The sequence below is a fragment of the Lignipirellula cremea genome (assembly GCF_056501455.1).
On the sequence record NZ_CM151415.1, the window covers coordinates 5,978,171 to 6,035,841 of the forward strand.

A 57,671-nucleotide genomic window follows, 5' to 3' on the forward strand; every position below is an offset into this window, starting at 1 on the left:
AGGACGGAACGACGGTCGACGTTCCGCTCGCCAAGCTCAGCAGCGCCGATCGCCGGATCGTGGCCCGCTGGAAGAAAGAGGCCGACGAAGCGAAGAATCCGCCGTCCGACATGCCTGCCTCGGACGCGACCGCTCCGGCGGCGAAGCCGGGCGAGTGGCCGACCTGGCGAGGTCCGAATCGGGATGGGCTAAGCCCGGAGACGGGCCTGCTGTCCGAGTGGCCGGCGGAGGGACCTCCCCTGCTCTGGACGGCGACCGGCATCGGAACGGGTTACGGCAGCGTCGCGGTCGCGAACGGCAAGATCTACGTCGGCGGTCGGGAGAACGGCGAGGAATCGCTGCACGCCCTCGACGTCGCGAACGGCAATCTGCTCTGGTCGACGCGGCTCGGCCCCGGCTCGCGGGAGAAGGGGACGAACGCCACGCCGACCGTCCACGACGGGCGGGTCTTCGCGATGTCGTTCGAAGGCGATCTGGTCGCGGCGGACGCTTCGACCGGCGACGAGATCTGGCGGAAGAGTTTCACGCGCGACTTCGGCGGACGGATGATGTCGGGCTGGGGCTATAGCGAATCGCCCCTGGCGGACGGCGACCGATTGATCTGCACCCCGGGCGGCGACCGGGCGATGATGGTCGCCCTCGATCAGGCGACCGGCGCTCCGTTGTGGGCGACGCCCATGCCGCCGGGAGGAACGCGAGGCAAGGACGGCGCGGGCTACTCCTCCATCGTCATCAGTAACGCCGGCGGAGTGAAGCAGTACGTGCAACTGGTCGGTCGCGGCGTCATCGGCGTCTCCGCCGCGGGCAAGCTGCTGTGGGGTTACGACGGCGTCGCCAACGGCACGGCCAACGTCCCCACGCCGATCGTCTCCGGCGACTACGTCTTCTGTTCGAGCGGCTACGACGACGGCGGCTCGGCCCTGCTGCAGATCGGTCGCGGCGGCGTTCGCCCCGTCTACACCAAGCGACCGAACGAGGTGCAGAACCATCACGGCGGCATGATCCTGCTCGAAGGCAAGATCTACATGGGCCATGGCCACAACAACGGCCTGCCGATGTGCCTGGACATGCTGAGCGGACGCATCCTGTGGGGTCCCGAACGGGGCGCCGGCAGAGAATCCGCGGCGCTCGCCTACGCCGACGGCCATCTCTACTTCCGCTACCAGGACGGAACCATGGCGCTCGTCGCAGCGACGCCTCAGGGCTATCAGCTCAAGGGCTCGTTCCGCGAATCCGTCCGCGACCAGGCCTGGCCCCAGCCGGTCATCGCCGGAAAGAAGCTTTACCTGCGAGATCAGGACACGCTGCGGTGTTACGACATCGCGGCGAAGTAGACGCATGCGGACGCGCATGTACGACAACCTCTTCCTGATAGTCATCGGAGCGGTATCCTCGTGTGCCCTCCTCTTCCTCGTCGTCGGCAGCGGGCTTGTTTTCGTCGGGGCGCCGATCCTCCGACGAAAGCGTACGCGATCGATCCGATTGCGAGATTATCCCGCATGGGAGAACTGGCTTGCGAGCCACTATCCGAAGGCGACGAACGACGAAGCCGAGATCATTCGCCGCGTCGTCGGCGCTATCGCGGGCGACGCACGAGTCGAACTGGCGCAACTGCTTCCCCACGATCGGCTGTCCGGCTTCGTGCTGCCCTCGAGTTGGGAGTGCTTCATCGGCCTGGACGGCGAGTCCGACCTCTCTCTCGAAATGGAAGCGCTTCTCGACGAGTACGCAGTCGATGCAGATGACCGCAGTCCGCGTCCCGACGAACAAGCGGAGACCGTGGGCGACGCGATCGACTTCATCCTGACACGAACGTGCCTCCCTTCTCGTAGGTCAGGCATTGCCTGACGACGCGGAGAAGTCGCGTGGCACGACGATGCCAGGCAGTGGGAGTTACGGATCAAGAGCGAACGCGAACCGGCTCGAACTCAGGATCCGGTGCACCGGAATAGCCGTCAATGCCTCACCTACGAACGCCGTGTGCCACTGCTGGCTTGCCCAGCAGTGCAGAGCCCCGGCAAGCGTGCTGCTATCTCCGTTCATTCGTCACAAGATAGACCGCCCATTCGTGTCGATCGAAGAAGATGGAGCCCCCGCCTCCGCCCCCTGCACTGCTGGGCAAGCCAGCAGTGGCACACCCAGAGATCGCCGCCAATTCTCCAACGATTGATGACCGCACTGCCCAACCTCTTCGCTGCCCTGCCCTCTTCCTCGCCGGAAGAACTCTTCGCGACGCTGCTCGAAGCGCCGGGGCTGCGGATCGCGCGGATCGTCTCGTACGGACAGGCGTCGCCGGAAGGGTTCTGGTACGACCAGCCGGAGGGGGAGTGGGTGGCCTTGCTGTCGGGTTCAGCGACGCTGCGGTTCGAGGACCGCAGCGTGGAGTTGCAGCCGGGCGACTGGCTCGACATCCCGGCCCATACGCGGCATCGGGTCGACGCGACGGCGTCCGACCAGCCGACTGTCTGGCTGGCGGTGCACTACGCGACGGGATCATAAGCAGCGGCGCCGCCGTGACGGACCGCCGACCCTACTCCGCGATCGCCTGACGCGGCACGGCCTGATAGGGATCGGCGTGCTCGGTATCGCCGCCCTTGGCCTTCGTGCCGGGCATGATTTCGAAACGCGGATCGAAATCGACCATCGTCGCGGCGAGCTTCTTCAGCACGCCGACGTCGCCCTGGACCTTCGCCGTTCCGTCCGCGATCTGCGCTTCGAGCGTCTTCTCCCCCGTCATCGTCCGTTCCAGTTCGGAGCGGTCGATGGTGAGCGTCAGGTCGGGATCCTCCGCCTGGAAGCTCGGGATGTTGGTGAGCGTCGCGTTCTCCATTTCGATCAGGAACTTCTCGCCGTTGTCCGGGGTGACGAGGTTGATCGTGAAGCGCAGGCCCTCGGCTTTACGGCTGTCCATGCGGATGCCGAGAAAGTTGAGGAACAGTTCCGTCGACATCGCGCGGATCACGTCCGGGCTGCTCGAATCGGCGGTCTCTCCCTGAGGGATTCCGGATCGCAGTTCGTACGCCGCGGCGAGGAAGCTGTTCCGCAGGCCGACGTTCTCCTGCTGGTAGCCGACCTGTTCGAACGCGTCGGCGAGCAGGTCCTTGGCCTCCTGATTCTGCGGATCGGCCTGCACCAGCTTGTCGAGGATCTCCTGCGCGAGCAGGTACTTGCCCTCGTCGAGCAGTTCGCGCCCGCGGACGAGAATCTTCTCCGCCCCGCCCATCATCTCCACGAACAAAGTCGCCGACTCGTGCTGCGGCGCCGGGATGAGGTTGACCGGGTTGCCGTCCCAGTACCCCAGGAAGCGCTGGACGACTCCGCGGCTGTTGTTCTCCGCGGAGCCGTGATAGCCGCGGCAATGCCACTGCGCCAGAAGGCTTTTGGGCATCCGGTAGACGTTGTGCATCTCGTTGATCGTCACGCCCTGGTTGGCCAGATGGAGCGTCTGGTTATTCATGTGGGCGTACAGGTCACGTTGGGCGCGGAGAATCTCCTGAATTCGTGCATTGCCCCAGCGGGGCCAGTGATGCGACGCGAACATGACCTCCGCTTCGACGCCGAAGCGATGCAGCGCCTCGGCGATGTACTTGGACCAGTTCAGCGGATCGCGGACCGGGGCGCCTCGCAGCGTGTAGATGTTGTGCAGCGTCGCGGTGACGTTCTCCGCGATCCAGAGCGCCTTCCTGTCCGGGAAGTAGGTGTTCATCTCCCGGGGCGCTTCGGTGTTCGGCGTGTTCTGAAAGATCATCCGGACGCCGTCGACCTCGAACTCCTCGATCGCCTCGGTGACGTACCGGTTCGGCGCGAGCAGGCCCGTCGCCCCGGCCGAAACGCCCTTGCCCAGCGCCATATCGACGAATCCGTGAGGACTGGCCGGCAGCAGCAGTCCGTACTGATAAAAGAGCCGGCGGTTCATCGCGTTGCCGGCGTAAACGTTCTCGGAGATCGTGTGTTCCATGAACTGGGCGGGCGCGATCACGGCGACCTTGCCCGACCGCACGTCCTCTTCGTTCACGATGCCGCGCACGCCGCCCCAGTGGTCGCCGTGCGTGTGCGAGTAAATCACGGCGGTGACCGGCAGTCCCTCGCCGACGTGCTCCTGCAGCAGGTTCCAGGCGGCCCGGGCCGGTTCCGCGGAAATCAGCGGATCGAACACGATCCATCCAGTCTTGCCGCGCACGAAGGTGATGTTGGAGAGATCGAACCCCCGCACCTGGTAGATACCCGGGATGACCTCGTACAGGCCGTAGTTGTTGTTCAGAACGGCCTGTCGGAGCAGCGAAGGGTGGATGCTGTCGAAGTCGGCCTGCTGCGTCAGGAACTGAAAGCGCTCCATGTCCCAGGCGACGTGGCCGGCGTCCGCGGGGATCTGCATTTCCTTCATCGGAGCGACGAGGCCTCGCTTCTGCTCCTCGAAATCGCGCCGGTCGGCGAAGGGGAGACCGACCTTCGCCTTCTTGAGCGCGTCGATCGTGAACTTCGACGGCGCCTTCCCCTTGGGGTGGAAATGCCCTTCCAGCGGGGCCGGGCCCTGAGCGCGTGCCGGGCCTTCGCCGAAGGTCAGATGACCGGCGACGGCGAACGCGGCGCCCAGCGCGGGAAGGGACTGCACGAACTGACGTCGAGTCGCCATGGGATAGCTTTTTCGAGAAGAAGAGCCTGGTCGCGAAAAGACAGGTCTTGCGGTAGCCGCGTCGGGCCCCAGAGCGTCGGGACAGAAGCGACCCGCCTCGCAATCCAGAGCATTGACGGAGCCTAACGTGCGACTACAGACTTTACCTAGTTAATTTCCGGCGCCCCTTTCGGGCAATCTGCACGTTCGTGAGCGTGAGGCCGTGCTCGGCTCGGCACATCGTGAGGGACACGGCCCGGATCTGGCGAAGGATCGACTTTTTCGATCAGGCGTTGCGACCCCTGACCGGCCGACCGTCTGGCTGGCGGTGCGTTACGAGGAGTCGCGATGAGTAAGCGTCCCCCTCCGCCGATCGAAGCGATCGAAGTTTCGCCGAAGCGAGGCGTGCGCGATATCTCTCGACTCGCAGGCTGCGCGATCCTGATTCTTTCTATCGCCGCCTACGCTGCCTCGTGGGGAGCGACTTGGGATTGGCGATTGGATCTGGCGACGCACTTCCCCGTCCATCTGGCGATCGCTTCCCTCGTGGCGACACTTCTACTTCTGGCAGGTCGGGCATACCGTTCTGCCGGGACCGCGGTCCTCTTCTGTGTCCTGCAGATCGCCGTCGTCGGCTGGCGCGTCTGGTGGGGCCCCGCGTCGATTGAGGAGGGCCCGCTCTACCAGGCCGTCACCGCGAATCTGTCGGCGTCGAATTCGGATCGCGACGGGACGATTGCCTACCTGCAAGAGAGCGAATGCGACTTTATCGCTCTGCAGGAGTTAACGCCGGAATGGAGGGATGCGTTGCGGACGCTCGGGGCGGAATACCCTCACTCGGCGCTCTATCCGCGCGCCGGCGCCTTCGGCATCGGACTGGTCAGTCGAAGGCCGATCCTCTCGCAGAGGCTCCTCTTCTTCGCGCACGATCGGTTCCCTTCGATCGAGGCGAAGATGAAGTTCGAGAACGGCGAAGCGACGATCATCGTCACGCACCCGCCGCCTCCGGTGGGATCCGAACTGGCCGCGTTTCGCGATGCGCATCTCGCCGCGCTGGCGGAGTATGTCCGAACGATCGAGGGGCCGACCCTCGTCGTCGGCGATCTGAACGTCACTCCCTGGTCGCCTCGCTTTCACGACTTGCTCGAAGAGAGCGGGCTCAACGACGGACGCCTGGGACACGGGGTGCAAGCGACCTGGCCGGCGAGTCTGGGGCCTCTCGGCATTCCGATCGACCATGTCCTGGCAACGTCGGATATTGGCATAGCGGAACTCGCCGCCGGCCCGAGGTTAGGCTCTGACCATCGCCCCGTCCGATTCGCGTTTCGACTTGCTCCTGCCGGGGCGAAGCCTTAGGCGTCGAGAGATGACCGGACGTCCGATCGAATCGCTGCGGAACCTGGGGCCTGCGAGCGCCGCGTGGCTGCGCGACGCGGGCGTCGAGACCGTGGAGGATCTCGCGCGATTCGGCCCGGTCGTCGCCTACCGACGGGTGAATCGGCACGAAGCGAAGGCCAATCTCAACCTGTTGTGGGCGCTCGCCGCGGGCCTTCGCGATCTCGACTGGCGGGAACTCTCCGCCGAGAGCAAGGTCGCGCTCAAGGCCGAACTCGACGCGCTCGACGAGCCGTGAGAGCCGCCGCGTCGGATTGACTCCGGCTGCCCGCCCGCTACTCTCAGGCGTGGGGCATTGCATCGGAGTTCGTCATGCGCTCATTCAGGCGCCGCTCGTCACGTCTCGTTTTCGCTCTTCTTCTCCCCTGCTCGCTGATCGCACCCGCCTTCGCGGCCGCGCAGGAAGTTCAGCCGCCAGGGACGCAAGCTCCGCCGACTCAGCCTGCCGCGGAGGGCGAAGCCAAGGAACCGCAGCGTCCGAAGTTCGTCATCGAGGACGAACCGCGGACGGTCGATCCCGCGCAGTTCGTGCCCGCGAAGCTGGCGGCGAAGGCGACGGTCACCTTCGAGGAAGCGTCGCTCCGCGAGGCGATCGACTGGCTCAACGCCCAGGGAATCGTCACGCTGGCCGACGCTCAGGGATTGACCGAGGCGTCGATCACGCTCGACGCGGCGGTGGACGATCGGCTGGTCGACGACCCGATCTACTTCCTGCTCGACCGGCTCGGGTCGCTCGGCCTCGACTGGTACGTCGAGGACGACATCCTGCACATCACCAGCCGGTCGCGTGCGGAAGAACGGATGACGACGCGGTCGCACAACGTGGGCGACCTGTACGACGCGGGCTACGACCCCAGCACGCTGACCGATCTGATCAGCAGTACGATCGATCAGGAATCATGGCCCGGTTTCGGCGGCACGGGGAACGCCAGCCTCCGCAGCCTGGGCGACGTGCTGTTCGTGTCGCAGAACGAACGGAACCAGCGTCAGATCCTCGGCCTGCTCGCGGCCCTGCGCAAGCATGGCCGCATGACCTACATCGCCGAGCCGCCGCAACACGAACGATTGCGCACGGTTCTGAACGAGAAGCTCGTGACGTCGGACTTCCGCGGCGCCCGTCTGGAACAGGCGATCCGCGACCTGGCGACCCAGGCGGAGGTCAGCATCCGCCTCGACGAAGCGGGCCTGGAACAGTCTGCGGTGAGCGAGCGAACGCCGGTCACGCTGTCGCTGAAGGAGACCCGGCTTTCCACCACGCTGGGCGCCCTGCTCTCGCAACTTGACCTGGACTGGACGCTCCGCGGCGGAGCGATCGTGGTCACCAGCGAAGAATCTGCTGGACGGGAAACCAACGTCGCCGTGTTCGACGTCCGGGATCTGGCGATCGACGGGGGCGAAGCGAACTCGCTGATCGACGCGATCACCAGCACGCTCGATCCCGAATCGTGGCCTGAATTCGGCGGCACGGGCAACGCCGCGATTCGCATGCCGCTGCCCGGGACGCTCGTGATCAGTCAGAGCGAGCGAAACCTCGCAGCGGTCGCCGAACTGCTCTCGCAGTACCGTGAAGCGATCGATAAGTCGAAGCAAAGGAAGCCCGACGGCGAGCTGGATCCGAACGAGATCCTGACCGTTTACTACCGCATGCCGAAGGTGACGGCGCAGGATCTCTTGCCGGGGCTGCGCCTGCTCGTCGAACCGGGCACATGGAAGACGCCGGACGACGACACGCTTCCGGGCCAGATCGTCGAGATCGCCTCTTCGCCCGACACGACTGCGGGAATGAGCGAGGCGCTCGCCGCGCGCTCGACGCTGATCGTCACCCACACGAGGGCGACGCACGAGAAGATCGAGGCGACGATCCGGCGGATTCTGAACGGCGACGGCTCGCCGCAGGCATTCGGCGGCATGGGAGGAGGCGGTATGGGCGGCGGCCTGGGGGGCTTCGACGGAGGTTTTCCTTCCGACGCGGAGTCCGGCCTTCCCGCGCCGGGCGGAGGAGGCTTCGGCGGCGGGTTCGGCGGCTTCTGAGCGATCTTCGACGCTGCTCTTTACGCGACGCGTCGCAGGGCCGACGCGGCGCTGCCGCTGAAGAGGAAGTTGTTGCAGTAGCCGGGCCGCTTGTAGGCGTCGTCGCTGTCGCAGACCTGGTGGATCGCGGGGTCGAACAGTTCGAGCGGCAGACGGATGCCCGTCGCCGAATCGAGGTACTCGCCGACGTAGCCGAGTTCGCGCAGGAAATCGAACACGGGTCGCACGTCGCCGTCGTCGCGCAGGCGGCCTTCGCATTCGAACAGAATCGTGGGACGCCACGTGCGGAGCGTCCGCTCGGCGCCCTGAAACACGGCCAGTTCGTGCCCCTCGGCGTCGACCTTCATGAAGTCGACGCGGGAGATTCCGGAGTCGTACAGGTAGGCGTCCAGCGTCGTGACCGGCACGTCGAACGACGTATTGCAGCGACCCCGATCCTCCGCATGCTTGCGGCCCAGCCGGGCGCCGGGCGAGGTGCGACCGGCGACCGTCGGAATGTGCAGGGGCAGCACGCCGGCCCGATCCGACAGGGCGAGGTTCTCGACCGTGACGTTCTTCCAGCCGGACTGCTTCGCGACGCGGCTGAGGTATTCGGAAAGCTGGGGCTGGGGCTCGAAGGCGAGCACGCGTCCTGCCGGACCCGCCGCGCGGCGAAGCCAGTAGAGATAGGCCCCCTTATGAGCGCCGACGTCGATGACCGTGGCGCCGGGTCGGATCGACTCGACCGCGGAGGCGATTTCCGCCCGATCGCGAGCCAGCCGATACTTCCACGCCCGGTGCCGGTATTGCAGCAGTTCCCACATCGCTTCCGCCCCCCCTCGCGAATGGTCCGTCGCGCCGCGCGGCGACGCGGTTCGGGTGTAGCGAAACCGAGCCGTTCGCGCCAAGAACGATCCGGAAGGGAGGGGGCGAGGAAAGAGTCCCCTCGAAATGCGGATGGCGCGACCCCGGCGACGGATCCGTGTGCCATGGCTGGCTTGCCCAGCCGTGCAGCGCCCTTCGTTCGGCTCGGCTATTTCCGTGAGCTTCCGGGGCCCTGCTCCGTCAAGAAACTCGGAATCCGATGGCGATGCCGACCGTCGCTTCCGGCACGGCTGGGCAAGCCAGCCGCGACACACGGCCCATTTCGATGTCGCAGGAATACCCCGGAGTCTGGCGTAACAGAACTCCGAAAACTCCGCTTCGCCGGGCAGACGAGTTTCTGATCTCGCGGAACGAGAAGCCTTCGCCATGCTCCGACTGCTGCAAACTCCCGGCGCCGTGACGTCGTTCACCCTGCTGGTCACCGTGACGGGCGGATTTCTGCTGTCGGACCCCGATCGCGATCAGAAGCCGCACTTCGTCTCGTCGCCCGCGCCGATCGTCCGCACCCCGACCCGCGAGTGGGTTCTGGAGCAGGACTTCTACTTCGTCGACGCGGCAGGCAAGCGCTGGCACGCGCCGCAGGGGACGCTGACCGACGGCGCCTCGATTCCGCAGGCGTTCCTCTCGATCACCGGTTCGCCGACGGATGACGCCTTTCTCGATGCGGCGCTCGTGCATGACGCCTACTGCGACACGCGGAACGCGAATGGCCTCTCGTACCAGCGCGAGACCTGGGAGGCGGTCCACGCGATGTTCTACGACGCCCTGCTCGCCGGCGGAACGACGCCCGCGACGGCGAAGATCATGTACGCCGCCGTCTGGCTGGGGGGACCGCGCTGGGGCGATCCGGCGAGATCGCTGGAGAACGTGCCCGAGGCGTCGCTCCTCCGCGAGTACCGCAAGTGCGTCGCCTGGGTCGAGAAGAACGATCCGACCCGCGAAGAGATCGACGCCTGGATGAAGCAGCGCGAAGCCGAACTGCTGGCCGAGATCGGCAAGGAGAGCTGACGAGCGTCATCGTAGGTCGGGCGACCATCGTCGAAGACGGCGAACGGAGCGGTATCTACAATGAGGAATTCCCTGCCTGGTTCGATTCTCGATCGAGCGCAAGCGGACGATGCCCGCGATCGCGACAACCATGAAACACGTCGTCACGCTTCTCGCCGCGATGGCCCTCGCGCCGCTGGTCGCTCTGCACGCTGACGATCCGGCAGCGTCGCCGTCCAAACTTAACGTCCTGCTCATCATGGCGGACGATCTGCGGGACTTCGGCGGGGCGTTCACGCAGGAAGTCGTGAAGACGCCGAACCTCGACCGGCTGCGGGCTCGCGGCACCGCCTTCGAGCGAGCCTACGTGCAGTATCCGGTCTGCAACCCGAGCCGATGCAGCATGATGACCGGCCTCCGGGCCGAGCAGACGGGAATCGTCGGCAACGACGTCCCTTTGCGGGACAAGCTGCCCGATATCGTCACGCTGCCGCAGCTCTGCAAGGACGCCGGATGGCAGTCGCATGCGTTCGGAAAGCTCTATCACCTCGGCGGCGGGAAGGATGCGGAAGCCAGACAGCGCTGGATGGACGCGGGCCGCTCCTGGCATACGGCTCAGTCCTTCGACGCGACGCCCAACGGTCGCAGGATGCTCGACGGTCGCGACGTCACGGACGGCGTCCTGAAATGGTGCCGCTGGGGCGCCGCGGACGGCGCCGACGACGATCAGCCGGACGGCCAGATCGCCGCAGCCACCGTGGCGATGATCGAGCAGCTCGGCGACGAGCCCTGGTTCATCGGCTGCGGTTTCATGAAGCCGCATGATCCCTTCATCGCGCCGAAGAAGTACTTCGATCTCTATCCGATCGACTCGCTGGAGCCGTGGCGCGATCCCGCTGACATGACGCCCGTGCGTAGAGAACACCTAAGCTCGGGCGACTACGCCAAGGCCTTCGGAAAGTTCACGGAACGGGACTGGCGCGAACTCTTCCGCGCGTACTGCGCAGGAACGAGCTTCATGGATGCGCAACTGGGCCGCGTGCTCGATGCGCTCGATGAACAGCGACTCTGGGAGAAGACGATCGTCATCTTCGTCGGCGATCACGGCTACCACACCGGCGAGCGGCAGTGGTGGAATAAGAACACGCTGTTCGAGCGCAGTTGCCGGGCGCCGCTCATCATCGCCGCGCCGGGCATGCCGGGAGGTCAGACGACGCGCTCGCTCGCGGAGTTCGTCGATCTCTATCCCACCGTCGCCGACTTCTGCGGTCTGAACATGCCGCACCCCGCCGCGGGCGCCAGTTTGCGTCCCGTTCTGGCCGATCCCGCCGCCCGTATCAAAGACGCGGCCTTCACGCTGGTCGTTCGCAATCCGAAACTGCACGCTCAGAGCATCCGCACCGACCGCTGGCGCTTCACGCGGTGGAGCGACGGCCAGACCGAACTCTTCGACCACGACTCCGACCCCGAAGAGTTGCACGACGTCTCCGCGGAGCATGCTGACCTGATCGCCGAACTGATCGCCCGGCTTGAGAAGCTCCCCCCGCTTGATGCGAAACCGTGATGCACGGTTTCGTCCTTTCGCTGACGACGGCCCGTTCCGATAGCGGGGCGAAAACAGGGCGTCAGGGACTTCGCGGGCGTCACTTCTTCGACGAGGTCTTCTTCTCCTTGCTCGGCACGAGGCCCGACAGCGACAACTCGAAGTAGCCGCACGCGGGCCGGCTGTGGGCGCTGGATCGCTTGATCTCCTTGGGAACGTTCATCGTGAGGAACGTCTTCAGGTCGTCGCTGGCGAGCCGCTTCACGAAGTCCTCGATCTTGTAGTCCGCCGGGATCTCCAGCCGGTTACGGTTCTGCATCGGGATCGCGGTCGTCGACCAGAGCGTCTCGCCCAGGTAGTCGAGTTCCAGTTCCATCTCCATCACGAAGAACGCGTAGATCGTCACCCCTTCCACGACCTTGCCGCCCGGGCCGCCGCCGAGGCTGCCACCCGGCCCGGAGCCGAAGCCGGACCCGGCGCCGAAGTCAGGACCGTTCGCGAACGACGGCGGACGCGGAAGATCCGGCGGGCGCGGGAGGTCCGGAAAGCCGGGCGGACGCCCTGTTCCTCCGAACCCGGGCGGACGCGGAAAACCGTCGAAGCCGCCGCCGAACCGTCCGAAGCTGCCGGGCGGTCCGTGGAGATCGTCCCAGGTGCGATCCCGAACGTGAAACCACGGAAGGATCGTCAGCTCGTCCTGCTCCCAGGCGCTGGCGACGAGCGCCATCGTGGCGTTCTCGTCGATTTCGTGCCCTGCCTTCCCCACGCTCTCCTCGAGGTGGGCCTTCACCTTGGCGTGATCCTCGTTCTCCGGCAGGAGCTTCACGTCGATGCGGATCGGTTGATTGGGCGGAAGGATGTATCCCTTCGGCTCGGGCCCCATCGCGGCGATCTTCTCGTCGGCGTTCGAGGGCCGGGGATTCTCCGGATGCATCATCCGCGTCTTCTTCGTCTTCTCCTCGAAGACGAACCACGCCCGGTCGCCCGCGCCGCCGGAGGGACCGATCGAACCCTTGATCTGAAAGATCCGAACGCCCGTCGCCGTGTCGAGCATCCGGTCGCCGTCGAACAGGCTCCGCGAGTCGCCGAAGAACATCGGCCCGCTGCGGGTCGAGCCGTCGATCTCCACGAGACGCGTCATATCGGCGAGGTTCCAGATGCCGCCGTTCTGGGCGCGGACGGCGACCTTCGTGCCGTCGGGACTGAAGGCGATCGCCCGCGGACCGTTCAGATCCGACAGGCAGCCGACCGGCGTCAGGTTCGCGACGTCGACGAAGTGAACGGTCGAGCCCATCGCGAAGGCGACGATGCGACCGTCCTCGCTCTGCCGCACGGCGGCGTCAGGAGCAAGCTGCTCGTACGCGAGAGCCTCCCCCGTCGTGAGCGACCAGACGACGAAGCGTCCCGTATCGGAGAGCGTCGCCAGTCGATCGCCCTGGAAGAAGGCGGCCCAGACCGTCTGCTCGAATCCTTGCGTCGGGTCGTACGGCTTGATCATTAGGAGCCCTTCGCAGCCCCCCTCGCTCAACCGCAGGATGCCCAGGAACGCGCCGCTCGAGCCGCGGGCGGCGAGATCTCTCACGACGACGCGGCGGCCTACGCCGTCCCACCCGATCGGCGTCGCGCCTGCGGGCAGATCGACCGGATCGTCGGCACGGCCCGAAGCCAGATCGATCCGCATGACGCGCGTGCTGACCGGGGCTTGCGGAGGCTCGTACCACAGGCCGAGCATTCCGGAAGACGACTGACCGTCGAGCCAGAGCCCCCCCAGCCGCTCGAACGCTTGGCCGCTCTTCAGGGCGAACGATCGCTGGTAAACCGGAGCGAGCGCAACGACAGGGGAGAGCGAAACCGACAGCGGGCGATTCCCCGACGAGAGCGTCAGCTTCGGCACGTCCGACCAGACGACCTGCGGGGCGGAGATTCCGCCGAGCCCGGCTGTTCCCGTCGATGACGGGGCAGGCGCAGACATAACTGGCGCTGACGGACTCGGCGCTGCTCCATTGCGACCGAAGCCTGCCGACGGACGAGTTGGGCGACCGGTCGCGAGAGCGGACGATTTCGGGCGAAACGGATTCGACGCGTCGTACGTGCGGACGTACGCCTGATCGCCGGCGCTCAGACGTTCCAGCGGCAGCGAGACGGTCAAGCCGTCTTCCTTCGCCAGCCGGACCGTGCCGTCGTCGAACCCGACGATCTTCGCCCGGACGGAGAAGGTTCCCGTCGAATCGGTCCAGGTGCGGACGATCTCCGCGGCGAACAGCCCTTCCCCGCCCGCGACGCTTCCGAGAGCGAACGCCAGCAGAACTACGCTCGCGACCTTGCGAGTAAACGCCATGAAACGCCCGACCGGACTAAAGGAATAACCAGTGCACGTGCGATCAAGTCTGGGTTCCTCGTCGCCGCGGGTCAAGCGAGAAGCTGCGGGGGCGTGCGGAGTAGCCGACGCACTCGTCCCGATTACGACGAAAGCCCGTCGAGAGACTCGACGGGCTTCGGGGTATGCCGCCTCGAAGAACCAGAGAGGCAGGGTCGGATCGGGGAGAAGAGCGGAGGCTTACTTCTTCGCCGACGTGACTTCGAACTTCAGGTCGCTCTTGCCTTCCGCGCCGACGGCTTCCTGGAACGGGGAAGCGGGGCCGGAGAACTTGGCGTCGACGGCGTTGACCATCATTTTGGAACTCGCATCCATCGGATTGGACCCGCCCTCTTTATCCCAAACGACGTCGATGACGTTGAGACCGATATAGGCTTCGCCGGAGAACGCGCCGTTCGTCACCGGGAGTTCCTTCGGCGGCTGGCCCGCGACGTTGAAGCGGACCGCGCCGCCCTGCATCGGCTTGCCGTCGAGATTGACCGTCCCGCTCACTTTCGCGGCCGCAGGCGGAGGCGCATTCTGTTCCTCGCAACCGACGAAGAAGCAAAGCGCGAGCGCCAGGAACATCGCGCACGAAGACCGCACCATCGAGAAAACTCCTTTCGATCGACGACGGTCAGGTCGGGGATCGAGCGTAGAGAGGGACGAGGTTCAGAAGCAGCGAAGCGACCGGCCGACGCGCGAAACCGAAAGCGTTCGATCGCTTCGTCGAAGAAATACGATCGCCGGATATGGGGGAGCGCAGTCCGCCCTGCGAGAGCGGACGGACTGCGCGTCATCGCGATCAGAACGAACGAGCAGACGTCACGGACCGCCGATCGCTTCGCCGTTGCCTTTGGTGCAGCGGGCGCTGATGACCGTCAGATCGGTCGAGTTCGTGGCGAACTGGACGCTGCCGTCGCCCATACCGATCTGGCAGCCGCCCGGGTGAGCCGAACTGAGCGGGAAGTTCGTTCCGACGTCGTTGTTCGTTCCGGTAGCCGCAGCGTTGGCGAATCCCTTTTGATTGATCTGCCAGCGAACCGAGGTGCAGTTGAAATGGCGGCCGTCGCCCCAGGTCGTCGCGTTGAGAGGATGACCCGAGCCCATCGTCCAACCGTAGAGTCCGGCGGAGTTGCCGACGCCGGCCGTAAAGCCGGCCGTCACAGGCTGACCGTTCGCGTCCTTGAGGTGAGCGCTCTGCTCGCCAATCATCCAGGTGTTGGAGGAGCCGTCGACGATCGAGGCGAAGCGGTTCTTCGTGCCCCAGCTCAGAATGCCGTTCCGCGTCTGCGTCGGACCCGATCCGTTGCAGCAGCCGACGGCGTTGTTGTCGGGCGGTAGCGGCACGATTCCCGTGACGACGGAGCCGGCGATGCCGGTATAGGAAACGTTCATCAGGGGGACATTGATGCCGCCGCGGCCTGCCATGAGTTCGTCGACCGGCGTAGAGGGGCAGCGGTAGGCGGGGATGATAAGTCCGTTGAGCATGTTGATGTTGTTAGCGTTCACATACCCGCTGTTCCCGTAGAACTGCCACTTGTCGTTGAGGGGGCCCTGCTCGATGAAGGGCAGGAGATAGACCATCCACGACGAACCCCACTGCGCGCCCGTCGCGGTTCCGAACGGAGTCATGTCGTTCGTCGCGCCGGCGGGAAAGCGCTTGTGGGTGTCGTGATGGTTGTGCATCGCGATGCCGAGCTGCTTCAGGTTGTTGCCGCAGCTCATCCGGTTGGCCGCTTCGCGTGCCGCCTGCACCGCAGGCAGCAGGAGCGCGACCAGTACGCCGATGATGGCGATGACCACCAGCAGCTCGACCAGCGTGAAGGCCGGACGGCCGAGGGGCCTGGCGAAGGGGCGCAGAGTGGGCACGGAAGAGCTCCTGACAGAAAGATGAGGAACAGCCGAACGTGATAAGACGTGCACTTAGCCGCGGATAAGGGCGCGCGAAGCGCCGACGCGAGCGTGCTGCCAGCAATCTAATCGACTCGATCGGATCGAAGCAATGGAAATCCGTGGGGGAATGCGATAACGCAGGCGCTCCGACTTGCGGGGGGTGAATGCGTACGCCCGGCAAATGCAAGAAGCCCGTCGAGAGGACTCGACGGGCTTCTGAGTTTCAACGCATCCCGGCGGATGCGCGGGATCGGGCCTGACGCCGGACCCGATCAGGGCTTCTTCGGGTTCTTCGGTTTTTCGACCTTCCCGGTCAGGGCGAAGTCTTTCGTGGTCGCTCCGCCGGCGGCGACTTCCGCGGTCAGTTCCGATTCCGAGTTGTACTTCGCCGGAATCGTCTCTTCGGCGACCGTCATGCCGCTCTCGTCGGTCGTTTCCTTCGGAGCGTTGATCCGCACGACGTTCATGCCGGCCGAGGCCTGGATCTCGTACCGTCCGTTGACGATCGGCGCCGACGTGGGCGGCAGGCCCTTGGAAAGGTCCGCCGTCGATTCGAAGACGATCGTGCCTGACGCGAGCGGCTGGCCGTCGTGGGTGACCGAACCGCTGGCGGCATGTCGGGGCGAAAGTTCGTGTTCCGGATTGCAGCCCGCGAAGAAGACGAATACGCCGGTCAGCGCCGCGACCGACGCCAGTTGAGATCGCTTCATGCGGGTTTCGGAGAGACGAATCGAAAATGTCGGACGGGAGAGGATCTGCGCGAGCGGGAAGAAACTACTGCTGGAGGTTGACGACCTGTCCGTCGTTTCGCACCGACAGGTAGATCAGCGTCAGCAGGTCGGTGTTGGTCGTCAGATTGCGGACCGAGCCGTCGCCGAAGGCCGCGTTCACGCCGCCCGGATGCGCCGATCGGAGCGGGGAGTTGTTGCCCGCGTTCTGGCTGACCCCCTGGGCGTGCGGGCCGGTCGCCGGCGCGTAGCCCTTCTTAGCGTTGATCGCGTAACGCACGCTGGTGGTGTTGAAGATGCGTTCGGTGCTGCTGATGCTGCCCATGTAGAAGCTGTGCTGCACGCCGGGACGATAGTCGACCTTCGTGTTGTCGGTCAGCGTGATGAAGTCGCCGACCTCGCTGGCGAGCATCGTGTTCGACAGACCGTCGGTGAAGCCCGCGAACTTCACCTTGGACTTGAAGTACATCGCGCCGTTGGTGGAGGAGTTGCCGTGCGAGGAAGCGACTTCGCCCACCGCAGTGAACGGCACCGGCGTCAGAGCAGCGTTCGTGAGCGCTCCCGCGATCCCGACGTAATCCGGCACCGTGGCGAACGGCTCGGAAATGCTTACTTCGCGTTCGAGCGGCGACGAGGGGCAGCGATATCCGACGAAGATCGGGGCGGTGCCCGTTCCGGTCGCCGTATCGCCGACCGCGGCGCGGATGGTCGCATGATTGTAGGTCTGGTCGAAAGTCAGGCGATCGTACGCGGCGCCCTGCTCGATGAAGGGCATGATGTAGACCAGCCACGACGCGCCCCACTGAGCGCCGCCTGCTTTGCCGAACGGCGGAGTGTTGTCCGCGGCGCCGGGGGGAAGTCGCTTGTAGGTGTCGTGGTGGTTATGCAGCGCGAGCCCGAGTTGCTTCAGGTTGTTGCTGCACGACATGCGGTTCGCCGCTTCACGCGCCGCTTGCACGGCAGGCAGCAGAAGCGCCACCAGGACGCCGATGATCGCGATGACCACCAGCAGTTCGACCAGCGTGAAGGCCGAACGGCCGAACGGTCTAGCGAAGGGGCGCGAAGAGGGCACGGAACGACTCCCGACGATGAAGGAAAAGAATGCGCGAAAGAAAAGGAGAGGCTCGCTGCGACGACGATAAGGGCGCGCGAAGCGCCTGCGCGAGCTCGCCAACAGCAATCTAATCGACCGGGCCGGGCCGAATCAATCGAATTCCGTGCGGGGAATTGACAGGAAGCAGGCGCTTCCTCGCTCCTCGGTCGCTGCCCGCAAATAGAAAAAGCCCGTCGAGATTCCTTCTCGACGGGCTTCGGACGACACCGCTCAGGAGAGCACGGAGGAGCCGGTCGGGCGCGACGGAGGGAAACGTCGCAGGTCGACCAGCAGGCAGGCAGGCGAAGAGTGGATCAGGGGTGGATCAGGGCGACGGAGAGCGCGGAGGCACCAGAAAAGCCGCGAAGACTCGGGGGACTATCGTCCCCCGCTCAGAGAAACCGCACAGAGAAGCCGCACTGGACGGTTCGCGTCGACCGGAGACGCGAACCGTCCGGCGATTTCCCGACCCAGACTCAGGCGATCTTCTTCAGCGTCTTGTGCGTGCCGTTGATGATGTCTTCGTCGATCACGAACCGACTGCCGCGAGGCTGTTCCGGAAGATCGAACATCAGGTCGAGCATGATCTCTTCGATGATCGAGCGAAGACCGCGGGCGCCGGTCCCCTTCGAGAGAGCCTTGCGGGCGATCGCTCGCATGGCGCCGTCGGTGAAGGAGAGTTGGCAGTCCTCCATTTCGAACAGGCTCTGGTACTGCTTGACCAGGGCGTTCTTCGGCTCGTTGAGCGCCTTGATCAGATCCTCTTCGCCGAGCGGCATCAGAGGAACGACCGCGGGAAGGCGTCCGACGAATTCCGGAATCAGTCCGAACTGGATGATGTCTTCGCTGGTGACGTGAGCCAGGATCTCGTTGGTCTGCTGCTCCTCGGTCCCGGCGCCGGCGCCGAGCAGCGAGTTGAAGCCGATCGCCCGCTTGCCCAGACGCTTGCGGATGATCTCCTCCATGCCGACGAACGTTCCGCCGACGATGAAGAGGATGTTCGACGTATCGAGCTGGATGTACTGCTGCTCGGGATGCTTGCGGCCCCCCTGCGGCGGAATGTTGGCGACGGTGCCTTCGAGCATCTTGAGCAGCGACTGCTGCACCCCTTCGCCCGAGACGTCCCGGGTGATGGAGACGTTCTGGCTGGTTTTGCCGATCTTGTCGATCTCGTCGATGTAGAGGACGCCCCGCTGGGCCTGCTCCACGTCGAAGTCGGCGGCATGCAGCAGTTTCAGCAGCAGGTTCTCGACGTCTTCGCCGACGTAGCCGGCCTCGGTCAGGGTCGTGGCGTCGCCGATGGCGAACGGCACGTTCAGGATCCGGGCGAGCGTCCTGGCGAGGAGGGTCTTGCCCGAGCCCGTCGGTCCGACGAGCAGGATGTTGGACTTTTCGATTTCGACGTCGGGATCGGACCAGGCCTGGCTCAGCCGCTTGTAGTGGTTGTGCACCGCCACGGCGAGCGTGCGCTTGGCGCCGTTCTGACCGATCACGTACTCGTCGAGCCGCCCCACGATTTCCCGGGGCGAAGGGATCTTCTCCGGAGCCTGTCCGGCAGCCTTCCGACGGCGCTGTTCCTGGTTCAGGATGTCCTGACACAGGTCGATGCATTCGCCGCAGATATAGACGTCTCCCGGTCCTTCGACCAGCGGACCGACGTCACGGTACGACTTGCGGCAGAAGGAACAGAACGCGTTCTTCTTGGTGGTTTGTCCGCGGCGGGCGCCGGGGGTCGCTTCTCTACCCGAGGGCATGGTCAATCCTTTTCAGGCCGTCGATCCATCACCATTCTTGGTATGCGGATCTTCGGGATGAATCCTGCTCGTACGAAGAGCGTCGAGTCCTTCGCCCGCCCTGCCTCGGTGCATCCTTGTCCGTAGCGTTCGAGCTTCTAAAAGAAGAGCGTCAGTCGGTGCGTAAGTGAAATCGGAACATGGCACGAAGGCCTTGACGGGACCGGTCGCGATTCCGCGCGATAGGAAAGGACCGATTTTGCCCGCTGTCCGGCGTATCGCGACTGTCGAGCGCGGAACCGGCGGAGTCGCCGGAATTCGTCGCAGTCGCGATAGATCGCACGTCGCGTGCGGCGGGTACGACCGTCGCAGTGTGACGCACGTTTTTCGTCCTTCCAGTCAGGCGTCGTCGCTTCGCTTCGCCTCGGATCGCTTCGCCGATTCGATCGAAGCCGCCAGGGCCTGTTCGATCGGCGATTTCTTCAGGAGGTCCGCCTTGGCTTCGTCGGTCGCCGGCGTCTTGGTCGCTTCCTCGCGGAGCTGACTGCCGAGCCGGGACTTGATCTTCTTGAACTCTTCGGGAGAGAGATCCCCCTGATCGCGCAGGTCGCGGAACTGGTCGAGCAAGTCGCCCGCGGTCGGTCCCTCGTCCTGCATCTCCTCGCGCATCCCCTTGATGAACCACCAGGCGATGAGCGCCAGGATGGCGAGCACAGTGCCCGCCAGAACCAGGCGTGCGAGAGGCGTCTGAAGGAACTCCCACAAAGTCATGCGGCGGATCGCGAAGAATCAGGGACGGGGCGACCTGTCGCGGCGACGACGAACCGCTTCGCTTCGCCGAAGTCGCAGGTTTCGCGACCCCGAGGAAGCACGTTTCGTCGACAGGCTTAAGTCGCCGTCCCCGGAAACTTTGCGGTCGCTACACCCCGCATTATCGCGCTCGTCCGCTCATTTGCAAACCGAACCGAATGGACCCGGGGAGTCCCGACGACGCGCTCGCCGGGAAACATCTCTCTCGCGGACGGCAGCCGCCCCTCATAGGAAGGTCGACCGTCGTCCGGCTCCGGGAATCAGCGCTTCCGGAATCCTCCTGCTCCGCTCGATTGCCCGTGACTTTGAGAATCTCGGGCAATCGGGAACTTCCCTGCTCGCTGTCGCTAACTCCGACAGGAACGAAGGAAGATACGGGCGCGAGGCGTCAGGCGTTCGACCTTCTCTCGCGATTTCTTCGGACCGTTTCCGATTTCGATTCGGAGTACCATATCGAGCGCTTCGCCCGCCGAGAGATCGGGCGGGTCGCCCCGCTCCTCAGCTACTCCCGCAGGATCGACCCCAATGCCTACCGGATCCGTGCTCGATCGACTTCTGAAGGGGGGCGTCGTCGCGGTCGTCCGGGCGGAGGAGGGATCGAAACTGGTCGACGTAGCAAAGGCGCTCGCTGACGGAGGCGTCACCGGGATCGAGGTGACGTTCACGGTGCCGCGGGCCCACCGGGTTCTGGAAGCGGTCGCCGACGCGCTGGGGAGTACTGTGGAACTGGGCGCCGGGACGGTGCTCGATGCGGAGACGGCCCGGATTTCAATTCTCTCGGGCGCCGAGTTCGTCGTCTCGCCGGCGGTGTCGCTGGGCGTGATCGAGACGGCCAAACGCTACGGGAAGGCCGTCTTTCCCGGCGCTCTGACGCCGACCGAGGTGCTGACCGCATGGCAGGCAGGCGCCGACGCGGTGAAGATCTTTCCCAGCGACCTGACCGGCCCCGGCTATTTGAAAGCGCTGGCGGGGCCCTTTCCGCAGATAAGAATGATGCCGACGGGCGGCGTGAACCTCGACACGGCGGAGGCGTTTCTGGCCGCGGGCGCGTGTGCCCTGGGCGTCGGAAGCGCACTCGTCGACGCGAAAACCGTCGCCTCCGGCGATTTTAAGGTTCTGACCGAACGCGCCCGGAAATATCGCGCGATCGTGGACGAATACCGAACGAAGCACAGCTCCGCCTAGCACGGAGGCTCTTCGGAAAGTTCGGCATTCGGCTCGAAAGCGTTTCTGGATCGGCGACGACATGACCGATAAGTCGGCGACTCTCGATCCGATCGGCGTCGGTTCCTCGCTCGCGGATCTGAAGACCTCCGCCGAGTTGAATCCCGGGGCCCTCCCCGCCACAATCGAACCGCACGGGTCGATTCCCCGCGGGAACGCTCCGATGAGCCTCCTCCGAACTTCCATGCCGGGCATGGTCACGACGTACCGCTTCGAATGCCCGTACTGCGGGTCCGTGACCTCCATCGAACCGCAATACGCCGGTTTGACGGGGCCCTGCTATTCGTGCGGGAAGATGGTCACCGTTCCCACGGTCGAGGAACTCGAATCGCTGCAGCGGCGACGCGCGGCGGTTCCTCAGGGAACCTCCCGGCTGAACGTCTTCCTGACGATCGGCCTGCTCGCGTCGACGCTGGTCGGCGGCATTTGCGCGGTCGCGGCGCTGTTTTTCTTCTTTCTGCCCGGCCTCGTACGAACGTCCTCGATCGCCGACGCTTCGACGAAGCTCGAACAGGTCCGGCTCGCGCTGGAGCTTTACCACGATCGCTGGGGTTCCTATCCGCCGGCGTACGTCGCCGACGCGAACGGACGCCCGATGCATAGTTGGCGGGTGCTGATTCTGGACGAATTGGGTTATTCGAACGTCAAGCGGCAGTACGACTTCTCGAAGCCGTGGGACTCCGTCGAGAATCAGGCCCTGCTGACGGAGATTCCGGGGCCGTACGTCGTGGATGTCGATACGTCGGCCTACTCCAACATGGAGACGAGCATCGTCGCGATCGTCGGCGACGGCACCCTGTTCCCGGGCAAAACGTCTGCGCGCCGCAACGACATCACTGACGACCCCGCCACGACGCTGATGGCGGTCGAGCGGCACGAGAGCGGCATCTGCTGGATGGAGCCTCGCGATCTCGTACGAAGTCGCATGAGCAACGTCATCAACGGCAGCGGCGCCAACGACGTCCACGTGCTCCGGCGCGAAGGCGCCGTCGCCGTCATGGTCGACGGCAGCACACGCACGCTCTCCCCTCGCTTCTCTCCGGCGGCGCTCTCCGCCATCACCACGATCTCCGGCGGCGAAACCGTCCCGCTGAGCGAGTTCGACGCGAAGTAAGGGTAGCGAACGCTCTCGCTGAACGAGACTCTGCGCAAGCTGCGCAATTCCTGCCGGCGCGAAGCCGCAATCCTGCACCGGCAAACTCAACCGGACCGATTTCTACAGAACGGCAGGGAATGCCGCGCGAGGGTCGGACTGTGCCGTAACGGGCTGCAGCCGCCCGAGCTTCGGACGGTCAGAGACGCAGGGAAGCGCCATCGATGGGTCGGCTCTGGGCGATCGGAACTCTCGCGACGGGAATCGCGCTGGCGGTCTCCGCAGGCGCGAATCCGCTCGCCGCGCAGACGCAGCCGCCCGCGGCGCAGGTTCTGCCGGGAACGCCGGGAGCGAGCGCTTCCGCGAACGTCGTCGGCGGCTACCAGCCTCCCCTGCGCTGGACCACGAACCAGTTCGAGTTCGCGATTCCGATCATCCCGACCGATGCGCTGCCCGAAGATCAGCGCCCCGTCGAGAACCAGCTCTTTCTTTCCTCCGATCGCGGCGCCAACTGGACGCTGTACGCGCGGGAATCGGCGACGGCGGAGAAGTTCTCCTTCGCTGCTACGCATGAAGGCGAGTTCTGGTTCGCCCTGCGAACGAAGGACCGCGAAGAACGGATCAGTCCGGCCGGTCCGCTGCGGGCGGAGCTGGTGGTGACCGTCGATACGACGCCGCCCAAGCTGACGCTGGACGGGAAGCAGAACGAGCAGGGACAGCTCGAAGCAACGTGGACCGCGTTCGACGAACGGCTCGATCCGAAATCGTTCAAGATCGAAGCTCTTCCGCCGGGCGAGTCAGCCTGGATCCCGCTGGCGTTGAATCAGCCGGGCCGCGCGTCGCTGACGAACCTCGACGGCATCGGCAAATGGACCCGCAGCCAAGGCCTGTCCGGTGTGCAGTTGCGGGCGGAGATCGTCGATCTCGCCGGCAATCGCACGGTCGCGACCAAGACGTTGCCCGAGGGTCTGCCGACGACCGCGATCACGCCCGTCGCGCCCGCGGCCGTTCCTCCCAGCGCTGTCGCTGCTCCGGCGACGCCGCCGACGAGTCCGTCCTCCGTCGCGGCGGCAGGGGCGACTCAAGGCGCTGGCGTCGGTCGACTGGCGTCGAGTCCTTCGCCGACGGGCTCTTCGTTCCCGCAACTGCTCCCGACGCCGGGCGGTTCCGCGACAGGACCCGGGGTGGGCGGATCGCTGTCGACGGGCGGCGCGGCGACGGGCGGTTCGGGCTATCCCCCTCCGCCGCCGATCGGGGGCGGAGCAGGCGGTCCGCTCGCGAGCCCTCCGCCGATCGAATCCTTCGCCGGCTCGAGCCTCGGATCCGCCGTTCCTCCGGTCGCCGGTTCCGTTCCTCCGACGAACGGTCTGCCGACGAACCTGCCCCCCTCGACGGGCGCGACGCCGAATCCTGTTGCAGGCGCCCCTGCCGCCGGATCCCTCGCCGCCGGAAGCGTGACGCCGCCCTCCGGGGTCGGAGCGTATCCCGCCAGCGCGGGAACCTTCGGCGCGGCGGCCGTTCCGAACGAGGGCGCCCGGCAGTCGTTCCTCCCGCCCGGAGAGCGACCGCTGATGACGAACAAGCGGACGTTCAACCTGGAATACGATCTCGACCGGGTCGAACCGCGGGACCTGGACGACGTGGAACTGTGGGCCACCCGCGACGGCGGTCGGTCGTGGCAGAAGTGGGGCACGGACGCCGACGTGAAGAGCCCCTTCCCCGTCACCGTCGAAGCCGAGGGGACCTACGGCTTTCGCATCGTCGTGGTCTCGAAGAACGGCCTGGCCAGTCCCAGTCCCCGCTCGGGCGAGCCGGCGGACGTCTGGGTCGGCGTCGACTTCACGTCGCCGCGTGCCCGGGTCTCGGCGGCGCCCTACACCGACGGTCAGCAGGCGGGTCAGCTTCGCATCACCTGGGAAGCGGCGGACGAGAGCCTCGGCGAACGACCGATCGGCCTGTTCTTCTCGGCGTCGCCGGAAGGCCCCTGGCAGTCGATTGCGCAGGGTCTGCCCAACGCGGGGCAGTATTTCTGGAAGGTCGATCCGAGGGCGCCCGGCAGCGTCTACATCAAGATCGACGTCACCGACGCCGCGGGCAACGTCGGCTCGGACAAGACGCTCGACCCCGTCGATCTTCGCGGCCTGGTCCCCACCGGCCGCATCCGCGGCATCAGCCCCATCGCCGAACCGGCCGTCACCGGCGTCAGCTCGTCGTGGCTGCCGAGCTGGATGCAGTGGCGGTAGAGCGAGGCTGAAAGCTACGGCTGCGCCGCATCGCCCTCCGTTTCCTCGGGCATCTCGGTAGCTGCTTCGGCGCCGGGCTCCGCAGCGTCAGCCGCTTCGGAGTCTGCCTCTTCCGACCACGTTTCTTCGCCAGAGTAATCAGGCTCCGGCGGCGCGGCGTAGCGATCGCTCTCGATGCGAAGCGGCCAGTCCTCTTCGAGTCCGTACTCGCTTCGCGTCGCCCGGTCGTCCTTTCCGTCGATGCCGCGACTGTACACGATGAAGCCCTTTTCGGTCGGCAGGTAGCACATCGGCTCGGCCGTTCCAACCCACCGCCGAATATCTTGCGGAATCACGGCCAGAAAGTGAGGAACCAGCGCCTCAGCGTCGGGCGGAAGTTCGCCATGCTCGCGGCGGTACCGTGCGCACGCGAGGGCCATTTCGACGAGATCGACGTGCCCGTCGCTCTGACGGCGCCTTGACCATTCCCATTGCGGCTCGAACCCGCGATCGAGGGCTTCGCCGAATCGCACCGTCCAGATGAATGTCACGACGCCCGGTTCGCTGCCTGAGAGATAGAGACGCCGCTCCGCATCGTCGATCGCCCCTTGCGCCGCCTCGGCTCCCGCGTAATCGGTCGCCTTCTCGACGCACATTGCGATCCACTCCAGCGCCTGCGCCGAGCTTGCCTCGGGACAGTACCGATAGGGGACGTACATCGGATCGACGTCTTCGAGGCCCCGCGAAAGACGGAGGTCCCGCACCTGCATCGTAAGCATCGCCGCGTGCAGCGACGGCTCGTACGTGATCATCGCCAGCCGGCGTTGCAGATCGGCGAGATCGTCATCGGTCAGCTCGTCGCGAACGAGAGATTTCTCGATCTGACCCAGCGCCTTGCCGATGCCGTCGCGACGGCGGAGCTGCACGATCGGGTCGGGCTCTTCGCGAAGCATTTCCGCGAGCGCGAGAGCCGTGCGGATGCTTTCGCCGACGCCCGCTTCGTCGCCTGATGCCCGACGAACCTCCGCCTCCAGACAAAGAAGCTCGAAAATGCGATAGCGCGACCAGCGCTCTTCCGTCAACGAAGCCATTTCATCGTCGACGAGAAACTGCGTGGTTCCGCCCGCTTCGACGGCGCGTCGAGCGGATTGGAGCGCCGCTTCCCGCCCTGCCAGAAATCCTTCGGCAACCGTCAGAGACTCCCGCGTCAGGACGCCGGAATCGTCGGTCGGCCAGGTCGACGCGTCACCGTCGCGCTGGTCCGGAGCCTGAACTCGCGTAATGAATCTCCAGAGTTCGATTCCTCGCTCGGCATCCATCGCAGCGGACTCGGCGGCGGCGAACCAGAGATCGGTCGCTCGCTTCGATTCGGGAGTCGCGGGATAGAGAGCGTTCAACTCCTCGATCGTGGTCGGCTCGCCCTTCTCGCGGACGGCGGCGATCGCCCGTTCGAGCCTCGCAGACGAAGACCAGCGCCACCAGCCGTACCCCACGGCGCCGAGCACGAGCGGCGTCAGCAGGCAGACGAGCACGATCGTCCAGCAGCCGCAGCCCTTGCCCCTGGGCGGCGAGACCGGAGGCTCCCTTTCGGAACGCGAATCGGGTGCGGGTTCGACCTGGGTCAAGAACTTCTCTCCTGAGAGTCGACGATTCTCTTCACGACGTCACGGCGTTTGTGAAGGATGCAATTGAAACACGTCATCGGCGGCAGTGAACGCCTTGGCCTGCGGATTCGTCGCGCCGCCGCCGTCGTCCTTGAAGTCCTGACCGATCGAGTAGAGCCGGGCGCCCTGTGCGTCGACGACGTAGCGCAATGGCTGCTCGTCGAACGGATCGAGCGGCACGGCGTCCAGATACTCCGGTACGAGATCGTCGAGCTTCACTGGTAGATCGCCTGTCGCCAGACGATAACGCTCGCACGCGACCGCGGTTTCGGCGAGCGTGGCGGCGGCCTCCGCTTTCAGGTGGGCGTTGGCCGACGCCGTGATCGCGGGAAACAGTAGCGACGTGTAGACGTAGCGAAAGCGCGCCGTCGGCGACTGGGAGAACGTGGCGATCTCCGCTCGGATCGCCTTCCCGGCAGCGTAGGCTTCGGGCAGACTCTGCTGACTCGCTTCGTCCGCTTCGCGATAGAGTTCCAGCCCCTTCGCCTGGTCGGCGCCGCGAAACCAGATCGGAACTTCCAGTCCGTTTCTGGTCAGACCCGACGTTCCGACCTCGAAGGTTCGCGCGAACATCCAGCGTTCCCCGGCGAGACCCGTCCGAAAACCCTGCTGAAAGTCCTGCGGGGCGAAGGCTTCGCCGATTCGCTGCAACTGCTCGTCGGACAGTAGGCCTTGGGCGAGAAGTTTCTCCGCGCTCTCGACGGCCACGTTGAGGCAGGCGATCCGAACGAGTTGCGACACGAGCAGCGGTTCGTTCGAAACGCTCTCGCTCACTCCGACGATGGTCAGCAGGTCGTCGACCGCCGCCTGCGTCTCGCCGGTCGCGATGCGAACTTCCAGATCGAGCCGCAGCACGTCGACGAACTTCCGCAACGGCTGCATATGCGGCAGGAGCGCGTTGAAATGGTCCTCCCAACGTATCGAGAACCGCGCGATCGCGCCGGATCGCCTTGCGACATGCGCGGCTTCGATTGCCTCGCGATTCGCCTCGACGAACTCGCGAGCGAGTCGCAGGTCTTCCCCCTGCAACAGGCCCTGCGCGTCGCGGTCAGGCGGGTTCGTTCCCTGATCGCTCCGGTCGGCGCCGACGATCGGAATGCCTTCCGCTCGCCGGGCGAACTCCGCGTTCTTCTCTTCCTCCGCGCCGAGCTTCGCGATCGCGGTCCACCACAGCCGGGTCGTCGCCTGGATCTCGGGACTGGTCGGATAGTAGGCGTCGATCTCTTCGATCGTCAGCGGCGCCCCCGCAGCGCGAGCCAGCGCCCGTTCCTTCTCCGGGATGCTCGCATCGAGCAAGTACGCGATCAGCGCCGTGACGCCTACGACGCCGATCACCGCCGCCAGCCCGATCCCGGACCACATCGCGCAGCCGCAGCCCCGCCGTCGCCAGCGCTTTTGCCGCGCCCCCGTTCGAGCGGAAGGATCGTCCGTCGGGGGTCCGAGGGTCGTCGCTTCGTTCAAGGGGAGTCGTCTCGCTCTTTATCGTGCGGAAGGCGAACGACAAGATCGCCCTGGTTCTGTTCGTTCAAGGCCCTGCGCTCGCTCCCGCGTTCGGCTTCGACTTCTTCAATCTAAACACGATATCGGACGGCGCGAACGCCGCGGCGGGGGATCCGGTCGCGCCGCCTCCGCCATCGTCGACGAGGTCGGCGCCGATCGAATAAAGCCGCACGCCGCCCGCGTCGCTTACGTAACGAAGGGGCTGCCCGTCGCAGGGATCGAGCGGCGCGACGTCCAGATACTCGGGGACCAAGTCTTCGAGCTTCGCGGGCAGCTCGCCGTTCGCCAGGCGATAGCGCTCGCAGGCGATCGCCGTTCGCGCGAGCGTGACGGTCGCCTGGGCGTTCAGGTGGGACTCTGCCAGCGATCCGAGGTGCGGCAGCAGCATCGACGTCCCGGGATAGCGGACCTGGGCATCCGGCTCCGCGGCCAGAGCGGCCAGTTCCGCGTCGATCGGTTTCCAGGCGTCGATCGCTTCGACCAGGCTCCGCTCGCTCGCTTCGTCCATACGACGAATGACATCGAGACCGAGGGAGAGATCGGCGCCGCGGGTCCAAGACGATCGCTCGATACGAAACGTGTCCCTGAACGCCGCGTCGCTCAGTTGCAACTGAGCGACGAATGGAAGCCTGGAGCCGGCCACGACGAGCCGGAACGATACCGCTTCGTCGCGATCGTCGAAAATGCGACTGAGGCTCGCCAACTGTTCGTCGGTCAGTTCCTCCACGGCGAGCATCCGCTCGACCAGTTCGACCGCCGCAGCGAGCGACTGATGTCGGCTTCGCTGCTGCCATTCGTACGGCTCGTATCGCAGGGCGTCGCCGGCGGCGATCATCGTCGACAGATCGTCAAGCGCGCCGTCGACGTCGCCGCCGGCCAGCCTCGTTTCCACCTTCAGTCGCAGGGTCATCGCCAGAAAAACGAGCTTATAGACGGCGGTCGGGGCGACGACGTTCGGACCGGTCGTCGGCGCGTAGAAGTTAGCGACGCCGCCTGCGTCGCGCGCCGATCTCGCGGCCTCGAACGCTTCGTCGAACCGGGCCACGAACTCCTCCGCGGCGATAAGATCCTCGCCCTGCAGGCGTCCGCGTCCGTCGCGATCGGGAGGCTTTCCGCCGTCGTCGCCGCGATTCGGGCCGATGACCGGAACCTTCGCGAAGCTCGGGTTCTGGATGTGCGAAGGATCAAAGAGCTCGATCGCTTTCCGCCAGAGCCGCGTCGCCTCGTCGATCTCCCGACTTCTCGGCGGCAGCGCGGCGAGTTCCGCCTGGGTCATCGGCGCCCCGCCGGCGCGAGCCTCAGCCAGAGCCCGCTCCCCGACGCGCTGGTCGGCGAACAGGAACGCCGTGACGAAGAACCACGTCGCCAGACCGGCTACGACCGAGAACGCGACGAACCAGACGCAACCGCCCCGCGCCCGTCGCATCAGACGCTTCCGCCGCGCGATCGTTTCGCGGCGAGTCCGCTTTTCTTCCTCCGCCAGCGCGGTGTCGATGACGACGGTCACGGAACGACCTCCGCGGTCGGTTCGTCGGCCTGCGACTTGTCGGCCTTCAGTTCGAACAGAACGTCGCCGTCGACGGGATCGTCGAGGCCGCCGTCGTCCTCCTGGTCGGCTCCGACCGAGTACAGCAGCGCTCCGGAATCGCTGACGACGTAGCGCAGCGGCTGCCGGTCGCAGGGATCGGCGGGCACGACCGAAAGAAACTCCGGCACGAGATCGTCGAGCTTCGCCGGATATTCGCCGTGCGCGACGCGATACCGCTCGCAGGCGATGGCCGTCTCCGCCAGACGCGCGAGAGCTTCGCCCTTCAGGAAGGCCTTGGCGGACGCGTCGACCGCGGGAAGCAGCATGGTCGTCAGGGGGTACTGCAGGCGTCCGATCGGGGAGTCGCCGATCGCTTCGACCTCGTCCTCCATCGTCTGCGACGCGGCGAGCGCTTCGAGAATCCCTTCGTCGCCGGCCTCTAACAGGGGCCGCCAGACCTCGAGTCCCTTGGCCAGATCGTTCCCTCTCCAGGCGGACAGCATCGGAGGAAGCTCCGCATTGAGGTCTTCCAGCGACGCATCGTCTCGCATCGTGTGGATCAGCATGAACTGCTCACCGCGGTACGAGCGCCGCAATCCGTCATGGAACCGTTGCCGCGCGAACGCCTCCTGCAGTCGGGCGAGTTGTTCCTCAGTCAGTTCGTGGCGGGCCAGCGTGCGTTCCAGCGCGTGGACCGCCGTTCCGAGACAGGCGATTCGTACGAGCTGCGAAACGACGACCGGTTCGTTCGCTAGGCTTTCGCTCGTGGCGACCAGCGTGAGCAGGTCTTCGACCGCCCCGTCCAGGTCGCCATCGGCCAGCTTGACCTCCAGATCGAGTTGCAGCAGCCGGTTCACGCCGCGCATGTTCTGCACATGCGGGAGCAGCATGGCGATGCCCTTGTCGAAGTCGGTCGGGAACCGGGCGACGGCGCCCGCGCGACGCGCGGCATGAGCCTCGTCGAGGGCTTCGCGATACCGATCGAGAAACGGCCTGGCCTTCGCCAGATCTTCAGGGAACAGGGCCTGGTCGACGTCGAGGTCTCGCGTTCCGTCGACGATCGGAATTCCCTTCGTCGACGCGTTGTACGCCGGGTCTCCGACGATCGCAGACGCACGCGCCCAGTGTGCGCTCGCTTCTTCGATCGCGGGGGTGGTCGGATAGAAGGCGTCCATCGCCGCGGCGTCGACCGGATCGCCGGCTGCGCGTGCCTTCGCGATCGCCTGCTCCGCCAGCCGATCGCTCGACCAGACGATCGCGACGTAGGCGCCGACGAGAAAGATCACCGGCGTCGCCAGCGCCAGCGCGATCAGAATGCCGCACCCCCAGCGCCGTTTTCGAAGAGCTGCCGCGTCCGCGGGAAACGGGGTCGGCGAATCGTCGCTCGTCGGCGTCGACAGCGGAAGATCCACGCCGGAGGTCGAAGCGGCGGTCATGGCGATGCGAACCGAGAAGAGAGAAGAGCGACGCAGGACGCCTTCGATTCTAAACCGATCCGCTGCCCCTCGACGACTTCGTCAGAACGCATCCTTGTCGCTCGGATCGTCCAGTTCGAAGACCAGGTCGCCATTTTTCAGGTCATCGAGCCCGCCGTCGTCGGTCTGATTCGTGCCGACGGAGTAGAGCTTGACCCCGTGTCGCTGAAAAACGATCGACATCGGACGACCGTCGAACGGATCGACGGGCGTGCCGGGGAGGTAGTCCGGCGCCAGCCGCTGGGGCGGATTGGGATAGTCGCCGTGCCGCAACCGATAGCGTTCGCAGGCGATCCCGCATACCGCCAGACGACCCCACGCCTCGGCCCGGGTCGCCGCGAGAACTGCCGCTTCTACGTCGGGCATCGTCGCAAGCGTCAGCGCGTAGGTGCGGGACGATCCGCCGCCGGACGCCAGCGCCGTCGCTTCGGCGTGCAAGCGTCGGCTGGCCTCCAGCCGCTCCGGCCAATCGGCGTCGTCGGCATCGAACATGATCTGCCACAGTTCGGTGGTCTTCTCGAAGTTCGGACCGCGTGCCGGCAACCAGCGCTGAATCTCCGCATTCTCGAAACGAGTCAGGTCGCCCGCCATCGCGTGCAGCGCCAGGAACTGCTCTCCGCGGCTGGACCCCCGAAAGCCCGGGGCGAAGAACGAAGCCTCCTGGAAAACCTTTTGCAAAGGCGCCAACTGCTCCTCGTTCGGCGTCGACTTGTCGAGAAACTTTTCGAGCGTTTCGACGGCGACCTGGAAGTAGGCGCTCCGCACCTGCTGCGAAACGAACAACGGTTCATTCCGCAAACTCTCCGCGACGGCGACCATCGTGTGCAGGTCTTCGACGCAGCCAGCCGTGTCGCCGGCAAGCAGCTTCGCCTCGAAATCGAGATGGAGCAGGTTGAACACCCGGCTGGTCATCTGCACCTCCGGGATCAGCATTTCGAGTCCGAGCGAATAATCGGTCGGATAACGGGCGACCGCGCCGGCCCGACGCGCGGCATGCGCCTCGTCGACGGCGCCGCGGTAGGTCTGCAGCAGAGCGTTCACGCGCGGGAGATCGGCCCGCGGCAGACGCCCGAGTTCGTCGAACATGGGGCTCTTGTCGACGAACGGAAGACCTTGGGCGGCGGGTGCGAAGGCCGGAACGTTCACGACGGCTATCGCTTTCAGCCAATGATCCGTGGCGTCGGCGATCGCGGGCGACGTCGGACAGAAACTCTCCATCTCTTCCACGGTGACGGGACTGCCCGCTTCGCGAGTCGCGCGCAGCGTCTCGTTCACTTGAACTGCGTCCGTCCGAGCGAGCATGGCGTAGCGCCCGCCGCCGCAGAGCGCGGGCACGCCTGCGCAGAGCGCGATGACGGCACATCCGATCGACGAACCGATCCACCATCCGCGGCGGCTCTTCTTCGCCGCAGCGGGTCGTGCCTGCGGATAGCCGGGGCCGGGATATTGAGAGCCGTAGGGAGGCAAAGGAGCAGGGGCCATCAAGTCGATCTGAGTGAGGGATGAATCTGGGGACCGTCGTCAGTCTCCCCCCTTCTCCGGACCGCCCTTCGCCCATTTCGGAACGGACTCGCGCTCCGTCGTGGGCAGGAACCGTGCGAGTTCCTTCTTAACTTCCGCGGAGGCAGGATCGCCGGCGACGTTCGTATGTTCGAGCGGATCGGCGACGGAATCGTACAGTTCCTCGCTGCCGTCGGCGTAGCGGATGTAGCGGAAGCGTTCGCTCCGGACGGCGTGATTCCCGGGCCCGTGGGTGGTGAGCGCCGGCGTCGGGCGATCGGCGTTCGGATCGGCGAGCAGCGGCGCCAGGCTCTCCCCTTCCAGATGATCCGGCAGCGGCAGATCGCACAACTCGCACAGCGTCGGATAGATCGCGAGGAAGTCGACCGGTCGTTCGCACAGACGACCTTTCGGCGTCTTGTCGGGCACGATGAATACGAGCGGCGCTCGCGTCGCCTCTTCCCAGAGGGCGAACTTGCGCCAGTGTTCCTTCTCGCCCAGATGCCAGCCATGATCGCCCCACAGGCAGACGATCGTGTCGTCGGCATGGCCGCTGGCGTCGAGCGCGTCGAGCAGGCGCCCGACGTTCCTGTCCGTATAGGAACACGCGGCGAGATAGGCCTGCACCGCCTCGTGCCACATGTCGGTCTTGAGCATGGCCGCATGATCGCCTTCCGGCCTCGCCATCTTGCGACCGGCGGGCGGCACGTCGTCCAGATCGTTCGGGATCGTCGGCGGAAGCTCGACCTGGTCCAGCGGATGCAGGTCGAAGTAAGCCTGCGGCACGTTCCAGGGGAGATGCGGCTTCCGCAGACCGCAGGCCAGGAAGAAGGGCTCGTCGCGTTCCTTGCCGAGCTGCTCGATGGTCCAGTCGACGTTCTTCCAGTCGCTCATGTCTTCGTCGTCGGCGTCGAGCGCGGCGATGGGAAGCTTGCCCGCCATGCGCCCGGACGCTTTCGGTTTCGGATCGCCGCCGGGCGCGTCGTAGAACTCGGACCAGTCGGACTTGCGACCGAGGCTGCCGTGGTAGATCTTCCCCGCGCCGGCGACGTGGTAGCCGTGGCTCTTGAACCAGGCGGGCAGCGTGATTCCTTCGGCGATGGAGGTCGTCCAGTCGTCGGGATTGTGGTAGACGCCCGTCGCCGAGGGCCGCATCCCCGACAGGAGCGCCGCTCGCGACGGATTACAGGCCGGCGCCGCGCAATAAGCATGCGCGAAGCTGACGCCCCGCGCGGCCAGGCGATCGATATGCGGCGTCTTCGCCTGCTCGTTTCGCTTCAGATGGCCGACCCAGTGGTTCAGGTCGTCGATCGCGATGAACAGCACGTTGGGTCGTTTCGCCTCTGCGGCAGAGACGGCGCCGGCGAGGAAGATGGCGACCAGCGGGATGACGATGAGAAGCGAGCGGCGAAGCATCATGGTCGACCACAGAGAAGCGAGCGACAGTTGCACGGAACGGCAAGGGCATCTTACTACGCGAGATCGCACGGCTTGCCAACGGAATTGCGACGCTCGACCGGAGAGGGTCGAATAGCCGCAACCTACTCCGAAATCGCGACGCATTTCATGACGACCGACGCTGACGCCATCCGCCTGGAGATCGATCGCCTCCGGGAGGAACTGAACCGGCATAACGAGCTCTATTACGAGCACGCCGCGCCGGAGATCTCCGACCTGGAGTACGACCGGCTGCTGAAGCGGCTGGGCGATCTGGAAACCGAACTCGGCGAGCCCGTTCCTGACGACAGCCCGACGCAGCGGGTCGGCGAAGCGCCGGTCGACCGCCTGACGCCGGTGACGCATCGCGTGCCGATGCTGTCGATCGACAACACCTACAACCTGGAAGAGCTGCAGGAGTTCTTTGCGCGAACGGAGAAAGCGCTCGAAGGGGAGCCGATCGAGTGGGTCGTCGAACTGAAAATCGACGGCGTCGCGGTCTCGATCCTCTACGAAGAGGGCCAGCTCGTCCGCGGCGTCACGCGCGGCAACGGCATCGTCGGCGACGATATCACGCACAACGTCCGCACCGTGATGGGGGCGCCGAAGAAGCTGGCCGGCAAGTCCGTCCCCCCGGTCGTGGAACTCCGCGGCGAGATCTACATGATCGAGTCGGACCTGGTCCTGCTGAACGAGGAACTGGCCGAGGAGAACCGCCGCCGGCAGGAAGAGGCCGAACGGGCGGGCAAAGAGTTCAAGCCGCGCCCTCCCTACAAGAACACCCGCAACGTCGCGGCGGGGACGATCCGTCTGCTCGATCCGAAGCTCTGCCGGGAGCGCCGGCTGCGGTTCTTCTGCCACGGCGTCGGCTATGCCGAAGGGCTGACCGCGAAGACGCATACGGAGTTCCTCGCCCAGGCGGCGAAGTGGGGCGCCCCGGTCGCTCCGCATGTGCAGAACTTCGCGACCTCCGCCGAGGCGCTCGCCTACTGCGAGACGGTCGTCGAAAGCCTCCACTCGCTCGACTTCGAAGTCGACGGGCTGGTGGTGAAGGTCTCCGACTTCGATCAGCGGGAACGGCTGGGCCGCACGTCGAAGAGTCCCCGCTGGGTCGTCGCCTACAAGTGGGAGAAGTACGAGAAGACGACGTCCGTCCGCGAGATCCGCATCCAGGTCGGCAAGTCGGGGACGCTGACGCCCGTTGCCGAACTGGAACCGGTCGACATCGCCGGCACGACGGTCAGCCGGGCCAGCCTGCACAACTTCGAAGAGATCGCGCGGAAGGACGTCCGCGTCGGCGACGTCGTCGTCGTCGAAAAAGCGGGCAAGGTCATCCCGCACGTGCTCCGCGTCGAAAAGCATCTCCGATCGGAGGAACTGCCCGAATTTCCGCTGCCGACGGAGTGTCCCGCCTGCGGCGGCGAACTGGCCAAGGACGAGGGGGGCGTCTATCTTCGCTGCATCAATCCGGAATGCCCGGCGCAGTTGCAGGAGCGTCTCCGCTACTTCGCCGGTCGCAACGCCATGGATATCGAGGGGCTGGGCGACAAGGTCGTAGCGCAACTCGTCGAGCGGGGCCTGACGAAGACCTACGGCGACCTCTATCGCCTGACGAAGGAGGAGCTGCTGACGCTCGACCTGGTCAAGGAGAAGAAGGCGGAGGCTCTGCTGGCCGGGATCGAGGCGAGCAAAGGTCGAGGACTCGCCCGGCTGCTCGACGGGCTCGCCATCCGGCACGTCGGAACGTCGGTCGCCAAGATTCTCGCCCGGCGCTACGGCACGATCGATCGCCTGCGGGCGGCGACTGCCGAGGAGCTTTCGGCGATCCATGACGTCGGAGAGGTGATCGCGGAGAGCGTGGCGCAGTTCCTGGCGTCCGATCGGGGCAAGGGGGTGATCGACGATCTGGCCTCGCTGGGGGTGAAGCTGGAATCGGACGAACCGGCGGTCGCGACCAGCCAGGCGCTCGCGGGAAAGACGCTGGTCGTGACCGGGACGCTCCTCAAATACAAACGGGACGAGATCAAGGAACTGATCGAAGCGCACGGCGGCAAAGCTGCGGGCAGCGTCTCGAAGAAGACGGACTACGTCGTCGCCGGGGAAGCCGCCGGGAGCAAGCTCGACAAGGCGAAAGAGCTCGGCATTCCGATCCTCACGGAAGCGGAATTCGATACGTTGCTTCAGGAGTCGACGGGCTGAGAGATCGAGGAAAGCGCCGTGAGTGCATCTCGCGGTTTTACGCGCATGAGCCCGGGTGGCCCGGATTGACGAGCAATCCGGGCCACCCAGACCATCGGTTCGCCGAAACTGACGACGCGATCCCAAGCCGCAAGGTGGCGTTCGAAAACGCCTCTGCCCGGCCGCGTTAAGGCACGGGAAATCCCGCTCTTCGCCGATTTCCAGACATAAGGGCGTGCAAAAGCGTTTGGCGCGAACGTATAGTTTCCTTAAGATTCCTTAAGCCCCGACGACGATAGTCGTGGAGGCGCCCCGTGGTCGAGCGAACGCTCCGACCGCGACGACACCGACTCAGCGAAAACGACTTTGACCGGCCCTTCCCTACGCGACGCACGCACGTCGGATCGATGAACCGCGCAACTCTGCGGATATCTCTGATCCTCTGCTTCGCCGCGGCCTGTTTCTTTTCAGGCGCGACGCGGGCTACGGTTACGCTCGCCGCGTCGCTCGCGCTTCCCACGGGAAGCCTTCCCCTTCCGTCGGAAGAGGAAGAGCACTCGACGACCGGTCGGGAAGCGACCGAATCCAGGCGGCAGCAGCGCTTCGTCCGCCGGTTCGTCAATCTGCCGAAGCGAAGCGTGCCCCGCTGCACGTCGGCGTCGACTCCCACGGGACGCATCGCGCTCATCTCGGGACATCGCTGGAGCAACGGCCTGCTGGCCCCGCTGCTGCTCTGAGGCTGCGCCCTCGTTTCGGACCGCGTTCCCCTTTCGGGAGTCGCGTCGGAAACGGACGCCCCGCGTCGCGCGGCAGCCTTCGATCGCCCTCATCGATCGAGACCTCGCCGCCCGGCGACTGACAGCGACAGCGATCACCGAACGCAGATCCTGCGTTCGCGATTCCTCACGACGACGAAAGTTTCTGCTCCCCTCCCCCGGCCGCACGGCGCCGGGAACCTGAGGAGCGGCGACGCCTCGTCGAACCATCGCAGACAGGCGAATCTCTCATGCAAAAGCTCGTCCAAGGCATTCATCAGTTCCAGAAGGACATCTTCGACCATCGTCGCTCCTTCTTCGAGAAGCTGGTCGAAGGTCAGAAGCCGCTCGCCCTGTTCATCACCTGCTCCGATTCGCGGATCAACCCGAACCTGCTGACGCAGACCGAACCGGGCGAACTGTTCATTCTCCGGAACGCCGGCAACATCATTCCGCCCTACGGAGCGCCGGGGGGAGGCGAAGCCGCCACGATCGAGTACGCGATCAGCGTCCTCGGCGTGCAGGAGATCATCGTCTGCGGTCATTCGTGCTGCGGCGCCATGGCCGGACTGCTCAATCCGGCGTCGACGGCGAGTCTTCCCGCGGTGTCGAGTTGGCTCGCCTACGCGGACTCGACGAAGCGGATCGTGGACGAGAACTACCAGCACATCGAAGACCCTGCGGCCCGGCTGACGCTCACGATCGAAGAGAACGTGCTGGTGCAGATCGAGAATCTGAAGACCCACCCCAGCGTCGCCGCCGCGCTCGCGCGGAAGGGGCTGAAGGTCCACGCCTGGGTCTACAAGCTGGAAACGGGGAAGGTCTTCGCGTTCGACCCGGAACAGGAGCAGTTCGCCGCGCTCAACGGCGAGATGCATGCTGCCGTGGGCGGCGTCCCGCTGGCGAAGGCCATCTGACGGCTCCCCCCCGCGGAGGCGCTCTCCGCGGAGCGTCGCCGCGTCATTCGGCTTCTCCGTGCGAATCCGGCGTCGCGTAACGCCGCCGACCGACCCGTTCCGCCTCCCAGGTTACGTTCATGAACTCCCCTCGTTTCGCCGCCGGCGGCTTCGGCGAATACGTTCGCAAGACCTTCGCCACGCCGGGCCAGGATTTCCTGGCGTCGATCGTCGTCTTTCTGGTCGCTCTGCCCCTCTGCATGGGGATCGCGATCGCCTGCGGCGTGCCGGTCTCCGCCGGTCTGATCACGGGAATCGTGGGCGGCATCGTCGTCGGGTTCCTCGCCGGGGCTCCGCTGCAGGTCAGCGGTCCCGCCGCGGGACTCACCGTCATCGTGTACGAACTGGTGCGCGAGCACGGGCTGGAGATGCTGGGCATCGCCGTTCTGCTGGGCGGGATCTTTCAATTGATCGCCGGTCTGCTGAAGCTCGGTCAGTGGTTTCGCGCCGTCTCGCCCGCGGTCATTCAGGGGATGCTGGCCGGCATCGGCGTGCTGATCGTGGCGAGTCAGTTCCACGTCATGGTGGACGACAAGCCGAAAGAGAACGCGATCCGGAATATCGCGACCATTCCGGAAGCGATCTGGAAGGGGCTCCCCCTGCCGACGCTGGAAAGCGCGGAGGTGCGGCAGGCCAAGATCGCCCTGCTCAAGGAGTTCGGCGCCCTGCACGAGCGCCAGGTGCAGATCCGCGAATTCGTCGAAGAGGAGGTCGACGTCTATTCCGGAGCGATCGGCCCGCTCGACGGTCTAGCGGACCAGCAGCGAGCGATGGCCGATCGATTGAACGAACTGCAGAGCGAGACCTCCGCGCTCGTCGCCGAACAGCCCGGACTGGACAAGAGCGGCAGCTTTCAGCAGTCGCTCGCCGACTCCGCGAAGGCGTCGACCGAGGCGCTCGCGGCGCTCGAATCGCCCGAGAGCGGCAACGCGGCACGCACGCTTCTGGAGACGCAGCGAAACGCCGACGCGGCGCTGCGCACGAACCTCGATACGCTCAAGGACCACGCCTGGGCGGCGAAGATCGGCCTCCTCGCGATCGGCCTGATCGTCCTGTGGCAGCTCGCGGCGCCGAAGAAGATCAAGATCCTGCCCGGGGCGCTGATCGCGGTCGTCGTGGCGACGGCGCTGGCCGCGACGTTCGCTCTGCCCGTGCTGTACGTGGAAGTTCCGAACAACCTGTGGAGCGAGATTCACGTCCCGACGCTCAACACCCTCGGATCGCTCCCCTGGATCGACGCGATCCAGTTGGGGCTCGTCCTGGCGATCGTCGCCAGCGCGGAAACCCTGCTGTGCGCCAGCGCCGTCGATCGTATGCAGAGCGAGGTGAAGACCGATTACGACCGGGAACTCGCCGCGCAAGGCGTCGGCAACATGGTCTGCGGATTCCTGGGCGCGTTGCCCATGACGGGCGTCATCGTCCGCAGCGCCACCAACGTGCAGGCCGGCGCGAAGAGCCGGCTCTCCGCGATCCTGCACGGCGTCTGGCTGCTGATCCTGGTCAGCTTCCTGGCCTTCATGCTGCGACTGATCCCGATCGCCGCGCTCGCGGCGATCCTGGTCTACACCGGCTACAAGCTGGTCAACGTCAAGGCGATCAAGGAACTCTACAAGCACGGCTGGTGGGAGGTCGTCGTCTACTTCGTGACGATGATCACGATCGTCGTCGAGGATCTGCTCATCGGCGTCGTCACCGGCATCGTGCTCTCGGCCCTTCGGCTGCTGTACGTCGCCTCCCGACTGAGCGTCCGCGTCGAAGTCCGCGAGGCGGAGAACCTGACGATCCTGCATCTGGCCGGGACGGCGACCTTCCTCCGGCTTCCGATCCTGGCCGACAAGCTGGAGAAGGTTCCGCCCGGCACGACGCTGCTGGTCGACCTGGACGAGCTCGACCACATCGACCATGCCTGCCTGGACCTGCTCAAGAACTGGAGCGCTTCGCACGAGAAGACGGGCGGCAAGATGGTGATCGACTGGGAATCGCTGCACGACGCCTTCCGCAACAAGAAGAAGGGCAAGAACGGCAGAAACGGGCGCAGCGGCGACTCCGGAAGCGAAACGTCCGAAGACCCCGCCCCCCTCGCCGAGGTCGCGAAGAACTGACGCGTGCTTCGCTGCGTCTGTCACGGGAAATGGAAGAAGTCGACCATTTCCGGGTGGCGCCGGTTGTCTCAACCGGCGCGGGCGCAGCCCGTGGGAGGCCTTATCGCGAACTCAGCACGAAATCGCCGCCCTCCTTCAAGCAAGGACTTGGACGAACCCGGCTGCGAGGAATCCGACGTGCGAATCAGGCCTCCGATCCGCTGCGCGGACGCTGGTTGAGTCAACCAGCGCCACCCGGGCGCGACGATGCCCGCAGCGGTTCAAAGATCTTGCGGTCCCGGTCGCGATCCGCGATTGACGCTCCAGGCGACTCCCAACTCTTCTTTCGCCTTGACGTCTTCGCCCGCTGCCGGATAGCCTCTCGTCCCGAGGGCTGCTCCAGGGACCGGAGCGGCCTGAAGGTGCGGCAGGGCGATCCTCTGCCGCCGATCGATCATCTGCGGCCTTGCGCGTCGAAAGCGACGCGAACGCCGTCCGTCGCAAGGAGGCGACAGATCATGCGCGACCCCGCAAGCGATAGCGTCGCTGTTCGAACGCCCGTTCCCCCCGCCTCTGCCGATCGCGGCGCCGTGCCGCGTCCCTCTACCGATCGCGGCGCCGTGCCGCTCCTGGACGTTTCCCGCGGAAATCAGTTGCTGGAAGGCGAGATCGACGCGGCGATCCGCGCCGTCGTGAAGTCAGGGCGCTTCCTGCACGGTCCGGAAGTTCGCGACCTGGAAGAGCGCGTCGCGACCCTGTCCGGCGCCAAGCATGCGATCGCCTGCGCTTCGGGTTCGGACGCCCTGCTCATTCCGCTGATGGCTCTCGGCCTGGGACCGGGCGACGAAGTCATCTGCCCCAGCTTCACCTTCTTCGCGACCGCGAGCGCCATCTGGCGCATGGGCGCGACGCCGGTCTTCGTCGACATCGATCCGAAGACCTACAACGTTGATCCGAACTGCGTGCAGGACGCGATCACCGCCCGCACGCGAGCGATCATTCCGGTCCACCTGTTCGGCCAGTGCGCGGACATGACCGCCCTGTCGGAGATCGCGAATCGTCGCGGCATCTCGATCATCGAGGACGCCGCCCAGGCGATCGGCGCCGAGCATGACGGTCGCGGCGCCGGGTCCATGGGCTGGGTCGGCGCGTTCAGCTTCTATCCGACCAAGAACCTCGGCGGCATGGGCGACGGCGGCCTGATGACCTGCCAGGACGACATCACCGCCGAGCGGCTGCGACTCTACGCCAACCACGGCATGAACCCCCGCTACCACCACTCGGTCGTCGGGATCAACAGCCGGCTCGACACGATCCAGGCCGCGATCCTGGGCGTGAAGCTCCGCTGGCTCGACACGTGGACCGCCGCGCGCCGTCGCAACGCCGCGCTGTACGACAAGCTGCTCACCACCAGCGGCCTGGCCGAAGACGTGACCCTTCCGACGGAAGCTGACGCGTCCCGGCACGCCTGGAACCAGTACACGCTCCGCATCCCCTTCGGCCAGCGGGACGTCGTGCGAAAGCACCTGGCCGACCGGCAGATCGGATCGGAGATCTACTACCCGATCCCGCTGCATCAGCAGGAATGCTTCAAGAGCCTCGGCTACAAGCCCGGCTCCCTCCCCCACACCGAACGTGCGGCGAAGGAAGTGCTCTCCCTGCCCATCTTCCCCGAGCTTCGCCCCGACGAGCAACGCTCCGTCGCCGAAGGCCTCGCCTCGTTCTATCGCGGCCGGCAGCGACTGGCGGCGTAGGTGTATCGTGAATGGCGAGCGGAGGGTGTAAGCCCTCCGTGGTTTTCACTTGCACGAAAACGCTCGTCGCCTTTCAAAATTTCGGAAACACGGAGGGCTCACGCCCACCGCTCGCCCCAGACATTGCGCCTGCGGCGCTCTGTCCCTTACGGGATCGAAGCGCCCTGCGGTAGAATGGCCCTTTCGATTCCTGGCCCGGCTTCGGCCGGTCGGACGAGAGGCGCGAGAGCATGCCGCAGGCGGACGCGAAGGTTCTGACGGTCATCCCCGCCCGGCTCGAATCGTCCCGACTCGCGAGGAAGCTGCTCCTCCGCGAGACGGGCAAGAGCCTGCTCCAGCACACATGGGAGAACGCCTGCCGGGCGACGCGACCGATCGAAACGATCGTCGCCGTCGATCACCCCCTGCTGGCCGACGAGTGCCGCCGCTTCGGCGCCCCGTTCGTGATGACCAGCCCCGACTGCCAGAGCGGGACCGACCGCCTGGCCGAAGTCGCCGCGAATCGCCCCGACGCCGACGTCTTCGTGAACGTCCAGGGGGACGAGCCGGAACTCGATCCGCAGACGATCGATCAGGTCGTGGAGCGCCTGCTGGCGTCGCCCGACGCGGCCATCGCGACGATCGCCGCCCCCATTCGGGAGGAGGCCCTGCTGCACGACCCGGCAGTGGTCAAGGCGGTTTGCAACTCCGCGGGCGAAGCGCTCTATTTCAGTCGCAGTTGGATCCCGCGAATGCGCGACTGGTCCCCCGAGATTCTCGATTCTTCGGCGATGCTGGGGGCCGATCCGCCCTTCCTGCATCACTTAGGTCTGTACGCGTACCGTCGGGATTTTCTGCTCGAGTTCGCGACGCTCCCCCCTGCCCCGATCGAGCGCCTGGAAAAGCTGGAGCAGCTCCGCGCGCTCTGGCATGGACGCAAGATCGTCGTCGGCGTCACGCCGAAAGCGACCCCCGGCATCGACACGGCCGCCGACTACCAGGCGTTCGTTCTGCGTCAGCGAACCGCGGTCAATTAACTCTCCCTCCCCTACGCTCGCTTCCGACCGCATCCCTTCCGAACCGATCGCCGCATTCCGGCGAGAAGCATTCGTTCGATTTCATGACCAAGCAGATTTTCGTCACCGGCGGCGTCGTGAGTTCCCTCGGCAAGGGGCTCACCAGCGCCTCGATCGGCATGCTCCTCGAACGCCGCGGCCTGCGCGTGCGGATGCAGAAGCTCGATCCCTACATCAACGTCGATCCCGGGACGATGAGCCCCTACCAGCATGGAGAGGTCTACGTCCTCGACGACGGCAGCGAGACCGACCTCGACCTGGGGCACTACGAACGCTTCACCGATTCGCCCCTCACCCGCGATTCGAACTACACTACGGGCCAGATCTATCTCTCGGTCATCGAGAAGGAGCGCCGGGGAGAATTTCTCGGCCAGACCGTGCAGGTGATTCCGCACATCACCGACGAGATCAAGCGCTGCATCCATAAGCTGCACGGGCCCGACGTCGACGTCGTCATCACCGAGATCGGCGGCACCGCGGGCGACATCGAAAGCCAGCCCTTCCTGGAAGCCATCCGCCAGTTCTCGCTGCTCGTGGGCAAGGAGAACTGCCTCTACATCCACCTGACGCTGGCGCCCTATCTCAAGGCGGCGGGCGAACTGAAGACCAAGCCGACGCAGCGCTCGGTCAACGAACTCCGCGCGATCGGTATCCAGCCGGACGTGTTGATCATCCGCACCGAGCGGGAGATCAGCCGGTCGGACAAGGAGAAGATCTCCCTCTTCTGCAACGTGCCGTACGAGGCCGTCATCGAGGAACGGGACAAGGACTTCTCCATCTACGAAGTGCCGCTCAGCCTGCACGACAACCAGCTCGACGGAATAGTCTGCGACAAGTTCCGCTTTCCCAAACGCGAACTGGCGCTCGACGACTGGCACGACCTGCTCCATCGCCTGCGGAACCCGAAGGCTGAGCTCTCCGTCGCCGTCGTCGGCAAGTACGCCCGGCACAAGGACGCCTACAAGTCGATTTACGAATCGCTCGACCACGCGGCGATGCACCACCAGGTGCAGCTACGCATCGGACGCATCGACGCCGAGGATCTGGAGACAGAAGGCCCCGAGCGGATGCTCGCCGGGTACGACGGGCTGCTCGTCCCGGGCGGATTCGGCGAGCGCGGCATCGAGGGCAAGATTCAGGCGATCCGCTTCGCCCGGGAGAAGAAGCTCCCGTTCTTCGGCATCTGCCTGGGGATGCAGTGCGCGGCGATCGAGTTCGCGCGGAACGTGGTCCAGCTCGACGAAGCCAACTCGACGGAGTTCGACAAGAACACGGCCCATCCGGTGATCTGCCTGATGGACGATCAGCAGAACGTGATTCAGATGGGGGGCACCATGCGCCTCGGCGCCCAGGAGTGTCGCCTGGAAGAAGGGACCCACGCCCGCGAGGCCTACAAGTCCGAGACGATCAAGGAGCGTCATCGCCACCGGTACGAGTTCAACAACGCCTACCGGCAGCAGTTCGAAGCCCACGGCATGCGATTCTCCGGCGTCCACGCCACCGGTCGGCTGATCGAGATCCTGGAACTGGAGGACCACCCCTGGTTCCTCGCGGTCCAGTTCCACCCCGAGTTCAAGAGCAAGCCCACCGCCCCCCACCCCCTCTTCTTCGACTTCATCGCCGCCGCGCTGGAGCGACGATCAGGGAAGAAGCAGCGGGAAGCGGCGCTGGAGGAGAAGGGTTAGTTCGGGAGCTCTCTTCGATGGAGATCCTCTGTCCCGAGTGCGACCGTCCTTTCGCGGCCAGCGAAATGAACGTCGCGAAGGACGTGGCGGTCTGTCCCGAATGCGACGAGGCGTACGCTCTTTCCGAGCTTGTCGCGGATCAGAAAGTAGCCGTCGAGGAGTTCGACCTCGGCCAGCCGCCGCCCGGCGTGTCGTTCGAGCGGACGGAAATCGGCTGGCGCCTGACGTCCACGACGCGATCGCCGGTAGGCTTCATTCTCGTTCCCTTCGCGCTCCTATGGTGCGGCGTCGGACTCCCCAATCTGTACGTCTACTTGGTCTCCGGGAATTACGACTGGGGCCAGACTGCCGGCGCCTCCATGTTCTGCTTCGCGGCGCTCGTTTTAACTCTCCTGGCCCTGATGACGACGGTCGGCAGGCTTTCGGTTTCCGGAGAGCGAGGGGAAGGGGCCGTGTTCATCGGCATCGGACCCATTGGCTGGACCCGCCGGTTCGACTGGAAATCGATTCGGAAAGTCGAAGAGGAGAACATCGGATACCGGTACTCTGGCAGCCACGGCCTCGCGATCGCTCTTATCGGCCAGGATCGCACCAAGTTCGGATCGATGCTGACCGACCGACGCCGATACTTCATGGTTCAGGCCCTCCGCAAACTGCTGAAGTTGCGCACGAACTGAAGCGATATGGCCGATCCGTCAGACGCGAAACCGACCGGTCGCTTGCCGGGCAAGTCCGACTTCGTCGTCTACGGCTGCCTCGACGAGCAGGCGGCGTGGAGGAAGTTCGGCGGACTGACGCTGGAACAAGCGAAGGCGAAGTTCGCGGAGTATCCGCTGTGTTACCAGGATAACTTCATGTGGATGGGCGCCCCGGCCTTCGCGTACTACTATCCCGTCCTCGACGAGTACCTGCGCGAGGTTCCCGAATGCGAAGAGCCCGAAGACGATGCTCACGCAGGAATCATCGGCTACGGCATCCGCTTTCAGTTCGAGCAGAAGAAGATCGACGTACTTCGTCCGCTAACGCCTTCGGTTCTTGCGCTCGCCGAATACGTCATGGGAAATCTGCGACGGTTCGGGCGTGACGAAGAGACTCGCCGGCGCGTCGCCGCAGAGTGGGAAGCGCTGATCGCTCGCCTTCGCGCTACCGCATCCAGCTAGGTCGCGCTCTCGCCCGAAAGCGCCTACACTAAGGGCGTCTGCCCCGCGACGCGAACGACAGGACGCACGATGACGCGAGACGCTTTCCGCCGGATCGAGTTCGCGTCGCTCGCGAAGGTCGGCAAGTCGTTCGATTCGCTCTCGTTCGAAGCGGCGGACTCGCGAGCCGAATTCCAGGCGAAGTGGGATCTCGAAGGCAGCGACGAAGTTTTGCTGCGCCGCTCAGGCGAGGCGAGCGCGACGGTGTCGCCCCTCTGGAAGCCCTTTCGTTTCATCGATCTCTTCGCCGGCATCGGGGGGATGCGGGTGGCATTCGAGGCGGCGGGCGGGTCGTGCGTCTTCAGCAGCGAGTGGGATCCGCTCGCCCAGGTGACGTACGAGGCCAACCATGGCGAGAAGCCGCACGGCGACATCACCAGGGTCCATGAAGAGGACGTGCCGGAGCATGACGTCCTGCTCGCCGGCTTCCCCTGCCAGCCCTTCAGCATCATCGGCTCGCGGGGCGGATTCGCCGACACCCGGGGAACGCTCTTCTTCGAGATCGAGCGGATCCTCAAGCTCCGCCGACCGACGGCCATCCTGCTGGAGAACGTCAAGCAGTTCCGCACCCACGACGGCGGACGGACCTGCGCGACGGTGGTCGCGGCGCTGGAAGCCCTGGGCTACCGCATCCACGTCAACGTGCTGAACGCCCTCGACTACGGCGTGGCTCAAACGCGGCAGCGAACGTTCATCGTCGGCTTTCAGGACGACGTGCCGTTCCGTTGGCCCGAGCCCTACGCCTGGCGGAAGCCGCTCGACGAAGTCCTGGAGCCGGAGGAAGTCGTCGATCCGAAGTTGATCGCGTCGGAGTTCATTCAGAAGAAGCGCCTCGCCCGACTGGCCGAGCAGGGCCGCGAGCCGGAGTTCCCCACGATCTGGCATGAGAACAAGGGGGGGCACATCGGCATGCACCCCTACTCTTGCGCCCTTCGACATAACGCGTCGTACAACTACCTGCTGGTCAACGGCCGCCGGCGACCGACCAGCCGGGAACTGCTCCGCCTGCAGGGCTTTCCCGAGAGCTTCGAAATCGCCGTCGATCATGCCGCGATCCGGGCCCAGACCGGCAACTCCGTCGCCGTCCCCTGCATCGCGGCCATCGCCGCGCAGATGACGCTGGCTCTGCGGATGCGGGACATCGACCGCGGCGAACGACCCGGCATCGCATCGCCCGGCCTGTTCGCGAAGGCGTGAGCGCCTGTAGGTCAGGCATCGCCTGACGGCTACTCCGGGAAGGACTGTTTACGAAGAATGCTTCCGACGAAGCGGCATCTTCGTGCCGAGTCGCTTCCGCGCGTCGTCATGCAATGCCTGACCTACGAAACTGCCGCAGTCGATGACCGACACCGTCTCCGCCGAAGTTCGCAGCAAGATCATGCAGGCGGTGCCGACGCGGCACACGTCGCCTGAGTTGATCGTTCGGAAGGCGGCATTCGCGCTGGGGCATCGGTTTCGCCTGCATCGCAAGGATCTGCCCGGCTCGCCCGATCTCGTGTTCCCGGGCAAGAAGAAGGCGATCTTCGTGCATGGCTGCTTCTGGCATCGGCATGCCTGTCCTCGCGGTCGCTCGACGCCGGCGTCCCGGCTGGACTACTGGCTGCCGAAGTTCGAGCGGAACAAGATCCGCGACCGGCGCGTGCAGCGCGAACTGAAGAAGCTCGGCTGGTCGGTCCTGGTCGTCTGGGAATGCCAGACGAAGGACCCGGAGAAGCTGCTCGCGCGGCTGCAGAAGTTCCTCGCATGATAGGCTTGTTCCCGTGAAGGCATCCCTCAGTACAACTCCATCGTGTGCCATGGCTGAGCCGCTAATCCGCAGGATTCAGCAGGCGAAAGCAGGTTTCGGTAGGTCGTTCTGACCAGCTATGTCGCACGCTGCGGCTTTACCGACCTGAAAGGATAAGGGCGAACGTCCCCAACTGAGGGACGAAAAGCGGCTGAGCGTTCGACGGCTAATCGAGACGCTCAGCCTGACCAATCCTACGGATGAGGTAGGGAATGGCTTCGCTCAATTCTAAGGCCGAAGGTACGTACTTGCGACTTGGCGACGTTTGCCGCCGCTGGAACCTGGCGCCGAGTACCGTTCGGGACGCGACTAACAGCGGCGCCCTGGCTTGCGTCCGTCTACCTGGCAGAGGCGATCGTCGAATCCTCGAATCGAGCGTTTGGAACTGGCTCGGAATCGATCCGCAACAGACCGAAGGGGATGGTGCAGGAAAAGAAGATGGGGGCGAAGAACTGCGAATCGCGCTAGTGGTCCGAGTGAGTACGAACCGCCAACTGCATAAGACGGGCGACGGCGCCTCTGACTCCTCTTTCGAGCATCAACGGCAGCGCCTACTCGACTTCCTACAGACCGACGAACGCTTTCGCGGCAAGCGCCTGCGAATCACCGAATTTCACGGCAAAGCCGTTTCGGGACTCAACCTGCAAAGCGAACATTTACGGCGCTTACTGGATGCCGTACTCGCCCACAAACTCGACTACTGCATCGTTCAGGACAAGACTCGCCTGGCTCGTTTTGGCAGTTCTCTTTTTGAATCTGTGTTTCGTGCCCATAACTGCCAGATCGTTTATACGATGCCCAATGCCATCGACGACGATCTGGTGACTGATGTCCTGAATATCATTCAATCCTACGCTTCCAAGAGCCAATCTTTGAAGGGCGCCCTGATTACTCGCCGCCAGATCGATCCTGAGACGCTGGCAGAGGCTTCTAGGCTTCACAGACAACAAGGATGCAGCATCCGAGCCATCTTCGCGAAACTAAAAGCAGAGGGCCGAAACTGCTGCCAGAGAACTGGAAAACGATTCAGCTATCGAACTCTCCATCGCTCGTTAACAGGGGCGAAGGGAGAACTGCTTGGCGAAGCGCTGCCTAACGATGGAACGCCCAATAGCTTCGAGGCGTTCATGCGTGAGAAGTTAAGCAGGCAAAAGAATGCCTCTCTCTCACGTCCCCAACTGATGAAGGCATATTCGGCCTACTGCCAATCGAACGGACTGGCTATCGCCTCAGCACAGACCGTCGTCTCCACCTGGCGGAAGATGAAGGGGAGTATTCGGCGACCGAACAATCGATCCGTTTACTGTGGCTTCGCTTTCAAGGCTGAACAGTGACCGCCGATCAATCATCGCCGACTATCGAATCCTGGGTGTCCACCTTCATTTTTATCCTGCTCAATATGGGCGAACGCCCTCCGTAGCTTACAGTAGGTGGAACCTGCCCTGGCTTGTCCAGCCGTGCTGATTTGGAGAACGTCTAACGCAGGGCTGGACAAGCCAGCCATGGCACACTTTCGTCACCATTCTCCGCGGGTCGAGCAACAGGGTTTCACGATGCAGCGTCAGGAGTCCGCCGTCGTTTTCGATCAGCAGCGTGCGGCGGAGTACGACAAGCGGTTCGAGAAGCTGGCGCCGATGCGCGACGCGCTCCATCTGATTCTGGGAGCCGTACTCGCCGATCTGCCCGCCGACGCGAGGATATTGTGCGTCGGCGCCGGCACGGGTCTGGAACTGGCGTATCTGGCGGAGAAGTTTCCCGGCTGGAGCTTCACGGCGGTGGAGCCTTCCGGGCCGATGCTCGAGGTCTGCCGAGGTCGGGCCGAAGCGAGCGGCTTCGCGTCGCGGTGCCAGTTTCATGAAGGGTATCTGGACTCGCTGACCGCGTCCGAACCGTTCGACGCGGCGACGTCGCTGCTCGTTTCGCATTTCATCCTGGATCCCGACGCACGCAGAGCTTTCTTTCGCGAGATCGCCGATCGACTTCGACCGGGCGGAATGCTCGCGAGCGCCGACCTGGCCTCGGACGTCGATTCGCCCGAGTACGCCAGTCTTCTCGAAGTCTGGATGGAGTTGATGCGAACGACGGGCATCTCTGCCGAGCAGATCGAAACCATGCGGGCGACTTATCGCCGGGACGTCGCGATCGCTTCGCCCGATCGGGTGCGCGACCTTATCGCGTCAGCCGGCTTCGACGCGCCGGTTCAGTTCCTGCAGACCGCGCTGATCCATGCCTGGTATGCGCGACGCAGACAAGACTGACTGCCCTCACTACGCGACGAACGTCAGTTCGCGGGATCGAGCTTTAGCCGCCGACGCCACTCGACGGAGGTACGCCCAAGCAGGTAGGCCATGCCGCCGTAGGCGACGATCAGCGCGAGGCACCACAGCCGGGCCTTCATCTGCAGATCGTGCTCGGCCAGTTCCAGCGTCGCCAGACCCGGATGGGTGAGGGGCGCCCAGAGAAAGAAGCCCAGGAACGCCGCGGCCAGCGCGGCGACGCCGACGTAGAAACAGGCCGCCGCCCAGAGCGCGCTGAAATCGGGCGTCAGAGCCAGGTAGGCCGCATAGGCCAATTCGATGCCCGCGAGTCCCAGCAGCAGCCAGGCCCAGGGCGACGCTTCGACTCCGCGGCCTGACTGCGACGTGACGTAAATCTCGTAGATGGCGGGCCCCGCCGTGAGCAGCGCCATGCCGATCGACGCCGCCGCATACAGCAGCGCCGCCCGGCTCTCCGCCGTCGTCGGGACATAGGCGAGTTCCGAGGCGACGCCGGGATCGGTTTCCGCTAAGTCAGGAGCTTGCATCGCTTCCAGCCGGTAAGATACCGGAACGCCGAGATATTGAAGGGTCGACTGGCTCGATCCCGAATGCAAGCGATCGGCGGCGACCGGGCGAAGATCCCTTCGGCGGCGTTCCTCGCGGGGGCTCCGAGAAACAGTAGCGCCTTTTGCCTTCGTGCGGCTTGCCCGATCGGCGCTCGACCTGTAAACTGCTCGTTTTTCCGAATCTTCCGCCCCCGGCTTCGGGTGCGTACGAAACGACGCAAGTCCGGAATTTTCCGAAGCTTGCGAAAACAGACGAACACGCGAGAGCCGCGATAAAATCGCGGACGTCAGGAGCGACGACGGTGTACACGAAGACCTTCATGGTGAAGAGCAAGCCCAAGGCGGGCGAGCCCAACGCGATTCAGCCGAACTGGTGGGTCGTGGACGCCGAAGACAAGATCGTCGGTCGCCTGGCCCGCGACATCGCCGTCGTGCTGATGGGGAAGGACAAGCCCCTCTACACGCCGAACGTCGATTGCGGCGATTGCGTCGTCGTGCTGAACGTCGACAAGATCGTCTTCACCGGCAAGAAGTGGGAACAGAAGGAGTATCGCTGGTACACCGGCTATCCCGGCCAGAAGGTGGAAAAGGCGGGCAAGCGGTTCGAGCGTCGTCCCGAACTGATTCTGTACGACGCCGTTCGCCGCATGCTGCCCAAGAGCAAGCTCGGCGTGAAGATGCTGGACAAGCTGAAGCTCTACTCCGGCTCCGAACACCCGCATCAGGCCCAGCAGCCGCAGCCCCGCGACATGGGCGTCCGGAAGGCCAACGTCAGCGCCTGACGGCGTCGTCAGCGCCTGATCGGATAACCGATACGCTTTAAGCCTGCTGCCGCTTCTCGAATTCAACTTCCGCACACGATCAGATAGCTGTCGACCATGTTCACTGCGAAGCGTGATCCGAATAACGGCGATGCCCTGGGCACCGGGCGCCGCAAGACCTCCGTCGCCCGCGTTCGCGTTCGCAAGGGCAGCGGCGCCATCACGATCAACAAGCGGGACTTCGAAGAGTATTTCCCGTCGGTGCAGGACCGCATGGCCGTGACCCAGGTGCTGGACGCGGTTGGCAAGCGGAACGACCTGGACGTGATCGTCAGCGTCGTCGGCGGCGGCACGACCGGCCAGGCCGGCGCCTGCCGGATGGGCATGGCCCGCGCCCTGGTGAGCCTCGACGCCGAACTGTTCGAAGCCCTTCGCGACGGCGGCTATCTCACCCGCGACTCGCGCATGGTCGAACGCAAGAAGTACGGCCTCCGCGGCGCCCGTCGCGGTACGCAGTTCTCGAAGCGTTAGTCTTCGAACTTGCGTCCGTCGCGAAAACGAAACAAGAAAAGCCCGTCGGATCTCCGGCGGGCTTTTTTCGTGCGAGCGTCTCGTCCCGACTATTCCAGGCCGCGGCAGCCTTCGCAGGCAGCGCCTGAGATAGCCTGCCTACGGTTTCTCCGCAGCAAGTTCCCTGATCGCCGCCGCGAACGCTTTGCCCAGCCGAAGCTGTCCCGCGGCGTCGTAATGCACCGTGTCGGCCAGCAGTCCGAACCCGTCCGTCGAGACCATCCGCGTCCGCGATAGAGACTCGGGCGCTCCGGATCGGGAATCGGCTGCCGCCATCTTCGTCCGCAGCAGCTCGCGATGCGTATACCGCGGGAGCGCCGGTTCATACGGCAGAACCTGACCGAAGACGAGCGGGATCGTCCCGGGCGTCTTCAGATCCTCGCCCAGACGCTGCCGAAGCAGACCGAGCTGCTCGGCGTACGTCCCGGCGGAAAGCTCGTGCTTGCTGTCCATCTCTCCCTGCATCCAGACGAACCCGCGAACGACGGGCGTCTTGCCCGACCGTTCGAGACTCGCCAGCGCCGCACGGTAGCCGGAGAGCATCTGACGATAGAGCGTCCCCTGGTTGGGATCGTCGGGCGAAACTCCCGGATAGAAATTCCGCCTCCCCGGGCCGGGCATGTCGCCCGCCCATTCGCTTCCGTTCCATCCGAAGTAGAGCGGCATCCCGCTGGCGTAGTACTTCACGAGATAGATCGGGCGCTCCGCCGTCGCCAGGTCGAGCGCGAAGCCGACCTCCGGCCCGAACGTCTCCGGCTTCCCCGAGACCTTCGTCTTTCCGACGACGAGCGGCTCGAACTCCTTCCCGTTCCAGAAGAACGAGTGCGGGATCTCGCGTGGAACATCCGCAGGGATCTCGGCGATCCGCCCCGATCCCTGCATGTTCGACTGTCCGCTGAGGAGGTATACGTCGACCTCTTCGGCGGACGCGAACGTGACGGCGGTCGTCATTAACAGCGAGATAGCGATCAGGGTTCTGACAGACATTGCTAAGCTCCCGAGCAGTGACAGGGCGAGGTCGCCCCATCGATCTAACGTCGTTCGCGGGCGAGTTCGGTCACGATCTCGTCGATCAGACGAATGTGCGTCTCGCGTTCATTCACGCCGCCGCGTCGCTGGGCGTCGCGACGCTTACCTGACGGCGAATGTACGACGCAAACCGTCTCTCCGGTCGCGGTCCGGAGGTATTCGATCCGGTACTCCGACGGATCGTACAACTCGCGTTTCCAATCCCCGACGAGTCGATCGCGACGCTCGCGGACGGAACCAGTCGAGACGATCGACTTCCTCACTTCTCCGGTCGGCCGGTGCGTCGCCTCGATCCGCAATCCGGCTTAGTCGGAGAGAACCTGTATCGCAAAGTCTTCATCGCGAATCATGCGATCGACTCGAATGCGCCTGCTTACGGCGTTTCCTTCGCCCAGAAGTCGAACACCAGAACCTTCTCCAGCTTGCCGGCGACGAGCTTGCCGAAGTCCTTATGGGCTGGGTGCGGGAGGTACGCGTCGCGCCCTTCGGTCGAGTCGAAGGTGACCACGAAGCCGTGGGTGAAGCCTTCGGACTTGTTCTCCACGCCGACGTCGGTTCCCCACTCGAAGTCCTTGATCGCGTCGATTTTCTCTTTCATGCCCGCGAACGCGGCGACCACTTCCTGGATCTGTTCTTCCGTGACGGACTCCTTAAATTTGAACAGCACCACGTGGCGGAGCGTCTTCCCCGCTTCCTTACCCGATTCGGGTTCGGCGGCCTGGGTCATCGAAATTCCAGCGAAGAGGGCGAAAGCGACGACGGCGAGCGTCGAAATGCGTCGAAATCTGGACATGCGGCGATTCCTGTCGAGAGGGTCGAAAACGGAGCGTCGGGCTATGCGGGCGACCGGCGGAAATCTCGTCTCTGACAGGATTTCTGCGTAGGAGGCCGCCCGATCGAGCGGTCTATAATAAACGGACGTCGCACCCCGCTTCGACGCCGCGCGTAGAATCTTTCGCCTCGCAGGGGGGCCGATCGGGTCGCCCGCGCTGCGGAAACGACCAGCGGGCACGCTTTCTCTTCAGAGACCTGTATGGCCACCGGATATCCTGCCGCCCCCGGGCGAGTCGCCGATCCGGCTCCCGGCGCCGATGCGCCGCGGGTGCGCACCGCCGTCGACAACGTTCGCGGTCAGGTCAAACTGGTCGAGACGTCGCAGGCCATCCTGTTCGGCCTGATCGTGTTCGGCCTCGCGGCGTCGCTGGTGATCTACGTCGACGCCTGGCTGCTGCCGCGGCAGTTCGAAACGTCGCTCCCCGACTGGATGAGGTGGCTCTCGCTCTGTTCGCTGCTGGGATGGGCGATCTGGTACAGCCTGTTCCGCGTCGCGCCGGTAGCGTTCCGCCGGATCCATCCGGAGTACGCCGCGCGACTGATCGAAGGCGATCGGCCGCAGTACAAGAACAGCCTGCTCAACCTGCTGAGCCTGGAGCGAGAGAAAGCCAACGTTCCCCCCGAGGCGCTCCGTTACCTGCGGGCTCAGGCCGAACAGGACATCACGCGGGCGCCGGTGGAGGTCGTCGTCTCGCCTCGCCCCGCGTTCTTCATGGCCTGCATCCTGGTCGGTCTGGTCGCGATCGGCGCCGTGGCGACCGCGCTCGCGCCCGATCGCATGCTCGCCGGCGCGACGCGCCTCGCCGCGCCCTGGTCGGAGGTCGTCCCTCCCGCGCGGGTGGAGATCCTGGCCGTGCGACCGGGCGACGTCGAGGTTCCGCTGGGCTCTACGGTCACGATCGAAGCGGAGATCGTTCGCCTATCCGCGAAGGACGCCATCGCCGTCGTCTATTCCACCGACGACGGCCAGTTCGTCGACGTCCGCGTCCCGATGGAGAAGGCCGAAACTCCCGATACGTGGAAGGCGACGTTGCCGGAGGTCGGAACCGACGGACTGCGGCGTTCGCTGACGTATCGCGTTCAGGCGGGCGACGCCGGTTCGGCCACCTTCGCGATCAAGGTCGCTCCGCAACCCACGCTCGTCGCGGACGAGGTGCGGTACGAGTACCCGGCTTACACCCGTCTGCCCGCGCGCATCGAACGCCAGCCCTCGACGCTTCGCGCGCTCGAAGGAACCCGGGCGACGCTCTCGCTCTCGTCGAACGTGCAGATCGGCGCCGCGCGACTGGACCTCTATCGCGCGTGGCCCGACTTCGCGGGCAGCGCCGCCCCCACGGTCGCCCGCACCGTGACCGCCACCGCGACGGAGCGTACCGCGTCGGCCTCGTTCGCGATCGCCATGACCGCCGACGCGTCGAAGAGCGAATATGCCGCCGTCGTGCCGCGCATGACGGGCGAGACGGGCCTCGTCAACGATCCGCTCGCCATTCCGATCGAGGCCTTCCGCGATCTGCCGCCCGAGGTGACCTGGCGGGCGCCGCTGTCCGACAAAATCGAGACGCCGCTGAATCGCTCGGTCGAGTTGCAGTTCCAGGCGCTCGATCCCGACTTCGGCCTGCAGCGGGTCGAATGGTTCGGCCTGCGAGGGGAGAGCGAACTCTTCCGCGTGCCGTCGCTCGATGAGCCGCAGACGAGCCCCGCGCCGCGCACGTTCCGCGTCCGCTTCACGCCCGACCTGTTCGGCTTCAAGCAGGGCGATCGGGCGCGCATCGCGGTCGACGCGTGGGACAGCCGAACGACCGTCGACGGATCGCCCGGCTACCAGCGCACACGATCGACGTTCATTGAAGTCACGATCCTGCCTCCGGCGCCGGGCGAAGACCCGCACGCGGAGAAGGCGCCTGCTGCCGGCAACGGCGATCCGAACGGTGACGAAGGCGCCGCGGGCGAAGGCGGAGGCGAATCGCAGGAAGGACAGTCCGGCGCCGGCGGCGGAGGGGGTTCGTCAGGCGGACAGGGCGATAAGGGTTCTTCCGGAACGACCGGAACCAACGCCTCCAGCGACGAAGGCGAAGGCCAGAGCGACGGCGCCGGCGAGCAGAGCCGCAGCACGGGCAACTCTTCCGGCGGAGGCGAAGAAGGCGAGTCCTCCGAGGGCGAAGGCACCTCGGACGGCGCTTCCGGCGGCGGGGGTCCGTCGGGCGAAAGCCAGAACTCGAACGGCCAGGGCGGCATGCCTTCGGACGGCGCCGGCGCCGCGCAGGGGGCGGGCGCGATGCCGACCGACCCGTCGCAGATGCCTCCCGGCGAACGCGATCCGAACGCCGAGCCCTCCCAGGGCGAACCCAACGGCGAAGGCGAAGCAAACGGCGAAGGGGCGACCGGCAGCGGCTCGCCCGCCGGCGGCAACCCGCAGAACGCGAACGGCCAGGGGGAACCGTCAGGCGATCCTTCGCAAAGTCCCGCAGGCCAGGATGCGCAAGGCGAAGGCGCCCAGGGCCAGAACGCACAGGGTCAATCCGCGTCGAACGGCGGGAAGCCGAACGACGGCGGCGGCATGCCCCGCGGCGAGGGCGCTAACTCGCAGGGAGCGAACGGTCAGCCTTCGCAGAACTCCGAAGGCCAACCGCAGGGAGAGCCCAGCCAGGGCGAGCCGAACGGCCAAGGGGGTCCGCAGGATCCGTTGCACGACGGCGAAGCGTTCGAAAAGATCCTCGAGAAGCTTCAGAACCAACCGCAGCAGGGCCAACCTCAGCAGGGTCAACCTCAGCAGGGTCAACCTCAGCAGGGTCAACCTCAGCAGGGTCAACCTCAGCAGGAGCAGCCGCAACAGGGCCAACCTCAGCAGGGCCAACCTCAGCAGGGGCAGCCGCAACAGGGTCAGCCGCAACAGGGTCAGCCGCAACAGGGTCAGCCGCAACAGGGTCAGCCGCAACAGGGTCAGCCGCAGCAGGGTCAGCCGCAGCAGGGTCAGCCGCAGCAGGGTCAGCCGCAGCAGGGTCAACCTCAACAGGGCCAACCTCAACAGGGGCAGCCGCAACAGGGGCAGCCGCAACAGGGTCAGCCGCAGCAGGGTCAGCCGCAGCAGGGTCAGCCGCAGCAGGGTCAGCCGCAGCAGGGTCAGCCGCAGCAGGGTCAGCCGCAGCAGGGTCAACCTCAACAGGGCCAACCTCAACAGGGTCAGCCCGGCGCTGAGCAGGGCGCACAGGCGGACGATCAGCCAGGCGCCGAGGGCGCTCAACCTGGCGCCCAGGGCGAAGGCCAACCGGGTTCGCAGGGCGGCAAGCAGCCGGGCGCGCAGAGTCCGTCGGGCTCCGGTTCCTCCGGCCAGCAGACCGGCGCGGGTGCGCAGTCGCAGGAAGCAAACCCTTCGGGCGCCGGCCCCTCTCAAGAGCAGGCGCCGGATCAAGGCGGCGCCGAACAGAATCAGAACGGACCGGAACAGCAGGGCGAACAGGCCGCTGCGCCGAACGAACAGGGCGAGCGAGGCATGCCTGCCGGCGGCGGCGAGCAGGGCGAAGGAGGCGCCGGCGAAGGCCAGGCGGGCGGCGAAACGTCCGGCGAAGCAGGCGGCGCCCCGAAGGAATCGCCCCAAGGCGAAGGCGCCGCGGCCGGATCGAAGGGGGACGCCGGCGGAGCCTCGGGCGGCAAGCCGGGTCAAAGCGGCTCGAAGAGCGACTCGGGCGGCGGGGGCTCGACCGGAGGCTCCAGCGCCGCGGGCTCGATGGGCGAAGGAAACGACGCCGCGACGACCGGCGAAGGGGGCGTGAACCCGGCGACGACCGAACTTCCGCTCCCTCCGGGCGAGAAGGCGAATCTCGAATACTCCAAGCAGGCGACCGATCTGGTCCTGCGATACCTCGAAGACGAAGAGCGCCGCCGCGATCCGGCGTTGCTCAAGGAACTCGGCTGGAGCGACGCGGAGATGGAATCGTTCTTCGCCAAGTGGAAGGCGATGAAGGAGGCCGCCGATTCGCTTCCCGAACCGGGCGAAGCGACGCCGTCGGGAGAGTTCGAGGACGCCGTGCGTTCTCTGGGACTTCGTTCCCGCACGACCGCCCAGCGCTCGGGGACTGCCCGCGACGACTCGGCCTCCGGCGACCAGATCGACGGCGCCGTGAACCAGCCTCCGATCGAGTACCTCGAACAGTTCCGCGCCTTCCAGCGGGCGAGGAACCGGTAGAGCGACGGATGTTCGGTTCCGCCCTTCGGAATCATTGGGCCGAAGCGAAAGGAGTATTCCCGGGTGCCATGGCTGGCTTGTCCAGCCGTGCGAAATTCTCGTTCGAGCGACGATCCGGGTTCGTTCGTCGGCGAACCCGTTCGTGGGGTTGAGAGCCGATCGCTAAGGCACGGCTGGACAATCCAGCCCTGGCACGCAAGTCTTACGGATCCAGCCGGATCGACGAACGAGTTCGCTCCGTCCGCGATCTTTCTCCAATGACGTTCACCGCATGAAGTCGAACGCCCGTCGTTATCTCGTCGGTTTCCATCCGAAGCGAAACCCGCACTT

Annotated in this window: 47 protein-coding genes (2 of these 47 running past the window's edge); 28 read left to right on the plus strand and 19 right to left on the minus strand. The window is 65.4% G+C overall.

What is annotated here, in order from left to right; translation table 11 throughout:
* The 3 genes from SH602x_RS23510 to SH602x_RS23520 form a co-directional block, all read left to right on the plus strand.
* Positions 1 to 1,334, plus strand: partial view of an outer membrane protein assembly factor BamB family protein gene (locus SH602x_RS23510; protein WP_479474587.1) — the 3' portion only. It extends 166 nt beyond the left edge of the window; 1,334 of the gene's 1,500 nt are visible here — the last part of the coding sequence; its start codon lies off the left edge, out of view; it ends in the stop codon at positions 1,332 to 1,334.
* A gap of 4 nt (positions 1,335 to 1,338) precedes the next feature.
* Positions 1,339 to 1,848: a hypothetical protein gene (locus tag SH602x_RS23515; RefSeq protein WP_479474588.1), complete on the plus strand. Its 510-nt coding sequence runs from the start codon at positions 1,339 to 1,341 to the stop codon at positions 1,846 to 1,848.
* A gap of 321 nt (positions 1,849 to 2,169) precedes the next feature.
* Positions 2,170 to 2,499: a cupin domain-containing protein gene (locus SH602x_RS23520; protein ID WP_479474589.1), complete on the plus strand. Its 330-nt coding sequence runs from the start codon at positions 2,170 to 2,172 to the stop codon at positions 2,497 to 2,499.
* Positions 2,500 to 2,530: 31 nt separating this feature from the next.
* Here the strand turns inward: SH602x_RS23520 and SH602x_RS23525 are convergent, their stop codons facing one another.
* Entirely contained in the window at positions 2,531 to 4,633 is a 2,103-nt protein-coding gene (locus SH602x_RS23525; protein WP_479474590.1) for an alkyl/aryl-sulfatase, read from the minus strand.
* A 327-nt stretch (positions 4,634 to 4,960) separates the two neighbouring features.
* On the opposite strand from SH602x_RS23525, the gene SH602x_RS23530 reads away from it, so the two are divergent.
* The 3 genes from SH602x_RS23530 (at position 4,961) to SH602x_RS23540 (ending at position 8,038) form a co-directional block, all read left to right on the plus strand.
* Positions 4,961 to 5,968: an endonuclease/exonuclease/phosphatase family protein gene (locus SH602x_RS23530; RefSeq protein WP_479474591.1), complete on the plus strand. Its 1,008-nt coding sequence runs from the start codon at positions 4,961 to 4,963 to the stop codon at positions 5,966 to 5,968.
* A 10-nt stretch (positions 5,969 to 5,978) separates the two neighbouring features.
* The gene (locus SH602x_RS23535) at positions 5,979 to 6,245 is read left to right on the plus strand and encodes a TfoX/Sxy family DNA transformation protein (RefSeq protein ID WP_479474592.1); all 267 of its coding nucleotides are present in this window, start codon (positions 5,979 to 5,981) and stop codon (positions 6,243 to 6,245) included.
* Positions 6,246 to 6,319: 74 nt separating this feature from the next.
* On the plus strand, positions 6,320 to 8,038 hold the full coding sequence (locus tag SH602x_RS23540) for a hypothetical protein (protein ID WP_479474593.1): 1,719 nt from the start codon (positions 6,320 to 6,322) through the stop codon (positions 8,036 to 8,038).
* A gap of 20 nt (positions 8,039 to 8,058) precedes the next feature.
* Here SH602x_RS23540 and SH602x_RS23545 read toward each other — a convergent pair whose 3' ends face one another.
* Complete coding sequence (locus SH602x_RS23545) at positions 8,059 to 8,925, minus strand: FkbM family methyltransferase (RefSeq protein ID WP_479474594.1); 867 nt, start codon at positions 8,923 to 8,925, stop codon at positions 8,059 to 8,061.
* Between the two features lie 343 nt (positions 8,926 to 9,268).
* Here SH602x_RS23545 and SH602x_RS23550 point away from each other — a divergent pair, with 343 nt between their 5' ends.
* Positions 9,269 to 9,910 (plus strand): DUF1353 domain-containing protein, encoded by a 642-nt coding sequence (locus SH602x_RS23550; RefSeq protein ID WP_479474595.1) that lies wholly within the window; start codon positions 9,269 to 9,271, stop codon positions 9,908 to 9,910.
* A 130-nt stretch (positions 9,911 to 10,040) separates the two neighbouring features.
* A complete protein-coding gene (locus SH602x_RS23555) occupies positions 10,041 to 11,453 on the plus strand; it encodes a sulfatase (RefSeq protein ID WP_479474596.1) in 1,413 nt (470 codons plus the stop codon).
* A gap of 79 nt (positions 11,454 to 11,532) precedes the next feature.
* On the opposite strand, the gene SH602x_RS23560 is transcribed toward SH602x_RS23555, so the two are convergent.
* From SH602x_RS23560 to SH602x_RS23590, 7 genes are all read right to left on the minus strand, one after another.
* Positions 11,533 to 13,770, minus strand: coding sequence for an SHD1 domain-containing protein (locus SH602x_RS23560; protein WP_479474597.1), 2,238 nt, complete (start codon positions 13,768 to 13,770; stop codon positions 11,533 to 11,535).
* A gap of 219 nt (positions 13,771 to 13,989) precedes the next feature.
* Positions 13,990 to 14,397: a hypothetical protein gene (locus tag SH602x_RS23565; RefSeq protein ID WP_479474598.1), complete on the minus strand. Its 408-nt coding sequence runs from the start codon at positions 14,395 to 14,397 to the stop codon at positions 13,990 to 13,992.
* A gap of 216 nt (positions 14,398 to 14,613) precedes the next feature.
* Positions 14,614 to 15,660 carry a DUF1559 family PulG-like putative transporter gene (locus SH602x_RS23570; protein ID WP_479474599.1) on the minus strand — a complete coding sequence of 349 codons (1,047 nt, stop codon included), beginning with the start codon at positions 15,658 to 15,660 and terminating at the stop codon, positions 14,614 to 14,616.
* Between the two features lie 296 nt (positions 15,661 to 15,956).
* On the minus strand, positions 15,957 to 16,394 hold the full coding sequence (locus SH602x_RS23575) for a hypothetical protein (RefSeq protein WP_479474600.1): 438 nt from the start codon (positions 16,392 to 16,394) through the stop codon (positions 15,957 to 15,959).
* Between the two features lie 64 nt (positions 16,395 to 16,458).
* Complete coding sequence (locus SH602x_RS23580; RefSeq protein WP_479474601.1) at positions 16,459 to 17,484, minus strand: DUF1559 family PulG-like putative transporter; 1,026 nt, start codon at positions 17,482 to 17,484, stop codon at positions 16,459 to 16,461.
* A gap of 497 nt (positions 17,485 to 17,981) precedes the next feature.
* A complete protein-coding gene (gene clpX / locus SH602x_RS23585) occupies positions 17,982 to 19,259 on the minus strand; it encodes an ATP-dependent Clp protease ATP-binding subunit ClpX (RefSeq protein WP_479474602.1) in 1,278 nt (425 codons plus the stop codon).
* 378 nt (positions 19,260 to 19,637) lie between these two features.
* Complete coding sequence (locus SH602x_RS23590; protein ID WP_479474603.1) at positions 19,638 to 20,009, minus strand: hypothetical protein; 372 nt, start codon at positions 20,007 to 20,009, stop codon at positions 19,638 to 19,640.
* Between the two features lie 564 nt (positions 20,010 to 20,573).
* On the opposite strand from SH602x_RS23590, the gene SH602x_RS23595 reads away from it, so the two are divergent.
* From SH602x_RS23595 to SH602x_RS23605, 3 genes are all read left to right on the plus strand, one after another.
* The gene (locus SH602x_RS23595; protein WP_479474604.1) at positions 20,574 to 21,233 is read left to right on the plus strand and encodes a bifunctional 4-hydroxy-2-oxoglutarate aldolase/2-dehydro-3-deoxy-phosphogluconate aldolase; all 660 of its coding nucleotides are present in this window, start codon (positions 20,574 to 20,576) and stop codon (positions 21,231 to 21,233) included.
* 61 nt (positions 21,234 to 21,294) lie between these two features.
* Positions 21,295 to 22,386 (plus strand): DUF1559 family PulG-like putative transporter, encoded by a 1,092-nt coding sequence (locus SH602x_RS23600; RefSeq protein WP_479474605.1) that lies wholly within the window; start codon positions 21,295 to 21,297, stop codon positions 22,384 to 22,386.
* 203 nt (positions 22,387 to 22,589) lie between these two features.
* Positions 22,590 to 24,608, plus strand: coding sequence for a hypothetical protein (locus tag SH602x_RS23605; protein ID WP_479474606.1), 2,019 nt, complete (start codon positions 22,590 to 22,592; stop codon positions 24,606 to 24,608).
* Positions 24,609 to 24,622: 14 nt separating this feature from the next.
* Here the strand turns inward: SH602x_RS23605 and SH602x_RS23610 are convergent, their stop codons facing one another.
* From SH602x_RS23610 to SH602x_RS23635, 6 genes are all read right to left on the minus strand, one after another.
* Positions 24,623 to 26,212: a hypothetical protein gene (locus tag SH602x_RS23610; RefSeq protein ID WP_479474607.1), complete on the minus strand. Its 1,590-nt coding sequence runs from the start codon at positions 26,210 to 26,212 to the stop codon at positions 24,623 to 24,625.
* Between the two features lie 39 nt (positions 26,213 to 26,251).
* Complete coding sequence (locus tag SH602x_RS23615; protein WP_479474608.1) at positions 26,252 to 27,613, minus strand: hypothetical protein; 1,362 nt, start codon at positions 27,611 to 27,613, stop codon at positions 26,252 to 26,254.
* Positions 27,614 to 27,776: 163 nt separating this feature from the next.
* On the minus strand, positions 27,777 to 29,258 hold the full coding sequence (locus SH602x_RS23620) for a hypothetical protein (RefSeq protein ID WP_479474609.1): 1,482 nt from the start codon (positions 29,256 to 29,258) through the stop codon (positions 27,777 to 27,779).
* A complete protein-coding gene (locus tag SH602x_RS23625; protein WP_479474610.1) occupies positions 29,255 to 30,715 on the minus strand; it encodes a hypothetical protein in 1,461 nt (486 codons plus the stop codon). Before SH602x_RS23625 ends, SH602x_RS23620 begins: the two co-directional genes overlap by 4 nt.
* Positions 30,716 to 30,796: 81 nt before the next feature.
* The gene (locus SH602x_RS23630; RefSeq protein ID WP_479474611.1) at positions 30,797 to 32,236 is read right to left on the minus strand and encodes a hypothetical protein; all 1,440 of its coding nucleotides are present in this window, start codon (positions 32,234 to 32,236) and stop codon (positions 30,797 to 30,799) included.
* A 39-nt stretch (positions 32,237 to 32,275) separates the two neighbouring features.
* Positions 32,276 to 33,673 carry a sulfatase gene (locus tag SH602x_RS23635; RefSeq protein ID WP_479474612.1) on the minus strand — a complete coding sequence of 466 codons (1,398 nt, stop codon included), beginning with the start codon at positions 33,671 to 33,673 and terminating at the stop codon, positions 32,276 to 32,278.
* Between the two features lie 147 nt (positions 33,674 to 33,820).
* Between SH602x_RS23635 and ligA the strand changes: the two genes are divergently transcribed.
* The 13 genes from ligA (at position 33,821) to SH602x_RS23700 (ending at position 49,398) form a co-directional block, all read left to right on the plus strand.
* A complete protein-coding gene (ligA, locus tag SH602x_RS23640) occupies positions 33,821 to 35,890 on the plus strand; it encodes an NAD-dependent DNA ligase LigA (RefSeq protein ID WP_479474613.1) in 2,070 nt (689 codons plus the stop codon).
* Positions 35,891 to 36,276: 386 nt separating this feature from the next.
* On the plus strand, positions 36,277 to 36,606 hold the full coding sequence (locus SH602x_RS23645) for a hypothetical protein (protein WP_479474614.1): 330 nt from the start codon (positions 36,277 to 36,279) through the stop codon (positions 36,604 to 36,606).
* A gap of 269 nt (positions 36,607 to 36,875) precedes the next feature.
* Positions 36,876 to 37,541: a carbonic anhydrase gene (locus tag SH602x_RS23650; RefSeq protein ID WP_479470660.1), complete on the plus strand. Its 666-nt coding sequence runs from the start codon at positions 36,876 to 36,878 to the stop codon at positions 37,539 to 37,541.
* Between the two features lie 119 nt (positions 37,542 to 37,660).
* Positions 37,661 to 39,682: a SulP family inorganic anion transporter gene (locus SH602x_RS23655; protein ID WP_479474615.1), complete on the plus strand. Its 2,022-nt coding sequence runs from the start codon at positions 37,661 to 37,663 to the stop codon at positions 39,680 to 39,682.
* A 569-nt stretch (positions 39,683 to 40,251) separates the two neighbouring features.
* Positions 40,252 to 41,415, plus strand: coding sequence for a DegT/DnrJ/EryC1/StrS family aminotransferase (locus SH602x_RS23660; protein WP_479474616.1), 1,164 nt, complete (start codon positions 40,252 to 40,254; stop codon positions 41,413 to 41,415).
* Positions 41,416 to 41,645: 230 nt separating this feature from the next.
* Positions 41,646 to 42,431, plus strand: a complete 786-nt coding sequence (gene kdsB, locus SH602x_RS23665; protein WP_479474617.1) for a 3-deoxy-manno-octulosonate cytidylyltransferase — start codon at positions 41,646 to 41,648, stop codon at positions 42,429 to 42,431.
* 83 nt (positions 42,432 to 42,514) lie between these two features.
* On the plus strand, positions 42,515 to 44,155 hold the full coding sequence (gene pyrG, locus SH602x_RS23670; protein WP_479470656.1) for a CTP synthase: 1,641 nt from the start codon (positions 42,515 to 42,517) through the stop codon (positions 44,153 to 44,155).
* A 65-nt stretch (positions 44,156 to 44,220) separates the two neighbouring features.
* Entirely contained in the window at positions 44,221 to 44,832 is a 612-nt protein-coding gene (locus SH602x_RS23675) for a hypothetical protein (RefSeq protein ID WP_479474618.1), read from the plus strand.
* A gap of 6 nt (positions 44,833 to 44,838) precedes the next feature.
* Positions 44,839 to 45,315, plus strand: coding sequence for a hypothetical protein (locus tag SH602x_RS23680; RefSeq protein ID WP_479474619.1), 477 nt, complete (start codon positions 44,839 to 44,841; stop codon positions 45,313 to 45,315).
* Between the two features lie 69 nt (positions 45,316 to 45,384).
* On the plus strand, positions 45,385 to 46,551 hold the full coding sequence (dcm, locus tag SH602x_RS23685) for a DNA (cytosine-5-)-methyltransferase (protein WP_479474620.1): 1,167 nt from the start codon (positions 45,385 to 45,387) through the stop codon (positions 46,549 to 46,551).
* A gap of 142 nt (positions 46,552 to 46,693) precedes the next feature.
* Positions 46,694 to 47,101 (plus strand): very short patch repair endonuclease, encoded by a 408-nt coding sequence (locus SH602x_RS23690; protein WP_479474621.1) that lies wholly within the window; start codon positions 46,694 to 46,696, stop codon positions 47,099 to 47,101.
* Between the two features lie 251 nt (positions 47,102 to 47,352).
* Complete coding sequence (locus SH602x_RS23695; RefSeq protein WP_479474622.1) at positions 47,353 to 48,474, plus strand: recombinase family protein; 1,122 nt, start codon at positions 47,353 to 47,355, stop codon at positions 48,472 to 48,474.
* Positions 48,475 to 48,642: 168 nt separating this feature from the next.
* On the plus strand, positions 48,643 to 49,398 hold the full coding sequence (locus SH602x_RS23700; protein ID WP_479474623.1) for a class I SAM-dependent methyltransferase: 756 nt from the start codon (positions 48,643 to 48,645) through the stop codon (positions 49,396 to 49,398).
* A gap of 23 nt (positions 49,399 to 49,421) precedes the next feature.
* Here SH602x_RS23700 and SH602x_RS23705 read toward each other — a convergent pair whose 3' ends face one another.
* Positions 49,422 to 49,943 (minus strand): hypothetical protein, encoded by a 522-nt coding sequence (locus SH602x_RS23705; protein WP_479470650.1) that lies wholly within the window; start codon positions 49,941 to 49,943, stop codon positions 49,422 to 49,424.
* Positions 49,944 to 50,266: 323 nt separating this feature from the next.
* On the opposite strand from SH602x_RS23705, the gene rplM reads away from it, so the two are divergent.
* Entirely contained in the window at positions 50,267 to 50,746 is a 480-nt protein-coding gene (rplM, locus tag SH602x_RS23710; RefSeq protein WP_479474624.1) for a 50S ribosomal protein L13, read from the plus strand.
* A 96-nt stretch (positions 50,747 to 50,842) separates the two neighbouring features.
* A complete protein-coding gene (gene rpsI / locus SH602x_RS23715; RefSeq protein WP_479470648.1) occupies positions 50,843 to 51,256 on the plus strand; it encodes a 30S ribosomal protein S9 in 414 nt (137 codons plus the stop codon).
* 138 nt (positions 51,257 to 51,394) lie between these two features.
* Here rpsI and SH602x_RS23720 read toward each other — a convergent pair whose 3' ends face one another.
* The 3 genes from SH602x_RS23720 to SH602x_RS23730 all read right to left on the minus strand — a co-directional run bounded on the left by SH602x_RS23720 (position 51,395) and on the right by SH602x_RS23730 (position 53,117).
* Positions 51,395 to 52,282 (minus strand): sialate O-acetylesterase, encoded by an 888-nt coding sequence (locus tag SH602x_RS23720; RefSeq protein ID WP_479474625.1) that lies wholly within the window; start codon positions 52,280 to 52,282, stop codon positions 51,395 to 51,397.
* A gap of 44 nt (positions 52,283 to 52,326) precedes the next feature.
* The gene (locus SH602x_RS23725; RefSeq protein ID WP_479474626.1) at positions 52,327 to 52,512 is read right to left on the minus strand and encodes a hypothetical protein; all 186 of its coding nucleotides are present in this window, start codon (positions 52,510 to 52,512) and stop codon (positions 52,327 to 52,329) included.
* A 185-nt stretch (positions 52,513 to 52,697) separates the two neighbouring features.
* Positions 52,698 to 53,117, minus strand: a complete 420-nt coding sequence (locus SH602x_RS23730) for a Dabb family protein (RefSeq protein ID WP_479474627.1) — start codon at positions 53,115 to 53,117, stop codon at positions 52,698 to 52,700.
* 2,515 nt (positions 53,118 to 55,632) lie between these two features.
* Between SH602x_RS23730 and SH602x_RS23735 the strand changes: the two genes are divergently transcribed.
* Together SH602x_RS23735 and nadB are read left to right on the plus strand one after the other, a co-directional pair.
* Positions 55,633 to 56,928, plus strand: coding sequence for a pentapeptide repeat-containing protein (locus SH602x_RS23735; protein ID WP_479477137.1), 1,296 nt, complete (start codon positions 55,633 to 55,635; stop codon positions 56,926 to 56,928).
* 684 nt (positions 56,929 to 57,612) lie between these two features.
* Positions 57,613 to 57,671 carry the start of an L-aspartate oxidase gene (gene nadB, locus SH602x_RS23740; RefSeq protein WP_479474628.1) on the plus strand. The gene runs 1,594 nt beyond the window's last position, so only the first 59 of its 1,653 coding nucleotides appear in the window; it begins with the start codon at positions 57,613 to 57,615; its stop codon lies off the right edge, out of view.

Excerpts from the sequence above, each read along its gene's own strand:
- SH602x_RS23515 (WP_479474588.1), top strand. The coding sequence starts at position 1,339 with ATGCGGACGCGCATGTACGACAACCTCTTCCTGATAGTCATCGGAGCG.
- SH602x_RS23520 (WP_479474589.1), top strand. The coding sequence starts at position 2,170 with ATGACCGCACTGCCCAACCTCTTCGCTGCCCTGCCCTCTTCCTCGCCG.
- SH602x_RS23525 (WP_479474590.1), bottom strand. The coding sequence starts at position 4,633 with ATGGCGACTCGACGTCAGTTCGTGCAGTCCCTTCCCGCGCTGGGCGCC.
- SH602x_RS23530 (WP_479474591.1), top strand. The coding sequence starts at position 4,961 with ATGAGTAAGCGTCCCCCTCCGCCGATCGAAGCGATCGAAGTTTCGCCG.
- SH602x_RS23535 (WP_479474592.1), top strand. The coding sequence starts at position 5,979 with ATGACCGGACGTCCGATCGAATCGCTGCGGAACCTGGGGCCTGCGAGC.
- SH602x_RS23540 (WP_479474593.1), top strand. The coding sequence starts at position 6,320 with ATGCGCTCATTCAGGCGCCGCTCGTCACGTCTCGTTTTCGCTCTTCTT.
- SH602x_RS23550 (WP_479474595.1), top strand. The coding sequence starts at position 9,269 with ATGCTCCGACTGCTGCAAACTCCCGGCGCCGTGACGTCGTTCACCCTG.
- SH602x_RS23555 (WP_479474596.1), top strand. The coding sequence starts at position 10,041 with ATGAAACACGTCGTCACGCTTCTCGCCGCGATGGCCCTCGCGCCGCTG.
- SH602x_RS23560 (WP_479474597.1), bottom strand. The coding sequence starts at position 13,770 with ATGGCGTTTACTCGCAAGGTCGCGAGCGTAGTTCTGCTGGCGTTCGCT.
- SH602x_RS23565 (WP_479474598.1), bottom strand. The coding sequence starts at position 14,397 with ATGGTGCGGTCTTCGTGCGCGATGTTCCTGGCGCTCGCGCTTTGCTTC.
- SH602x_RS23575 (WP_479474600.1), bottom strand. The coding sequence starts at position 16,394 with ATGAAGCGATCTCAACTGGCGTCGGTCGCGGCGCTGACCGGCGTATTC.
- clpX (WP_479474602.1), bottom strand. The coding sequence starts at position 19,259 with ATGCCCTCGGGTAGAGAAGCGACCCCCGGCGCCCGCCGCGGACAAACC.
- SH602x_RS23590 (WP_479474603.1), bottom strand. The coding sequence starts at position 20,009 with ATGACTTTGTGGGAGTTCCTTCAGACGCCTCTCGCACGCCTGGTTCTG.
- SH602x_RS23595 (WP_479474604.1), top strand. The coding sequence starts at position 20,574 with ATGCCTACCGGATCCGTGCTCGATCGACTTCTGAAGGGGGGCGTCGTC.
- SH602x_RS23600 (WP_479474605.1), top strand. The coding sequence starts at position 21,295 with ATGACCGATAAGTCGGCGACTCTCGATCCGATCGGCGTCGGTTCCTCG.
- SH602x_RS23605 (WP_479474606.1), top strand. The coding sequence starts at position 22,590 with ATGGGTCGGCTCTGGGCGATCGGAACTCTCGCGACGGGAATCGCGCTG.
- SH602x_RS23615 (WP_479474608.1), bottom strand. The coding sequence starts at position 27,613 with ATGTGGTCCGGGATCGGGCTGGCGGCGGTGATCGGCGTCGTAGGCGTC.
- SH602x_RS23625 (WP_479474610.1), bottom strand. The coding sequence starts at position 30,715 with ATGACCGCCGCTTCGACCTCCGGCGTGGATCTTCCGCTGTCGACGCCG.
- SH602x_RS23630 (WP_479474611.1), bottom strand. The coding sequence starts at position 32,236 with ATGGCCCCTGCTCCTTTGCCTCCCTACGGCTCTCAATATCCCGGCCCC.
- SH602x_RS23635 (WP_479474612.1), bottom strand. The coding sequence starts at position 33,673 with ATGATGCTTCGCCGCTCGCTTCTCATCGTCATCCCGCTGGTCGCCATC.
- ligA (WP_479474613.1), top strand. The coding sequence starts at position 33,821 with ATGACGACCGACGCTGACGCCATCCGCCTGGAGATCGATCGCCTCCGG.
- SH602x_RS23645 (WP_479474614.1), top strand. The coding sequence starts at position 36,277 with ATGAACCGCGCAACTCTGCGGATATCTCTGATCCTCTGCTTCGCCGCG.
- SH602x_RS23650 (WP_479470660.1), top strand. The coding sequence starts at position 36,876 with ATGCAAAAGCTCGTCCAAGGCATTCATCAGTTCCAGAAGGACATCTTC.
- SH602x_RS23655 (WP_479474615.1), top strand. The coding sequence starts at position 37,661 with ATGAACTCCCCTCGTTTCGCCGCCGGCGGCTTCGGCGAATACGTTCGC.
- kdsB (WP_479474617.1), top strand. The coding sequence starts at position 41,646 with ATGCCGCAGGCGGACGCGAAGGTTCTGACGGTCATCCCCGCCCGGCTC.
- pyrG (WP_479470656.1), top strand. The coding sequence starts at position 42,515 with ATGACCAAGCAGATTTTCGTCACCGGCGGCGTCGTGAGTTCCCTCGGC.
- SH602x_RS23675 (WP_479474618.1), top strand. The coding sequence starts at position 44,221 with ATGAACGTCGCGAAGGACGTGGCGGTCTGTCCCGAATGCGACGAGGCG.
- SH602x_RS23680 (WP_479474619.1), top strand. The coding sequence starts at position 44,839 with ATGGCCGATCCGTCAGACGCGAAACCGACCGGTCGCTTGCCGGGCAAG.
- dcm (WP_479474620.1), top strand. The coding sequence starts at position 45,385 with ATGACGCGAGACGCTTTCCGCCGGATCGAGTTCGCGTCGCTCGCGAAG.
- SH602x_RS23690 (WP_479474621.1), top strand. The coding sequence starts at position 46,694 with ATGACCGACACCGTCTCCGCCGAAGTTCGCAGCAAGATCATGCAGGCG.
- SH602x_RS23695 (WP_479474622.1), top strand. The coding sequence starts at position 47,353 with ATGGCTTCGCTCAATTCTAAGGCCGAAGGTACGTACTTGCGACTTGGC.
- SH602x_RS23700 (WP_479474623.1), top strand. The coding sequence starts at position 48,643 with ATGGCACACTTTCGTCACCATTCTCCGCGGGTCGAGCAACAGGGTTTC.
- SH602x_RS23705 (WP_479470650.1), bottom strand. The coding sequence starts at position 49,943 with ATGCAAGCTCCTGACTTAGCGGAAACCGATCCCGGCGTCGCCTCGGAA.
- rpsI (WP_479470648.1), top strand. The coding sequence starts at position 50,843 with ATGTTCACTGCGAAGCGTGATCCGAATAACGGCGATGCCCTGGGCACC.
- SH602x_RS23720 (WP_479474625.1), bottom strand. The coding sequence starts at position 52,282 with ATGTCTGTCAGAACCCTGATCGCTATCTCGCTGTTAATGACGACCGCC.
- SH602x_RS23730 (WP_479474627.1), bottom strand. The coding sequence starts at position 53,117 with ATGTCCAGATTTCGACGCATTTCGACGCTCGCCGTCGTCGCTTTCGCC.
- SH602x_RS23735 (WP_479477137.1), top strand. The coding sequence starts at position 55,633 with ATGCGCAAGGCGAAGGCGCCCAGGGCCAGAACGCACAGGGTCAATCCG.